Below are 56332 nucleotides of genomic sequence, written 5' to 3'. Positions count from 1 at the left end.
TTAGAAAGTTTTCCTTTTCAAAACAATGGGATATCTCATCTTTTTTACGGCACACTACTAAAAAAGAGTAAAAGGAGAACGTTTATGCTTCATACTGCTTGGAAAGGTAAAATCAGCTTTGGATTAATTGATATCCCTATTAAACTGCACGGAGCAATTGAAGAAAAAGATATAAAGCTGCGCACACTGCACTCCGTTTGCCATACACCTATTCATCAAGAAAAACATTGCCAAACGTGTGGACGAGAAGTAGAATCCGATGAACTGGTTAAAGGATACGAAACCGCGACCGGTCAGTTTGTTGTGCTTTCGCAACAGGAAATTGACAGTATCAAAGAGCCTTTTTCAGCGAACAAAGCCGTTGAATTGTTACACTTTGTTTCGTTAGATGACATTGATCCCCTGTTTTTTGATAAGCCCTACTATATTTCTCCTGGAGAAACGAGCCTAAAAGCTTATTATACGTTATTAAATGCACTTGAAATAACGAATAAAGTCGGTATTGCCAATGTATTTTTATATTCCAAACAGCAAATCGCCATTATTCGTTCCGTGGGCGGCTCTCTCGTTCTTCACACGATGCATTTTGAAGAAGAACTTCGTTCAGTCACAGATGTGCCTAACTTATCTAGTACTTCTTCTGTTAATGAAAGTGATACACAAGTGACGGTGGAATTAATTGATAAGCTATCTACTTCTTTTAATCCATCTATTTACAAAAACAACTACCGAGATGCCTTACAAAGCGTTATTCAACAAAAAATAAATCAAGGCGAAGTTACAAAAGGCAGCGGAAGCGAAGAAAGAGATATTCGACATTTAATGGAAATGTTAAAAGTGAGCATAGATCCTTCTACTTTACAGCCGAAAAAATCAACAGCAGAGAAAAAAACGTCATCCTTAAAAAAGAAAGCATAAAAAAGCTAACGAAGAAGTTCGTTAGCTTTCATTTGCAACAGAAGTCTTAGGAACAATAGCTCCATATGACGCCGGTATTTTTAAATATTGCGTTACTTGATCATTTTCTACAAAAACAATAAAGTTATCTTTTTTATCTTTTCCAATACCTTTTGCTTTTGCTTCAGACCAATTGAAGCCCAGCTTTTCATTTACCTCACTGCGGGTCGTTTCCGGTCCAAAAACATATACTTTATCCCATCTAAAATCACATAATTCATTAAAATCAAGGATGGAAGCTTCTTCTTTACTTTGATTTGTTTTTTTAATTTCATTAATTACGGTTTGCTGAAGTTGCGCTTGGTTGCGTTCGCTGTATACCCTGTCAATAAAAAAAGTTGCCAATAGCGCTACTAACGTGAATAGTAGAATCTTTTTCACTTCGTTGTCCTCCTGATACGTTCTCTGCACATGATACGACTTCTTTTCGATACGGTTTTATTCTCTACTATTCTAGAAAATTCAACAGGAAAATACAACTAAAATCTCGAAATGTCATCAAAACATAAAAAACTTAACACTGTGTCAACGCATAAAAAAGACTTGTTCACGTTCTACCTATTTACCTAATCAGCGCTGAAAAAATGTGGTTCTACCGTACAAATAGCTTCAATAAATTCTTCTACTAGCCCTTCCTCTCCCGGCAAAAAAGGCAGCGCACCCACTCCAACGCGTTCAATACTTTTATAAAAATGATGCTGCTTATAGCCTTCTGCTTTCCCTGGAAACAGCACAATCGCCGTTTGTACTGGTTTTATTCCATTTCCCTCTACAATAGCGTCTCGGTAACGGTGCATGGTATTAATATCTTCTTCTCTAGGAGAGGGCGTATCGTGATTTGGTTTGATACGATACTTAGCGTCAAAAAGATATACACTTTTTTCCTCCCCTTGCTTTACTTCAAGCAGTAAGTCCGGCTTTTGAATAACGGTATGAGTATGATGGTATGCTTTCTGATACCATAGCGTTACTTCTGCTTTTCCTAGCTGAAAACGATGGTAAGAGGACTGCATCCTGACGTTCAACCCTTGTTCTGTCGTTGTCATAATGTTTTGTTCTATCCGTTTGCCGTAAGTTTTCAACTTCTTTAAAAGACTAACATACGTCCAGTATTCGTAGAGAGTTGCGATATCTTTTAATGAAAGGTGGTAAAACTCTCCATTAAGAGCCAATCCTCGCGTCAATAACATAAAGTACCTGCTTGCTTCCCGGTAGCGGGGGGCCGTACGCAGTGGAGAAGGAAGAGTTGAAACTTGTATGGTCTTCACTCTTTGCCAAAACACATTGTTTAGCAGCCTTTTTAATTCGGTATGGTTGGTTTCTAGAGCCGATACCGCTTCTTTTTTTACATATCTATCTTCTATCAATTTGTCAATTAGTGTAGTTAGCTTGTGGTACAGCTGCGTCATCATCCATTTCACACTTTGATTTTCCAAATTATCATAGGTAGCTACATGTCTTGTGCCAATGGCTTTTGTGGGTACTACTTTTATATTTCGATTAATTTTAATTCCTCTGCTTGAAGATGCAAGATAGGTAGGGTGTGTTCGGACAAATGATATAGCACGGCTATCTTGTTTTTTTATTTGATCTCCTCTCATGAGCTCATGTTCAACTTTCACCGATTGAAACGGCTGATTTTCAATCTGACGAACAGAATGAAGAAAGGGTTTCATATAGTGAGAGAGCACGTGATAAAATTCCGTCCATGTTGCTTGTTTCGACCAAACTGATTTTGCTTCCACATATGTTTTACGAAGCATATCGTATGCCAAATCATGAATGTATCCGTTCACTTCATCAACCATGCGTATATAATCTGTCTTGTAGCTCATCTTTGATGGGAAAATTTCAAGAGTAAAAGACAGCTCTTTTTCTCTTTCACTGTAGACATGAAACGTAGAATACCCTACCTCATTTTGAAAGCTTATATTTCCTGTTAAAATGTAGGGAAATCCTACGGTTTGAAAACTTTGTTCGACTGCTTTTGAATCGTGGTTAACAAACAGGCTTGTTTCATTTTTAGAAACAACTGTAATTTGATAGGTTTCATTTTCGAAAAATAAAGGCTCAAGCGGCGGTTTTGAAGTCATCATGCCTTTTGTTTGATTTAATACTTTTACATGTGTAATTCCTTTTCCCGTACAAGAAAAAAACATCACTTCTTCTGCAGGTTTTATTCTCTTCTTATTTTTCCCTTTTATAACCACCGTACATGTGTCGGTTTCAATTTCAACGTACGGTATTAATCCAAAATGACGTGTATCCGTATACTTCAAAACGTCTCATCATCTCCATTATTTTGCGTGCGCTTTTAGGAAACCTCATCCCGTCTGCATTGACAATAGCTGTCTCAAATTCATCATCTAACAGCGTATTTGTACAGTAATAATAAAGGTTTTTTAATAAGTCAAATGTGTAAGCATCGCTTCCTGAAATACGAGGTAAAACTTTTTGTAAAATCTGAAAATCAAACGCTTGATCAAAGGTAAACATCCCGCTTTTCACTGCGTAAATTAAATAAAAACATATTTCGTCGCGTACGCGATAACCTATTTGCAAATCGACTTCTTGAAGCATCTCATTAACAGTTAGCAGTTCATTTGTTACTTCGTGAATGAGCTCAGCATGTTCAACATACGCATCTTTTAAGTGAAGGTATTGACTTTGAATTTGTACATTTTGAATGCTGTGCTGCGATGGCTCTTTATCATTTAAAAAGTCAAAAGAATCGAGCTGAATCTTATTTAACTCAATGGTGTTGGTCCGATCTAACAACTTTTGACTAAACCCATGAGTCGTTTCATCCATATTAACGGTACCGATAATAAGAAGATTAGATGGCAAATAAATATCTCGGAACATCTTATGCCCAGGAAATAACGGAGCCGTCTTGATTTTCCCTTTTGACCAGCTCCTGCTTTCCATCACGCTTAAAATATCGCTAAAATAATGTTCAACTCGAGCTAAGTTCATTTCATCCAATATAGCGACATATGTGTAAGCTGGATGCTGAATGGCTTGCTGCATAATCGACAGAAATGATCCTCTACGAAAATCTCCTCTTAAATCAATATATCCTAATAAATCTGAACTATCGTGCCAATCGGGTCGAACTGGAATGAGAACTTGTCTTCCATTTTCAATCGTAGCACCGATACTATCTGCTAAGAGCTGAGCAAGCTTTGTTTTCCCTGTCCCGCTCATTCCTGATAAAACAATAAAAGGCTTGGTCTTTAAAGCAAAGTAGGCGTTGGCTATATCTTGTCGTTCATATGTAAATCCAGATTTCTTAATATACTCATGAATATGGACGATGGCGTCTTTGTCCCCAATCATCTCTTTGCTCATTCCGTATGTTTTTATATACTGTTCATGCATACTCAGCAGTAAATGCAAGTCATCTTGAAGCTGATCATTGCTAGGTAAGTCTGCTATATTGTAAGGAAGGTAAAGAGCTACTCTATCCTCAAAGCTTTTCGCTTCCATGCTTGTACCAATAACAAGATGATTATCTTTCAATACGCGGGCATGTTCAGGAGTGAAAAATCGAATGTCTTTCAGATCAGTTCCTTCTTCTAAGTCTCCTCTCATCATGACTAAGTAAATGCGCTGACCGTCTTCGCTGAATAAATATGCTACTATCACATCACTCTCTATATTCTTATTGGCAAGGGTCACGTAAGGAAATGTTTCAGCGTGGTGGCCTGATATACGCATTTCTTCTCGATTTATATGCTCCAATCGATAAAGAGAAATCGGAAGCCTGCGTGTAAGCATATTTTCTATTTCATGTTTTACAAGTACGTCTCCACCCATTTGTTTATAATATTCCGCTACGTACAGTAGCCGCTCGCGCAAACTCATCGAATTCTCTCCTTTCTGCCTTCACTGCAGTTTGTAAAAATAAAAAGCATCGTCAGCTGACCACGCAAAAGGTTCATCTCTTTTATTATAGACGCTTTCTTCGTATAGTAAGCTATTTTATAACGTTAGGAAACACTACACTATTCTTTTCTCTACATATATGTTTATGTTCATTTTAATGAAACATGACAGAAAAGAAAAGCGTTAGGGGCTTAATGAATGAAGAGGCAATGATATGAACAGAAAAATAAGCAGCTTGTGTGCCCAGGGATAAAACACCCATTATCCTACATGATTATTTAACGTCTGATGCTTTTGGCTGAGTAAAGAAAAAAATAAAAGTTATCAGTACATTTTCAGGATCCCCTCCTGTTCCTTCAAAGTCTTTAAAATTTTTTCACGTTTTACGCCGACCTACAATACGCTACAGTAGACCGCTTCTACTCTTTAGATAAACCATGTATTATTCATATTTTCAACGAAGCTACAATAAGCTTTTAAAGACTTAGAAGAACTATCGTTTGAAAGGAGAATAGTATGTTATTTGACTCAACAAAAATCAACCTAGGAAAATTGAACGTTCACAATGTAGATGAAGCGAGCAGTATTTCTATTGGAAATACGTTAAAAGTTACAAGATATGTAACAGCAAAGAAAAATCAGGCCTTCGGACAACAGCTCGCTGATCAATGTTTTTCAGCAGGATCTGCTCAAAAAACCGCAGATAATGATTATGTGGATGCATTTGCAACAAAAAATGATAAATAAGGAGGAAACCATATGATTTTTTCACCTATGGTCATTAACTTACAAGCTTTCAAAGTGAACGTTATGGACAATTCGTCCGTTTTAAGTATAGGACCTAATCAGCAGCTTGACGTGTTCGTATCTTATAAACGTAATCAAGGACTAGGAGAATCAAACGGAGATTTTTCTCCAAACGTAACTCCGTTCTCCTGGATTATAGATTCAGATGTAAACGATTCAAACTCAGTTAAAAACAGCGTAATTTAAGCTTCTACACCGCCTCTAACGAGCATGACTAGCAGCATACCTTCATCTATTCGTCTATCAGTATTCAATCTGAAGCCTAATAAATATAACCTGCGTCTGAACTGGCTATATTTATTAGGCTTTTTCTATAAAATGGGCACTTTTTGAAAGGACGATGGGCTATCAATTTGATCTCGATCATCAACACAGCTTCTCGTTCCTATAAAGCCGCTATCATCACCGAAATTTTGCCCAAACCCCTGTGTTTTTTTATCTGAATTATTCCAGTCTGCTAGTAAATTCTGTCCGATATTTACCGCAGACGCATTTTCAAAGGAATTTATCTTTAGCATTAAAATATTAATATTTATAGATGCACCTGCCATTTAAACCACCCCCTTTTCAAACTATATTCAAATTCCATCTTTTTATGATGTGTGGTAAGGAGGAAACCATATGGACTTTGATAAACTTATGCAGTGGATGAAATTTGCTAAAAAATATCAAACAAATGACTTTTGGAACGGTGTCTTTGATCAGACTGCTTTTAACGACTTTATGAAAGAAAATATGGATATGAACGCTCCGGATTCTTATCAGGCTCCTCAGGCTCCTCAAGCTCCTAAAAGTAATTTTCCGCCTGTCGATATTTATGTTACTCCTCACGAAATCATTGTTATCGCTGACCTGCCTGGTTATCTAAAAGAAAACTTGCACGTTTCTGTTTCAGGCAGCCGGCTTCTATTAAAAGGCTCGCCCCACCCTTTCATTACAGGGCAACCTGTTGTACAAGAACGACCTTCTGGAGATTTTAACCGAATTATCGAATTGCCTGAGCCTACAGATGCGCATCATCTACGTGCAAAATTTGAAAATGGACTGCTTATTCTTTCTTATCACAGGCAGTTTTTTCAAGAAGAGCGTATTCATATTGAATAAGGTTTAGTAGTTTTACGAATGAAACGTAATGCTGCACATAAGCATTTATAAATGCAAAAAATTTAATATTAACTCCCAAACTGAATCAATATGTATTTATCTAACTGTGATTACAGAGGAAATAAGCCCAAGATGAGGAGAAGCGAAATGTCTATGAAAGGATTTTTTAACCCCAAACAGACTAACCAACATCTTCAAACTGAGCTAGCGGACTTCAAACATCAAATCAAGCGTATTAACACGCTTGAAGTTCACATGAACCGTTTTTTAAAACTCGAACCGCAAATGGGTTCTCTCATAATGCTCAAAAAAAAGCTGGAGTCTCAGCCAGCACTTTCCAACGATTCTTCATCTTCACAAAGAAGTGCTCACAAAGATACTGAACAATCATATACAAAAGACATGCAAGAGACTGCTAGGCAGCTTCATTTTTTAAAAGAAAAAGTAGCGCAATTGGAACAAATCATCTCCACGCAAAACCCTCGCGATAAAAAGAAAGAAGCTGTGCCTTATCTGGATATAGCTAGCTTAGTAGAACAATCTGTAGAGAAAAAAATGGCTCCTTATCTCGAAAAAATGACCGAACTAGATGAAAGAGTTTCAGCATTAGAGCGAAGTATGTCGCTTTTAACTGAAGTACAGGTGGACATGCTAAAACGAACGTCTTCCCTTCAAGAAGAAGTAAAATTGATTCATCAAAAAGCGGCACTTTTAGAAAATGCTCCCCCGCCTATTCATATTGATAAATTTTTTCTTGATAAGTACGAACAAAACAACAATATTGGCCAAGTTGGCATTAAGGAGCTCGGCGGTGCTTTAAACATCGGAGCTACATACGGAAGTGGAGCTATACCAAAGGATTTCACGGACCAAATCCAAAAAGATATGGAAGAGTTAAAAAACGCTAAATCAGATATTTCTTCAGACAAAACGAAGCCTGCACAAGAGGATAAAGAGAATTCTTCTTCCGCTTTCGAAAAAGAAGAAGCGTGTACAGAAGTTCCTATTTTTGATGAAGATGATCCAAAGGAAGAGTCAGTCTAAAAAAGTTATAAAATTATATCTAGTTATGACTAGAATTTTTGCAAGCTATTCTTTACACTATAGGTAATAACTTCAAAAAAGGAGATATGCTGATGCCAAAGCTTTTATGGAGAATAGGTGCTGTCATGTTGCTAATGTGTGGAGGCTTTATCTTTTTATTTATTGCTGCTTCGCAAATGATGGTTCAGCAATACAAACCTTTTTTTAGACGCGAGAGTGCATAACTCTCGCGTTTTTTTATTGAATATTATCCTGTTTATGGTAATATATATATCAAAAAGATATAGGTGAGAAAAATAAATGAAGGAAAATCAAACAACATATGCAATTTTAGGACTGCTTACCACGGAATGCAGAACTGGTTATGAAATTAAGCAGTTAATGGATCGAAGTTTAAATCATTTTTGGAAAATCAGTTATGGCCAAATTTACCCCACTTTACAAAAGCTTGTGAATGATGAACTAGCAACGGTCAATTCCGTTGCTCAAACTGATAAACCGGATAAAAAAGAGTATGTCATAACAACTAAAGGAAAAGAAGTTCTGCAAAATTGGCTGCGTGAACCTATTAAACAGCTCCCTTCAGAAAGAAATGAAATTTTGTTAAAACTCTTTTTTAGTAGTCAGCAAGAGAAGCAGCTCACAATTTCCCAGTTAAAAAACGCTCAGCAGAAACTAACTGAACGTTATCAAATGTATTGCGGAATTGAAGACAGCATTTCTAACAGCCCTTCTCCCGACAGAACGTATTGGCTTATTACCCTAGACTACGGTAAACGAACAACGTGTGCTTCGATAGAATGGTGCAAAGATACGATTAATAAATTATATGATGAGGAGGCGCATAATTTATGATTCATTCCAATCGTATGATGGCTAAGCCCGGTAAGGATTTGGTCGTCTTTGTTATAGGAATGCGCATTAACAAATGGACAGCCGTACACAAATGGTTCCCTGTATTTAAAGCAATGCCTCCTATGATTCGCGAATTGTATGCAAACAAAAACCTTGGATTTTTATCTTTGCAAGGATCTTTTAATTTACGAACCATCACCCTGATTCAATACTGGGAGTCAGTTGATCAATTGACCTCCTATGCCAAAGGCCCTCAGCACTTAAAAGCTTGGAATTCTTTTTATAAACAGGCTTCAAAAGCGAATGCAGTGGGCATTTATCATGAAACGTATGTCATTCCTGCAGGAAATTATGAATCAGTATATGTGAATATGCCTTCGTTCGGTTTAGCTAAAGCCCTTGGATCTGAAACCATAACGAAGCATACTCAAACTGCCAAAAAACGTTTGACCGTCAAAAAAGGTTGAGACATGACAAAATGAATCCAATCTAAAGACGAACAAATGGGATACATGGGCTGAACCGCTTGTGACGCCGCAGTTGATTTCCATGCAAGGCGAAGATTCCAATCAACTGCTAAAATGAATGACACAGATGAAACATACGTTCACCCTAACAAAAGAAAAAAAAACGAACCCTTGATCAAACATGTTGATCAAGGGTTCGTTTTTCACTTCGGCTAAAATACTTTTGTCCCAGCCTCTTCATTACATTTGTTATACATTTGTTATACATATATTTTCAGCATTTGATTGGCACCTTTTTGAAATTCATACGGGACGTCTGCTATTTCTGTTCCTTTTACTAGAGGCGCAATCTCTTCTAACAGCTGCGGCAAATAGGTAGAAATCTTGCCGCTTAAATTCGTTAAAGGAAACAAACGTACTTCCTCTTTTGTAACGCGTATCAGTTCTTTTAAAGTCTCTAAATGAAACGTATAATCTAACCTGTCACTGTACATAAATAAAAAGTTTGCACAAAGCGTTAAATCAAACTCGTTCTTTTGAAACGGCAAATTAGGAAGCGCTCCGTACTGATAGGCTTCGGGGTTCTTTTTCATATGAGCAATACAATCTTTTAATGCTCCTTTTCGATGTTCAGTTAAATCATCAATAGACGAAAAATACTTCCACACATACTGTTCCTGTACGTGCTGCATTTGATTCATCGTATGAATTAAATCCAGGCTTCCTTTCTTTTCAAGCTCTTCTGCCGTAAATTTATAGGCAATATCACAGCTAGTAGCCTCCGTACCTTGCTGCAAGGCATGAGCAGTAAAAGAACAGGCCCCGCTAGCACAATCTAACACTTTTTTTCCTTTTAAATACTTTTCATTCAAATTAAACATAGCTCTATACTCTTCAAACGTTCTGCCGATAAAAACAACTCGGTCAATTCCTAACTTTTTCTCCGCTACACTCAACTCTACTCAGCTCCTATCTTTTACTTAGACTTTCATTTTACAGAAAATTGAATTAAATTCCAATAGTTTATGTATTAATTAGTTTAATCACTATTTTTTGAAGGCCTAAAAACAGGCCCCAACACATAACTCCTATCGATAAACTCATAAACAAATGAAGAGAGTTTTTTAAGCAAATATAGACGATAGCAAGTAGTAAAATAGTGCCTGGCAGTCCATACAGAACGCCTAGTGTAAACTGACTGACCACTTCCTTTTTTTCTCCTTGCACTGATAACCATATAATACTTAGTAAGCTCACAATTGGAAGGGCAGCCACAATTCCACCGTATGTCGGAAATCTTTTGGCCATTTCTGTTACCCCTGCAATAATAAGAGCCGACATTAAAATTTTGATGATACTATACATGTTCTGCACGCTCGCTCAATAACTGAAAAGCCTGTTGAATCAGCTGTTTTTCAGATGCTGTCATTTCGCGTAAAATAGCTGATAGTTTTTCTTCATCCAAGCTTGAATTCCGTTTTAAGATGTCTTTTCCTGCTTCTGTTAAATGCAGAATTACTTTTCTTTCATCCTGTATATCTCTATTTTTATACACATATCCTTTCTCGATGCTTCTCTTTACATGTTCAGATGCCGTATTATGTGAAATAGTTAAATAATCTGCGATTTCTCTTATTCCAACCGAAGATGATTTGTCGATATGCTGTAAAAGACGTATGGTTTGGTGCGTAATTTTCTCTTGATGCGTATAGTGCAAATGATAATAAATAGACGTCCAATAGCTGTTTAACTCCTCTACTTTCATGATCCTGCTCCTTTATATCGTATTTTTAGTTATTATCGTATTATACGATATATATATATTACAGAAACGAAAGCAATTTTTCAATACTACCTTCTTTTTATCTTGTATCTCACATAATAATGCGATTTAACAGTTACACTAATCGTACACACTGTGAAAGGCGGTTGTATGACATTGATGCTTCGACTGTTAAAATGGGTTCCGAATCTCTTTACGATTGGAAATTTGCTAAGCGGCGTATTTTCCATAGCTTTTAATATGAACAGCTACGAACGCTTAGCTGCTCTTTTTATTTTTCTAGCCGCTTTTTTCGATTTATTTGACGGCAAAATTGCGAGAAAGCTAAAAGTTAACAGTGAGTTTGGTGTAGAGCTAGATTCTTTGGCTGATATTATAAGCTTTGGCGTAGCGCCTGCAATGCTATTTCATACTCTTTCTCCCCACTCTTGGCTAACCGTACTCGCTTTTATGATTTATCCAAGCATGGGCGCATTAAGGTTAGCTAAATTTAGTGCAAATCCAACCGTAGGTTACTTTATAGGTCTGCCTATTCCTTTTCCAGCTCTAATTATCGCACTGCTTGGCATGTTTTATTATGTGAATCCTTATCTTATGATTATTTTAGCCATTTTGATGGTGAGTCCTATCCGGGTCATGAAAATTTAGATGCCATAAAAGACAGACAAAATGCCTGTCTTTTATAGCGCTGTCCATTCTTCGCACAGCATTTTATGCTTGAATTTCAGTTCATGTTCTCTTTTTTCAAGCTGAGCTTGTAAAGAAAGCCACTCGCTATTATCAGGTGCTGAGCATAATTTTTCTTCAAGAGACAGTAAGGAATCCAGTACGTCTTCAAGCTGAGCAGCAACTTCTCTTTGCTGTTTTATGTTCATTTTTTTCAACAGTAGTTTTTCATTTTTCTTCATTTTTTTCACCTCTTTCTTTTCTTTACCCGATGATGAGTGTTTTAGTATGGAAAGCATATGATTAAAAATAGTTTTATCGTAGTAAAGACTCTTTAATAGCCTATTTTTTATTTTTGTTAATTATTTAGAACATAGTTTAATAAGATATAATTACAATTAGTAATACTTTTACAAACCGTGATATACTAAAAAAAAGAAAGGATGATGAATAGAGAATTATGCTGCAAAAATTTGGTTTTTCACAGTATGAAAGTCAAGTATATGAAGCGTTGCTTGCGAATGAAGGTCCGCTGGATGCTAGTTCGATTGTCACGTATTCGCACGTTCCAAAAGCAAAGATTTATGAAGTACTTAATCGTTTAATTGATAAAGGCATTGTAGTAAATACATTGTCCGGCAAAAAGAAACTTTATTCAGCAGTAGCCCTTCAAACCGTCATTCAAAAACTTACTGCTGATTTTGAAAATGACATTAATGAATTAAAAACATATAAAATTAAAAAAACGTTTACGGATGATTATGTTTGGAGTTTAAAAGATAAATCCTCTATTTCTGCTCACATCGAACAATTGATTCACGAAGCGGAATCTTCTATTATTTTATCCGCTTGGAATGATGAGTTAGAACATTACCGCTCATTGCTAGAAGAAAAAGAGAAACAAGGCGTAAACGTCGAGGTCTTAACCATAGGAAACTTGCAGACTGCCCTCAAACATTTACATACATTAAATCCAATAGATGATCATAAAAACCTTGAGCCGTCGCAGTTGATTATTGTTGACGATGCTTACCTTTTATTTGCCGGCATTGAACATGAGACATGGAAAGCAATAAAAACCATGTCGCAGCCGCTTGTAAAAGTTTTTGCTGATTTCTTTTACCATGACGTTGCACTTACCCATATTACAAAGAAATATCAAGAGCAGCTTCTTCAAGATTCTGAGATCATGGAGCTGCTTACTCGCCTGCGATATTAAAAAGGTTACTAATTCATTAGTAACCTTTTTAATATTACCTATTGAAATCCCCTCTAAAAAAGGTTACTATTCTAGTTGTAACTTTTTAAAAAAGGGGGTTTTTTGATGAATAAAAAAGTTTACATACTTGCGATTGCTTCCTTTGTTGTTGGAACGGTCGAATTAATTCTAGGAGGCATCTTAGACTTAATTGCCGATGCATTTCATGTATCACTAGCAAAAGCAGGTTATTTAATCTCTATTTATTCGTTTGTTTATGCTTTGTCTGCGCCGATTTTACTAAATGTGACGGCTAAGATAGAGCGTAAAAAAGTTTATATGTGGACATTATTTATTTTCTTATTGAGCAATGTATTTTCAGCCTACAGTTCAGGTTATTATATGCTATTAATCGGGCGTATCCTCGCTGCTGCGAGCGGCTCTTTTATTATTGTCCTATCTACCACAATGGCTTCTAGAATGGTAAAGCCTGAATATCAAGGCAGAGCAATTGGCGTTGTGTTTATGGGAATCAGCGGCTCACTTGTTTTGGGTATTCCTCTTGGTATTTTGATTGGAAATGCGCTTGGCTGGCGTCAAGTATTTGTTATGATTGCGATCTTAACTGCCATTATTATGATTACCGTTTGGTTCACAATGGAGCGTCTAGCTCCTGCTCCAATTGTACCGTTAAAAACTCAGGTAAAAGCTTTACGCAATAAAAAAATGCTCGCTATTCACCTAGCAACATTACTTGTACTTGCAGGCCATTTAACGCTTTATGCGTACTTCACACCATTTTTACAAGAAACGCTAGGATTAAATACAACGATGGTGACCATTATTTATGGTATTTTCGGTCTTGCTGCCGTGGCAGGAGGAGGACTTGGAGGAGCCGTTTCGGACAAATGGAACCCTTCTTCATCTGTTATCACCATGATTGCTCTCTTTTTTGTTAGCATGATTGCTATGCCTTTTGGCGTTCATTTGCCATTCGTTGTGTTCTTGCTTCTTATGATTATTTGGAGTGCGCTCAGCTGGGCGGTCTCACCGGCTCAAAGCAATTTAATTATTCATAGTGCACGTGACACTTCGGACATTTTAATCAGCACTAATGCAGCGATTTCACACGTAGGAATTGCGATTGGCTCCTATGTTGGAGGAATTGTCGTTAATCAATACTCTGTTATTTATAACGGCTGGGTCGGGTCTATTTTTGTATTGCTTGGTCTTTTCTGCTCTCTTTATGCGGTAACACGAACAGAAAGCACAGCAGATACGCTTCACAGTAAATAAGCTTTTACAAAAAGAGATTGGATAAAAATAATTTCATAAAAGTGAAACACGAACTATCTATTAAAAATGGATAAATAGTTCGTGTTTTTTTATAATCACGGTGAACGCAGGTACTTATAGCTGTTGGTTGGAGGGCAAGGTGAAGACTCCTGCGGGAACAGCGAAACAGATGAGACCCCGCAGGAGCGAAGCGACGAGGAGGCTCATCGCCCGCCCGGGGAAAGCGAAGCCTTGCACGGAAATCAACAGCGGTCGAGCAAGCAGTCCAGATCATGCATCCAAATTGTTTGTCTTTGGATTGGATTCATTTCGTTCTGTCCCATCCTCTTTTCATTATGATTGTTCTTAATACATTTTAGCTGCAAATTGAGATTCGGACATAACGGTAAAGCCATGCTTCCTTAACAACGCAGCCGTTACCCCTTCACCCGCTATTTTAACACCTGAAAATGCTCCGTTATAAATATGTTCACTTCCACAGGAAGGACTGCTTTCTTTTAGTACAATAACAGTAGCTTTTATCTCTTTTGCGATGTTCAGTGCCTTATAGGCCCCGTCTATGTATATGTCTGTCACGTCTTTTCCCGATCGTTCAATAACTCGCGCATTTCCGTTTATTACGTCTATTCCCGTTCCTTTTATAATTTCTGCCGGTTCTCTAGGCGTGTGAAATCCACCTAACAGTTCCGGGCACATCATCACCGCTTCTTTACTTTCAATGAGCGCTTCAATTTCCTTAACTAAGGCACTGCTTCCGTTATATCTGCAAGCTTGACCTGCTAAACAGGAACTAACCAAAATCACAGAATTATCCCTCCCATAAAAAAACACTTCTCATTCATCATACAAAGAATACATGATGAATGGAAGTGTTTACCTTTTATATTCTATTCGAGATCACGCTTTGCCTCTTGCTCTTTGTCTCGATCCGTTTTCGCTTCAAATTCAGAGCGAGTCATTACGTCCTCTACGTGCATATTTACTTCTACTACTTCTAAGCCTGTCATATCATGAACGGATTTTTTCACGTTATGAACAGTTTCAGAGAAAATAGCTGGAACGTTTTTTCCGTATTCTACAATTACTTTTAAATCAAGGGCCACTTGTTTTTCTCCAACTTCAGCGTTAATCCCTTTTGTGATATCTTCCGTGCTGCGGAAGCGATCTGTTAACCCGCTCATAAATCCGCCGCTCATAGATAAAATCCCTTTAATTTCATTAGCTGCCATTCCAGCAATCTTTTTAATAACTTGATCTTCAAATGTTAAGGTATTTTGATGTGTATTTTCCTGAGATTTTACTGCTGTATTTGTTTCATTAACTGCCATAACGAACATCTCCCTTAAAGTGATTTTCTATCTTCCTCTAGTAAAGAATCCTACCCAAGCGTTTATGTCTAAATGACCGTCTCGCCACTTACCAATCACATAACCAATTCCCATAAAAGCTACGATTAATAGCGTGGGGCCAAAACCAATTGTTAATAGCAAAATTGCCAACACTAAACCTGCCAGAATACCAAGTACTCGGCCACGGTATGGAATCAATTTATCTGGAGTACCCATTATGTCCCTCCTTCATCACACAACACGCTCTTTCTTTCGCGTTTGTGTATCTGTTAAATCGATGCGGACGGAGTGAACGGGAAGCTCAAGTAAAGCCTCTACGGCACGTTTTGTTTCAAGCTGCATCTCTTTTCCTAGTGTTGGTAGTCCATCTCGTCCAAACAGCGAACAGTTAATATATAGACTAACTCTTTCTTTACGAGAATGAATAGATGCTTGGACTTCAGGAGAGCGTATTCCCTGAAAGCTTCTAATTGCTCGCAAAGCTGTAGATTCAATCGTGGCTTTAGAAATGGTTATTTTGCCTTCGCCTGTTACAATTGCTAAATTCTTTTTAGGCGGCCTGCTAAATATGCCTGTTAAAAGAAAAATAATAAAAATAACAGCTAAAAATGCGCTTATTGACAATATTGTGTAGTAAAACCACTCCTGATGCTGCCACTTTTCTACCCAGTTCGAAAGGTGAGGAACCTTATAAACCATCAATGCTAACATACCGGAACAAATCAGTCCTGCAATTCCAATAACTGCGATTAAAAACCGATTAAAATTATTCAATTTTCCACCTCATCTCAACGTGAACTCCTACTGCTTTTTGGTTATGTGTATAGGAAAGGCAACGAGATATTCAATACTTACCCGCGATATTTTTTTAATAAACCTTTTAACTGTAAAACTGAATATAAAAAAAACGACTAGGTTTCCCTAGTCATTTTCCGCGTCTCTATACGTTGTCTTGTGAGCTTTGATGAACTTATTACCGTTTATTAAACCGCCAATTAATAAAATAGCGGCCGTTAAATAAAACCAAACCATTAGAATAATAATACTTCCAAGCTGACCATAGATTTGCGAGTAGCTTCCAAACTGGACATAGTATCCAAATCCGGTAGATACAACTTGCCATCCTAGCGTGGAGAAAACAGCTCCTGGAAGTACATCTTTCCACGTTACTCTTGCACTTGGCATCAGTTTGTAAAAAAGAATAAAAAAGCCCAGTAAAAACAATGTCCCGATTCCCCATCTAATCGTCGTCCAGCTTTGAAACCAGATATCAGGAACATGAACTTTTGTTAACACCAAATGTCGAATGACTTCTTCAATAATTGGCACAAACAATGAAATAGCTACCACAACCATAAAGCCAAAGGTCAAAATTAAATCATTGATTAAACCGCGCAAAAACGTTTGTTTTCTTTGTATATGATACGCATCATTTAACGAGCGAACCAAAGATTGTATAGCCATAGATGCGAGCCAAAAAGTTGCTAATAAACTAAAAGACAAAACTTTTTTCCCACTATTGTTAACTGTTTCAATTGATCTTTCAATTACGTCGTAGGCGCTTTTAGGGGTAAATGGTTCAATAAAGACGAGCAAATTGTTTGTGTCAATTGGAAAGAAACTCAGCAGTGAAAAAAGAAAAATAATAAACGGTACAAAAGATAACAAAAAATAGTAGGCTGTTTGAGCAGCCTGATCAAAGAAACGCTCCGTAAAAAAACGAGCGGCAACGGTCTTAGATGTTTGAATCATACAGCGTTCTCCTTTACTTTCGCTTCACCGTGTAGTGAAATTCATATTCAATTTTTATGTTCAACATGTATTGGATAATTTTCGGCTTATAAAGCTGTCCTTTTCCATTATCCGCGGTTAACAAAGAATTTAACCTGTAAAATCACACAGCCGGTTTGTAAAAGAAGATATTATTATCATTACCTCTGCCATTACCACCATATTAATAGATCTTCTTTTTCTTTTATAAAACCGTAAATTCTTTGGGACTGAATTCCCTTTTTTCTTATATCTTAAACTTTTTTACGCTATGTTAAAAAAGTAAAACATAAGAGCGCCGATCAGCATCAGCATAATCATTGAAACAAAAATAACCAAAGCGTGAGATGATTGATACGTTTGGCTGTTAATTTTTTTGCGGGTTGAAAAATAATGATAAGTTGAGAAAAGAAGCAACCCTGCACTTGCAGCTAAAGAAAAGATGATAACAGCAATAATAAGAGTATCGGCTGCTTCACTTAAATTTTCCCCCGAATTAAAATGCAAACCACCTGCAACAAAACCAATGCCAAGTGTAGCAATAGACGTTCGAATCCACGCTAAATACGTTCGTTCATTTGCTAAATGCTGCTGAATATAAATGGATTCATTTTCTTTTTTAGTCATGCACATACCACCGTCCTTTTATATGTCTTCTATTATAAATAAATGCTCAAACGAAAATAAACTGAGGACGCTTCACGCCACATTATACCCGAAAAGAACGAATCATTACCATTTTCAAGCGGTCGAAAGAGCTTCTTCACAAACTAAAAAAAGCCAACCCCAGTTGGCTTTTTTTAGTTTATGAAACATTTTCTTTATCTTGATTATGCTGATATTCCTCGTCCCAATAATCAGCGTTTTGAATTCCTAATTTCCCAGGAGAAAAGACGGGATCTATCCCTTGTTTTCTCTGCTCGCGATAATCTTTTAAGGTTATTAAAGCAGGCTTAGCTAAAAGAGCTGCCTTAAGGACCATCGATACTATTTTATTTTGTTTGCCTTTCATTACGTAAGCTAAGTTCGTTTCCGCAATATAATACTGTGTGGATATAACGTATATTTTGGACAGATTATCTGACGCATTTTTCAGTGAAGCATAAGTTCTTTACATATTCCCTAACGTTACAGCATAAGGTAATGAGTGAACTAAGGGTCACTTTATGTTCTAAGCGGAGCGTAAACACAGACATCCTTCTATTTTCATTTCACGTTAATAGTTCACTAAGTGAATTATTTTATTTTTAAATATTTCTGATATATGGTATAATTTAAACTGATAAAAAGATGCTGCATGTATGCTAAAAGAGCAGGCCGTATGGTTTCGCTCTTTTGTTGTTTTTACGCTATGTGGCACAACGAAAGAAGGAAATAGAATGGAATTATGGAAACGAAACTTGTACATTTGCTGGTTCGGTTCTTTTTGCACCACAGCCGGGATGAGTTTAGTTATTCCGTTTTTACCGCTTTATATTGAAAAGCTGGGAGTTCACGATACAAGCTCCATCAGCAGATGGGCTGGTATTGCGTTTGGAGCTACCTTTTTAATGGCGGCTATTGTTTCTCCTTTATGGGGGAGTTTGGCCGATAAATACGGGCGAAAGCTTATGCTCCTTCGCGCAAGCTTGGGTATGGCAATTGTTATGACTTCTATTGGTTTTGTGCAAAATGTCTATCAGCTTGTCGGGCTGCGCTTTTTAATGGGGGCCGTTTCCGGCTTCATCTCTGCAGCCATTACGTTAGTAGCGACTCAAACACCTAAAGAGCACAGCGGTAAAGCATTAGGGACGTTGTCTACAGGGGCTGTATCAGGATCTTTATTAGGACCGCTAGTAGGCGGCTACTTAGGAGATACAATTGGATTGCGTCACGTCTTTTTCGTAACAGGCGCATTTATGTTTTTGTCTTTTTTAATTGTAAATTTAATTCAAGAAGACAAAAAAGAGACGGCGAAAACGACGAAAGAGTCTAACATTGGGTTACTTTCTCTTAAGAATTCAAAGGCCGTGATTGGTGTATTTGTTACAACTTTTTTACTGCAGCTTGCGGTTATGGCTATTCAGCCAATTGTTACACTGTATGTAAAACAACTGTCTACTCATACCGACCATCTTGCCCTTATTTCAGGCTTTGTCGTAGCGGCAACAGGAATTTCAAATATTTTAGCTGCATCCAAACTTGGCAAAGTCAGCGATCGCGTGGGTCCTCAAAATGTGCTTCAAATATGCTTGCTTATCGTAGCGGTTATTTGCGGCTTGCAGGCCTTTGTGCATAGTACTTGGCAGCTATTCTTACTGCGTTTTTTACTCGGTTTTGCAATGGGAGGATTATTACCTTCTATTAATTCTTATTTAAAGAAAATTGTGCCGGACTCGATTACAGGTAAAATGTTTGGATATAATCAAACAGCGCAATACTTTGGGAATTTAGCCGGTCCAGTCATTGGCGGACAAATTGCCGGAGCTAAAGGAATTCCTTACGTATTCTTAACAACGAGTGTTCTTCTACTGTTGAATGCTGGGTGGGTATATTATCAGCGTCATCACGGACAACAGCTAGACGGTAAAGCCGCATAAAAAAACCTTCCGTTTTAACGGAAGGTTTTTTTATTACCACAAGGGTTCTTCTTCGCTGCTTACTTCATAAGAAAGTGGCATCATAATAACCGCTGCTATGAAGAAAATAAGCTCCGCGACAACAATGGATGGAAAGGAAAAGTCAAATAGTGAGAGAATAAGCCAAATAATAAGGGGTGCAAATGAGTAGATTGATAATCGCTTTTGGGATTTTGCAGAGATATACTGTTGTTTGTCACAGTGTGGGCATTCTAAAACGTTTCTAAATGTTAACAGTTGTTTAAAGGTTGTCCTCCAGTTCCATTTATGATTACAATTTTGACAGGTGGCCATGGGCATCACGCTCCTAAAAAGAATTTATGTACATATAAAGTATACGTACAAGTTGGTAAAGAGTTTCATTTTTATGATTAAAAACGTTTTTACTATTATAACATAAAACAAAATAAAAGGCTTTTTACAGGAAAAAGCCTTTTATTTCAACGTTTATTTAGATACAGCTTCATTCGTTTGAGAAGTTGTTTTTACTTTTATAACCATAATAACAAAAGCTAGCAATCCAAGAATCGCTGCTACAAGAAAAGGAGCTTGAGGCGCTACGGCATTGCCTATAACTCCTGATAGTAAAGGAGCAAACGCTGCGCCTAACCATCTTAAGAAATTATATCCTCCAGACGTAATTCCTCGTTCATAAGGAGATACTTCCATTACATGACTCGTAAATAATGCATTATTAAGTCCTGATACAAGACCTGCTGCCATAATTAAAACAATGCGCAACCATGTTGCATCAAAAGCAAATAAACAAATTAAAATAAGCGAAAAAACAATTAAGCTAACATGTAACACTTGTTTTGGCTGATATCTTTTTTCTAACTGATGTGCTAAAACCGCTGAGCCATACGCTAGACATAATCCCCATCCAAAGAAAACAAAGCCAATTTGAAGAGCTCCGATCGATAGAATAAGCGGCGTATAAGCTAACACTGTAAAAAATCCATAGTAATAAAGCATGCCTGATACAGCGCCTTGAGTAAAAGGTTTTAATTTATAAAGTTTTACCATGTCTTTAAAACCCGCTGCTTTACGAGGCTTAGTGCTTGTGGGCTGTTTAACAATCGTTAATACTAAAATAAAGGCGATAAAAATTAAAGCACTTGTACCGAAAAACGGCAATCTCCAAGAAGCGTTTCCTAACACGCCTCCTACAAGCGGTCCTCCGGCCATTCCCAAACCAATTGCAGCTTCATATAATCCTACTGCTTTTTTCACTTCACCTGATAATGCAATAAGCAGCGTCATAGCTGTTGCAAAGAAAAACGAATTACCAAGTCCCCATCCCGCTCGGAAAATAGAAAGCTGAGGAATATTGTTAGAAAATCCGCATAGCGCTGCAAAAATTGTCACAATGATAAGGCCTGTTACCATCAAGCGCTTGTCTCCTACACGTGATGCTAAGATGCCTGCTGGAATCATCATGATAGCCATCATTAATAAATATGAAGTAAATAACATTTCAACTTGCCAATGAGAAGCTCCAATTTGCTTAGCAATCTCCGGTAAAATCGGATCTACTACCCCGATTCCCATAAATGCTAAAAAAGTAGCTACTACCGTAATAATTTGACCTAATCGGTTATTTGAATGCTGTCCTTCCACTCTTTCATCTCTCCTTTTGTTTTTGTTTTTTCATGTATTTCCATAGCAGATTCTCGCATTTCTTTTAATTCTGTTTTAAATGCCTGCATTTTAACCACTTTAAATTCAATCATCTTGATTTGATTTTCCAGTAAATTTTCTATTTGCGTTATCTCTTTCGCTGATAACCCTTGCTGCTCACTTCTTTCTTCAATCATTCTTTTGAGCGACATAAACTGCTGTAGCTCCTGTAAAGAAAAACCGAGAACTTCCTTTGCTTCTGCTACTTTTTTTAGTTCTTTTACCTCTTCTTCGGAATAAATCCTTGCATTTCCTTTTGTGCGCTGCGGGGGTAAAATGAGTCCAATCTCTTCATAATACCGAAGAGCTCGCTTGGTCAAACCGGTCATTTTCGTCACATCATCGATTAAATACATATGTTTCACCTCACCTTTCATTAACATTAACGTTAACGTCAATTACTTATACACTCATTATAGATTAACGTTAACGTTAATGTCAACAATATTAAGGTATTTTATGTAAATCTTAAAAATATGTGCACGAAAAAACCTATTGAAAAATCAATAGGTTACATCAATATGTCATATAGCTGCTGTGCTGTTTCTCCTGTTACTTTACCGTACACTCCTCTTTTTTTAGAAGTAAGTTCCGCACTCTCGGAGGTGAATCGTACATTGTATACGACGCCCTCATAAGTAAGCTGTACATCTGGGTCAAGAGCGACGCTGTAATCAGCTTTTTTCCATTGAATTTGTTTCATAATTGATTCTACAGTTAAGGAATCTTCTGAACTTAACGTTTTATCTCCTACTTTTATAGGCTTGCCCTCCCTGTTTTTATTAAATTTTAGTTCCGAATGAGAAAATGAAAATTCAAGTTGGTTTTTATCATGTGCTATGAAATCTTGGGGTAGTTCTACATAGCGGACAACTTCTCCTTCGTGTACAAACACAAGCATTTGATTAGCAGAAGATATTTTTTTCATCACCTCTTCACTAATCGGTGCGTTTACAAGTCTTTCTACGTCGGCTTTCTTGCTTTTGTTTGTGAATAAATATCCTTTTTCCCATTTAAAATCACTTAACTTGGATACATCCACTGAGCTTACACCTTTTTTTGCAAATGATTCCTGAATATTTTCCCCCATTTCTTTGTCGTTGGTGACTTGGGCATTAGAACTGCACCCTACTAAACAACAGAAAATAATGCCTATTGCTATAAGAGCCTTCACTTTTGCCTTCCTCCTCTCTACCATTCTTTTAAAAAATTCCAACTTTGTACCATTTTAACATATAATTCCTATTTTTCGTGGAAACAAACAAAGAATACGCTTACATAATTTCACGCATATAATTTCTATTTATTTATAAGTTTTTTCTGAATATTTTAAGAAAATTTTAATATTTTATTTAGTTCGTTTTTAAACTTTATCTTTAGACTAAAAAAATAAGTTAAAAATAAATAACGCAGGAGGAAAACAATGACTTGTCTATCTGAAGTTTTAAAGTTTAATGAAAAATTTGTAACAAATAATCAATTTGAGGCTTTTCAAACATCTAAATTTCCTAACAAAAAAATAGTAATCTTAACTTGTATGGATACACGTTTGTTAGAATTACTTCCTAAAGCCATGGGGCTAAAAAATGGAGATGCAAAAATAGTGAAAAATGCCGGAGCTGTTATATCCCACCCCTTTGGCAGCGTCATGAGAAGTATATTAGTTGCCGTCTACGCTTTGCAAGCTGATGAAGTATGTGTCATCGGTCATCATGAATGTGGAATGACGGGCATGAAAGCTGAAGCTATTTTAGCCTCTGCTGAACAAAGAGGGATTAGCACGGAACAGATTCGTAATCTAAAATATGCTGGTATTGATTTAGAATCATGGCTGACTGGGTTTGAATGTGTAGAGGATAGTGTCGAAAACAGTGTGGATATGATTCGAAATCACCCTCTATTACCAAAAGACGTGCTTGTTTCTGGAATGGTTATTCATCCTTCAACAGGAAAACTTGACGTCGTTGTAAACGGCTATTCCCAAGACCGAGCTGAAACCGTAAGCTCATGAAGGAGGATCCTATTGAATGCTAAAAGATAACCGATTTCAAGGCTATTCAGCAGGGCATTTACAAAAAGACATTATCGCCGGTTTGGTTGTTGGGGTCGTTGCTATTCCTTTAGCGATGGCCTTTGCCATCGCTTCTGGTGTAAGACCTGAATATGGGATTTATACAACCATTATCGCAGGGATTATGGTTTCAATATTAGGCGGATCGAAATTTCAAATTGCAGGTCCAACGGGTGCATTTGTTCCGGTGCTGCTTGGAGTTGTCATGCAATATGGTTATGAGAACCTCATTATTGCCGGCTTTATGGCTGGAATTATGATTACGCTTCTCGGAGTATTTAAGCTAGGGAAATTTATAAAGTTTATTCCGCGCCCTGTGACGATTGGATTTACAGCAGGAATTGCGATTATTATTTTCTCAGGTCAGATCGCTAATTTTTTAGGATTAAAAGGAATTGCAAAACATGAGGAATTTCATTTAAATATGATTGAAATCCTACGAAAAATTGCAACGATTAACATTTACAGCGTTATCATAGCCGCTATTTGTTTAGCTATCGTTATTACAACGCCAAAGTTTTTACCTAAAATTCCAGGTGCCCTTCTAGGTCTTCTTGTCTCCACACTTGTAGCCATTACACTGTTCCCAGGAAAAGTTGCAACGATTGGCTCTACTTACGGTGCCATTCCGAGTAAACTACCATCTTTTAGCTTCCCAGATTTAACATGGGATAACATCGTGATGCTATTTCCGGCTGCCTGCGTAATCGCGATGCTTGGAGGTATTGAATCTTTACTATCGGCTGTTGTTGCTGATAATATGGCCAAAACCAAGCATAATAGCAATAAAGAACTTGTCGGTCAAGGAATTGCTAATATTGCTACCTCTCTATTTGGCGGAATTCCAGCAACTGGTGCCATTGCCAGAACAGCTACCAATATTAAAAACGGGGCGGCTTCTCCGTTATCAGGAGTCATACACGGCTTAGTTGTTTTATCGGTCCTTGTGATGCTGGCTCCTTATGCATCAAACATTCCGCTGGCAAGTATGGCACCTATTTTAATGTTTGTGGCTTGGAATATGAGTGAGCGTAAAGAATTTGCGCATATTTTAAAAACCAAGTCAGCTGATTCATTTGTACTTGTAGCTACGTTTTTATTAACAGTTTCAATCGATTTAACAACAGGTGTAGGCGTGGGTCTACTTTTAGCTATTGTCATGTTCGTGAAACGAATGAGCGGATCACTGAAGATTTCAAAGGTTTTAGCGGAAACATCTGAAAACGCTAACAAATCTGAGTTGATGGAATATACCATGCAAGGATCTCTTTTCTTTGGATCGGCTGAAGTACTGGAAGATTCTTTTGATAACATCGTCGAAGCGAAACCGAAAGTTTTATTGCTTCGAATGAGCCAAGTATCCTTTATTGATACATCTGGAGAAGCTTTACTATCAAAGGTGGTCGAACGGTTGAAAGATTCGCATAGCCAAGTCGTTATTTCTGGCTTACAGCACCAGCCGAAAGAAATGTTAAAGTCAACCGGTCTATACGATAAGATCGGTGAAAAAAATATATTTTCCTCCGAACCTCCCGTCAGTAAGATTAAAGCTCGTCATAGAATCGTTACTACGTAATAAAAAAGAGATCCGAACGATTAATCGTTCGGATCTCTTTTTTAAATATTAAACCGGTACCCCGCTCCCCAAACCGTTTCTAGGTACTGAGGATCTGCTGGGTTTTCTTCTAACTTTTCTCTTAGTTTTCGAATGTGAACTGTTACGGTTGAAATGTCTCCTGAAGAATCAAACCCCCAAATTTTTTCAAATAGATGTTCTTTACTTAATACTTGATTTGGATGAGAAACGATAAACTTCAGCAAATCGAATTCCTTCGCTGTAAAAAACACTTCTTTGTCATTCACAAATACTCTTCTAGCCAGCGTGTCAATCGCTAAGCCATGAATACGAATCATACGCTTTTCCTGCTTATCAGAGAGTCTTTCATATCTCGCTAAATGCGCTTTGACTCTTGCGACCAGCTCCCCAGGGCTGAATGGCTTGGTAATATAGTCATCTGCACCTAGCCCGAGCCCTCTAATTTTATCGATTTCTTCTTTTTTAGCTGAAACTAAAATGATTGGAATATCTTTTGCAGCTCGAATTTGCTTGCACACTTCAAATCCACTCACTTTAGGGAGCATAATATCCAAAATAACCAAATCAAAATGTTCATTTAACGCTTTTTCTAATCCCTTATCACCACTATATTGAACGTCTATTTCAAAATCGTTAATTTCTAAATAATCTCTTTGCAATTCAGCAATACTTACTTCATCTTCAATCAACAATATCTTCTTCATGTGTATCACCATTTTCATTCATTTTTTGCAAAGAAAAGAAAATACTTGTTCCTTCGCCAAGCTTACTTAGTGCCCAGATGTCTCCCCCGTGGCGTTCAACAATTTGTTTTGCAATGGCTAGTCCAAGTCCACTTCCTCCAGTATTGCTATTGCGGGACTGTTCTGCCCGATAAAACCGGTCAAAAATATGCGCTAATGCTTCCGGTGAAATACCAGAGCCGTTATCTTTCACTTCAATAATGAGTTCGCTTTCGGTAGCGGAAAGAACGATATCGATTCTTTTTCTTTCTTTATCCATAAATTTAATACTGTTGGTTGTTAAATTTATTAAAACTCTTCGCAGCTGCTCAGCATCTGCTTTTGCATACAGTGTGGTTAGAGAATTATCGGAAAATAAAACATCAATATCATGTTCGCTCATTTCAAACTGAAGCTCTTGCACATAACTTTTCATAAAAGCAGAAAGATTAAGTTTTTTAAATACAAATGGAATTTCATGCAAATCCAATTTAGAAAATAAAAACAGCTCATCGATTAACGCATTCATGTCTTTTGCTTTCGTTGAAATCGTTAACAAATATTTAGAAAGCTTATCTGGCGTATTAGCTACGCCATCTTGAATTCCTTCTACATATCCTACAATGGAAGTAATAGGAGTTCGTAAATCGTGTGAAATACTTGAAAGCAGCTGCTTTCTGTTATCTTCATATTGAATTTGCAGTTCAACAGAAGATTTTAGTTTTTGCCTCATTTCTTCAAAAGCTTGCGTTAATTCGCCAATTTCATCCTTTGAATTAGCAGAGATCTCAAAGTGAAGATCACCTTGTTTTATTTTTTCAGCCGCTTCTTTTAATTCACGAATGGGTTTAATAATGCTTCTTGAAACAAGATAGTTTAAAAATCCAATAATCACAATCACTAAAATTAATAGTAGAAAGATTAAAAAAGGGAAAATTCGATTAATAATGCCTACATAAGGGCTGATTTTTCGCAAAACGTAAATGCTTCCTTTTTCTTGATTTGAGAAAGGGAAATCAAGGTTGATATATGTAAAGTACTGCTTGCCTATGCGCAGCATGTCCTGCTGATACGAATGATTTCCTTTACTTTTTTGATGCTTTGGCAAGTATTTACGAAGGTTTTCTCCTTTAATGGATTCTGAAGCATATACAACCTCTGTGTTTTTTTGAATCACAATATCAATATTTTCAAATTCATATTTTTTAACCGTCTCCGGCCGCAGCAGCTGTTCTGGTTTTTTTTCACTCAATAACTTTAAATCTAAGAATGCATTTTCTTCTTCTGGCGTTAACAATTTATACTCATAGGAGTGACTGTACAGTTTTCTTACAAAATCGGCGTCTCCAGTAATAGAGAAGAAAATGAGAAAGCCCGATAAAAAAAGCAAAATAATAAAGACAAACACAATACTGATATACGTTAAAACAAAACGCAGCTGAATTGACATGACTTACCCTATGCCCCTTTGGCTTTAACAAAACTATTTGATAGACTAGTAAAGGTGAATAACAAATAGATCGTTAGACATTATACATATAGCAAAAATTAAAACAACAAAACAAATGTATATTCTCACTTTACCGTGATAGAGTGAGAATGAACACCACCTTTTTTACCATTTTATGAATTACTGGAAAATTATGATCTATTTTTCATAATATTCTTAGGCTGAAAGTTATACTATCTGCCTTAATATTTTAAAAAAGGAGACTTTTTAATGAAGATTATCAAAGCTACTTCCTCTCACATCCCTTCTGTTGCCCGTTTATACGTAGACAGCTGGCGCATTACATACAAAGGGTTAGTACCTGATGCTTATTTAAACAGCTTGTCTTATAAACAAAGTGCAGAAAAATGGTCCTTTTTTCTTACCGAGCCTTCTCATTTTATTTTGCTCGCTATCGATGAACGAGAAAAGATTGTCGGCTTTTCAGCAGGTAAGCCTCATTTGTCCGGTGCTGAAATATACGCGCTATACGTTTGCAAGGAAGTGCAAAACCAAGGAGTTGGTCATCTTCTGTTTTTTCATTCAGTAAAAGAATTTACTGATCAGCACTATACGTCTATGATTATTTGGGCTATGAAGAAAAATAAGAAAGCCGTTCAGTTTTATAAAAAATTAGGCGGCAAAAAAATCTTGAATCGCACAAGTCAATTTGGAGAAACTAAAGTTGAAGACGAAGCATACGGTTGGGAACGTCTTCCTTCTAATAAATAAACGAGCACACTAGTGTGCTCGTTTATTTATTAGAAGATAATATTATTGAGCCGTCGTCTTTTTATCCGTTGAATGAACTTTATTACAAAGCCCATTCCAGTGCCAAAAACAATTCCCTTGACTCACTATAAAACAATCCAGCCATTTCTGAAAATTCATATGTAATACATGTGCATCTTGAAACGATGCGTTCCGCTTTTTTACTATTATATATGCAGGATGCGCTGATTTTTTGGAGTCAATGATAATCTCTTCTTCTCCAACAGACCCAATTGTCATATAGAGACTCTGACTTCTATAAGTTGTTTCTCTTACATCTTCTAAGCTATAAAGATTCCCTGTTATTTGTTTGTCAGCATCAATGAACAAATTACACCCATTTGTTAGCTGCAAAAACTGCTTATAGTCTTCAGGAAGTGATACATGCATTTCTTCTTCAAAAACATTCAGTTGGTTCTTGCTTACTCCATCAAAAAAAGTACAAGTGGTTCTGTATACTTCTCCTTCATTTTTACACACTTCTATAACATTATTGTTTTCCCACAGCCGCTTTCGAAGTGAATTTATTATTTTTTCAATCATACTCTTCCTCCAAGCGTTGGATTTAAAACGGTTACATTACATTAATTAAACAATAATGTGCTAATTCCTTCTTTCCTACTAAATTATACGACAAACTTTAGAAATTCATGTTCAAATAACATAGAAAAAAGCAGCGAATATCGCTGCTTTACAGGTTATACAGGTGCTTTTTCTTCCTGTTCAGGATGGTGATCGTAATCAATAAGCGCTTTTGGAAGACCGGTATATTTAGCCCAATAATAAATCCCAATAGATACGACGGCTATGATAATTAAGTCTACAGGCGTATCGATCAAACCTTTCCCTCCGCCGAACGAACCGATATAAGAAATGAAGAGCATGATGATATAATAAGCAACTAACCACCAAGTTGACTTAATTTGCTGACGAAGACTTACTTCGTTTTTAGGCACATATTTAGCAAAAATCAAATATATAACAAACATGACCAATTGAGAAGTTAACAGCCATGAAATAGTCTTCCAGCCTGACCAGTACACAATAAAGGAAGCAAAAATAAAGGATAATGGACCAATTATACTCATTCCTCTTAATTTAAAAGGCTTTTCCAAATCTTTTGCGTTCACCATAAAGGCCGCTGATGAAATTGGTGCAATCGCGTAAGAAAGAATAAGCGCAACAGAGCATACGTTTACGAGTGCATTCCACGAAGGAAATGGCAGTGTCCAAAAAATCGAAAGCCCTAACGAAAGCCATAGAGATGATCGTGGAATCCCTGTTTTTTTATCCACATGAGCAAACGTTTTAAATAACGTACCGTTACGAGACCAAGCATAGATAAGTCTAGAGGTTGTATTCATAAAAATATTACCGTTACCACCCGGTGATAAAATAGCGTCTAAAATAACAAGTGTTGCTAGCCAGCCAAGACCAAGAACAACAGCGATGTCTTTAAACGGCAGTGAAAATTTATCTTGAATGCCTGACCAACCGCCCGTGATCATATCAGATGGAATGGCCCCGATAAATAAGACTTGTAGAGCGGTATAAATAAGTGCCGCTAGAATGATACAAATCACAAGAGCAATTGGGATATTACGCTGAGGATTTTTCACCTCTCCAGCTACCGATACAATCGGATGAAGGCCTAAGTAAGCAAACATAACCCCGCCTGTAGCAATGGCGGCCTGTATACCATCAAATCCCCCGGGAGCAAACTCTCCCATCGTAAAGTTTCCTGACTTAAAATAAAATGCCAGCGTTACGATTACCGTAAGCGGTACAAAATATTTAAAAATAGAAATAATAATATTCGATTTGGCAAATGCTTTTACACTCCAGTAATTGAGTAAAAAGAATAAGCAAAGCAACACAAATTGTAGAATCCATCCAGATATCGTCGGTGAATCAGATCCAGATTTTGTTAAACCCGGAAACCAGTAGGCCACATACTGTCTCACTGCTGTTACTTCGATAGCGATTAAACTAGTGTAAGCTACGATCGTAATAAACGAAATCATATAGCCTACAAGATGACCGTGTGAATAAACAGGATATCGAATAATTCCTCCTGTACGAGGCAAGGCAGCCCCTAGCTCAGCGTATACAAGGCCTATTAATAAAATAATAACTCCACCAATAACCCAAGAAAAACTTCCTGCAGGACCTGCTTGCGTAGCGACATTACTAACGGCAAACAGCCAAGCGGAGCCAAAAATAGCCCCTAATCCAATCAATGTTAAATCTAATAGGGATATCGTCTTTTTAAACGGACCTTTATTCTCCATAAGCTTCCTCCTTTGGATGAATCATCACTTTTGTTGGTTTTTTTGACAACATTCATATATATTCGATAATATGTGTCAAAATTTTTATTACTATACCCATTCAAAATTACTTTGAATCCCTTTTCTTTATTTCTGCAGATTAATTAACAGAAAATTTTAAAAAACGATTCTTGCGTTCAAGACACATTAAAACTTTTTCTTCTTTTCTTTAATGGGTAAAATACTCAATAAATGAAAGGAGTTAGATAAATGACTTTACCAGAGAATTTGCCTGTTGATTTTACTGCTTACAACCACTTAACATTCCTTCCGCTCGGACGTAAGAATAAATCGATTCGATCCGTAGGAAGTAAACATACTAAAGGGCTGCTTGGACGTTTAAATGACTACTTTGAGCGAGCAATGAATGAGTTACCTAAAGAAGATATCATCCTTTTTCAAACATTCTTATATGGAAATCATAGGGGCGGTTTTCCCGTCGCAATTGACAAAAATGAAGACGTTTATCCTCACTTTTGGAAACCAACTTCATTTCTATGGAAAGAATATAATAAGAATCGCGGCATTCCTATTCATCATGATGAGTTTTATTCTCAAGATTTTACGGTTTTGACTAAAAATGAGTTGGAAAATTATCTCGGAAGCATTATGAAAGATTACATGTTTTGCGCTAGAATACATGATTCTTCAAAAGAAGAATGGATTCAACATATTAATAAGTGTTTCTTCAAACATCCGCTCATTTCCCTTTATCACCGAAATGCAAATGTGATTGAAGCAATTGAACAATCAAAAAAATCACCTTTGCTTTTTATTATGAAAAACCCTGAGCAAATTGCTTTTTGGCGCAATCGGATCGAAATCATTATGAGACCTTTTCGATCTCTTTCTTCCACCGCTTTTGAGAGAGGATTTTCAGATACGGAAGATACGGTATTAACTGTTCACGGGGAAAACGAGATCATTCGCTTAACTTCAGAAAACAGAGGTCTCGCCGTAACATATGATGTCACAGGTGATGCCATTTCACTTGATGATGAGTATAATGTAGTACTAGCAGCCAAGCGCTTAGCGACAACTCAGCGGCAGTTCGAAGAGATTATGGATGAAAATAAAGAAGTGATTCAAAAACTTCTTGTCTTTTTTAAGTGGAAAAGTCTTTTAAAGCATCATGAAGTGCACATTAAAGAGATCCAAGACAAATTGTGCAGCCTAACCACTTATCAACTTAATCAAAGACAAGTTTTACAGGAAAACGATCCCTTTCTTTCCTTCATTCAAAACGTATTACAAGTAAAAATACCGAATGTAAATCTCGAAGTTGGTTCCATTCAATGGTTTTCGCAATGGGATTTTCCAGATGTCACCCTGCTGCAGGAAACAAACAAATTTACATGTTATATGGATCCAAACGAAATAGAAAAGAAACTGACAGAAATAAGCGCTAAGATAGAAAATGAACTTCATAAGCAGCGTCAGGATCTGCTTTCGACTCCGCTAAAAATCGGTCAAATAACGTTTGATTCAAACCAAATGCTACGGTTATTAACGCTTATAGATACCTTAAAGAACACGGAAACTCAGCAGAGTTACGTGCAAATTTTAGAAGGCGTTTCTACTAACAGTATTCGTCAAAAAGAGCTTGATAAAATACCCGCATTTGGATTATTAAATTCGGTAAAGCGCAAGCGCATTGTTACGTATTTACAAGAATTACAAAACTATCAGCTGCTTAAAAAAGAGAAAAAAGGATTCAGCCTCACTCCAAAAGGCGAAGCCATCCGACGTCTATTTGAAGAAGAATCACGGAGAATATGAGATTATATCTCGCGTGATTCTTCTTTTTTGATTTTGAAGACTACTTTCTCTATTAAATGCCTATCATAATTAGAAATCTCCATTCATATAATGATTACTAGATTAGCAAAGTCCTTCATACCTATTAGCCTGATGCTGACATAGAGAGGAGATTTCGCCATTGAAATCTAGTAATCGCGCCAATTTTGTAGTGTTAACATATAAGATGGTTCTTGTTATTTTATCCATTGTTTTAATGACATCATCTATTATTGTTCTAGTAAGTTACTCAGCATTTAAAGAACAGTTCAATTCTTCTATTGTCTATCAAACGTTATCGAAGCATAAAGCGGAGAGCCTTTATTATCTGATGAGCCAAGAAAACCACCACTTTTCAACAGCTTTTGATAAAAACTACTCGCCTCCAGGTCTTTCTTCTACACTGCTAGAGTTATCAACAAGTATTCGAGCAGAAGACGCGAGAAGCTTGTTTGGTTCAGAACTTCCTGGATTCAGTATTTACGACTCCAATATTATCATCGCCGGTGAAGGTACAAATTTCACAAACTTCCCTAGAGAATCTGCACCACCGTTAGATGAAACGCTAAAAGAAAGAAATTCTACTGCAAAAGTTCAGCAGCCTAAAGAAAACGATGGTACGAACGCTCCGAATAATAATACAACTGGCGGAAAAAAGGTATTTTATATTTATCACACGCACAGCTGGGAATCTTATTTGCCTCTGTTAGGACTTGAAGGTGATCCAGATGCTAATAAAGCGGTGGATAGCAAAACAAATATCAATATGGTTGCAAATATGCTAGGAAAAGATTTAGAGGCTCAGGGAATTGGAGCAGAAGTAGATCAAACCAATATTGGACAGAAATTAAAAGAAAAAGGTTGGAACACCAATCAATCGTACGCCATGTCTCGTACAGTAATTGAAACGGCGATGACTGAAAATAGAGATTTAACTTACTTTATCGATTTGCACCGAGATTCACTTCGAAAAGATAATACAACTATTAAGATTAACAATAAATCGTATGCAAAAGTTGTGTTTGTTTTAGGGAAAGCGAATCAAAACTTTGAACAAAACTTAAAGATGGCAAAAGCGCTTCATGAAGGACTTGAAAAGAAATATCCCGGCTTAAGCCGCGGAGTTATTGGCAAAAACAAATCCAGCGGTAACGGTGTATATAACCAAGATGTTTCCAAAAATGCGATTTTAATTGAAGTGGGCGGAGTTGACAATAACTTTGATGAACTAACTAACACAACAAAAGCACTGTCTGATGTCATTAGCCAATTTTACTGGCAAGCTGAAAAAGTAGATGCCCCTGCTCAATAAAAAAAGCCCTCTTCACTGAGGGCTTTTTAAAATTCAATTCCTTTTACAGCAGGAATTCCTTCGTCGTAATAATGTTTATGAGGCTTCATTTCCGTCACAAGATCTGCTGCTTCCATCACTTCTTTTTTGGCAGAACGCCCGGTAATGACCAAATGCATATGCTCCGGGCGCTTTTGAATAAGGTCAATTACTTCGTGTAGCGGTAGCACATCATCAATAGGAAATTTCTCGATAGCCAGTGCGTTATTTAACTCGTCTAAAATAACCACATCATATTCGTTTGAGAAGACTTTTTCCTTCGTTAGCGCCCAGGCTTTTTGCAAAGCTTCACGATGTTCAGGCGGTGTTTTTGTCCACGTAAAGCCGACTCCTGTTTGAATCATTTCAATTCCTATTCTGTCAAACATCAGCTTTTCGCCATATGTACGCTGAGGAGATTTAATAAATTGAATCATTAATACTTTTTGTCCGCGTCCCGTAGCGCGCAGAGCGAGACCTAAAGCAGCGGTTGTTTTTCCTTTACCGTCTCCGGTATAAATTAACGTAAGACCCCGTTTGTCTTTCAATCTAAAAACCTCTTTTTCTTCGAATTTCAGTTTACAGCCATGTTGTTTTTTCTGTAAACGATGTTCTAGCAGGCTCTTTCATTTTTGTAAGAGACTCTTCATTTGGATAACCTAAAAAAACGTTTCCTACTACGACTTTACCTGAAGGGTTGCCAATAAACTCATACAATCTCTCGTCTCGAACAAGACCAACACCTCTTGTTCTCCAAACAAAGCCAAGTCCTAGTTCTTTAGCCGCTAACCACATGGAATGAATCGCGCATGAAACCGCATATTTGTTATCTTCTGTGGCTTCTTCGTCTCCTTCAACTATGTCAGCTGTTACGACGATATGTACGGGCGTATTTTTTACTGCTTTTAACGAACTTTCTACTAAATGAGGCTTTGTAGGAAAGCGCTCCTTTAAATATGCTTCAGCCAGTTCTTCATACTTCTTTTTTGCTTCTCCTTGAATTACGTAGAAGCTCCATGGCTCTCTCATTCGGTCATTTGGAGCCCACGTCGCTGCTTCAAGCAGCTGTTCGATTTTCTCTTGCTCCACTTCACGTGCTTCATGATCTCGTACCGCTCTTCGTTCTTTTAACTGTGAGATAATCGTCATATTGTCTCCTCCTTTTAACGTTAAAGCAGAATATTTTCCGCTCTTTCTTCGAACCATTTTATTTTTTCTCTAATTGTCACCACTTCACCTACAAGCACGATGGCAGGATGAGCAATTTCTGCTTTTTTTGCTATTTCTTCGATTGTGGCAAGCGTTCCCGTTACGGTGCGCTGATATTTTGTCGTTCCCCACTGAACAAGCGCCACTGGCGTATGTTTATCTCGTCCGTGGTCCATCAACTGTTTGCATATATGAGGTAAATTTCCAACGCCCATATAAAATGCAATCGTATCTATTCCTTGAGCGAGCGCTGACCAATTTAAATAATCTTTTCCTTTTTCTTCTCTTCCATGACCCGTTACAATCGCAAAAGAAGTGGCATGATCTCTGTGGGTAACCGGAATTCCTGCATAGGCTGGAGCTGCAATTCCTGACGTGATACCAGGCACTACTTCGTAAGGAATTCCTCGAGTAGCAAGTACTTCAGCTTCCTCTGCTCCGCGCCCGAACACAAAAGGATCGCCTCCTTTTAAGCGCGTCACTACTTTTCCTTGAAGTGCTTTTTCAACAAGAAGTTCGTGAATACGATCTTGGATGACTCCGTGCTTGCCAGGTAATTTCCCGCAAAAAATAAGCTCCGCGTCTTTTTTAGCATAGTTTAACAACTGTTCGTTGGCTAAGCGGTCATATAAAATGACATCCGCTTCTTGAATACATTCCATTCCATATACGGTTATTAGCTTCGGATCTCCTGGTCCGGCTCCTACTAAATATACTTTTCCAACTGTCACATGGCATCTCTTCTTTCTTTTTTCACCGCTTTACACTGTTCCACCCAGTTTTCTACCATTTTCGTAGAAGAGCCGAAATGAAAGTGCGTATAGCCGGCAATTAAATTATTGTTCATATAGCCTTCTTCTTTCATTCCTCGCATCCCTTTTGTATCATAGGCAGGCGAAAACTCTTTCTCTGAATGAAAGGTTGAATAATGAAATTCATGGCCTTTAGCTTGTATATCGTCTTTAAATAAAAAATTCCCCTGCTTTCCCGTCACTTCTCGGTATCCTAAAGCAGCTAATTTTGTCTGCATTCTTACTTGTCCGGGAATAAGCCCCACCATTTCATGACATGTATCATCTGTTGTGACAATACCATCTGTTAAAAACATAAAGCCTCCGCACTCCGCAAGTGTAGGAATCCCTTTTTGGATGGCTGCTCGAACAGAGTTTTTAACGTCGATTTGCTGAGCCAGCGTTTCAGCAAATTCTTCTGGAAATCCGCCTCCTATATAAAGACCGTCAGCATCTTGTGGAACTGTTTCTCCTTTTAAAGGCGAAAATTCTACAAGCTCTGCTCCGTAAGCTTTTAACAATTCGAAATTTTCTTCATAATAAAAGTTAAAAGCGGCATCTCTTGCCACAGCAATTTTCACTTGAGGTACGGACGGCTTTGTAAAGATAGGATCATTAATTTCTATTTTAGGAGCTAAAGCCAGTTCATATACTTTTTCGATATCAATTGTATCATGAACAAGCTTTCCTAACTGTTCAAAAAACGGTGTTAATTCTCCTCGTTCAATAGACGGAATGAGCCCGAGGTGACGTTCAGGAATCGTGAGCTCATCGTTTCTTTTCAAGTAGCCTACTACAGGGATATGACATTCCTGTTCAATCGCTGCCTTAACAAGCTTATAGTGCCCTTCACTTCCAACTCGGTTAGCAATCACACCGACGATGTTCGCTTCGGGTAAAAATTGCTGAAACCCTTTTACAATTGCCGCTGCACTTCTAGCCATACTAGCACAATTGACAACTAAAAGGACAGGGCTATTGGTGATTAAGCTGATTTCTGCTGTTGAGCCTTCGTTTGTTAACGGGTTTTTCCCATCGAAAAATCCCATAACTCCTTCCATGATAGAAATATCAGCATCTTCACTAGCACGAGCGACAATTTCTCTAACCATATCGTGCTCAAGCATCCAGCTGTCGATATTTCGAGACGTTCGTTCTGTAACAGCCGTATGATACGTTGGATCAATATAATCGGGTCCGCATTTAAACCCTTGAACTCTGTAACCAGCTTGTCTTAATGCTGCCATCAACCCGATTGTAAGGGTTGTTTTCCCTACGCCACTTCCGGTACCGGCAATGACGAGTCTTCTGTTTGACATGTTGTTCTCTCCCTTAGTCATATGGAATAAGTGCCACAGAAATGGTGACATTCCCTGACTTTTTCTTGACAAGTTCAAGCGTATCAGCGCCGCTGTATAGCATAGCAGCAGGTTCACTGACGCCATATGCACCTGTATATTTAAAGACTGTATCGGAAGGCTGTTCTATACTTATGCTGTTTAGCTCTTGGGGCGAATAATAGACAAACTCCCAGCCGTACTTAGACGCCACTTCTAGCAGCCCTTCTTCATCCTTCTTTAACTCTATTGTACATAATGCTTTTACACTTTTCATTGAAAACTGAAGTTCAGCAAGCGTTTTTTCAATAACGGTTTCAATTTCAGCTGTACTTGTACCGCGGTTGCATCCCATCCCAATCGCTAATACTTTTGGTCGGTAAAGAACACCGTTTTCTAAGATCGCTTCTTCTTCTTTTTTTAAATTGCGATGCGTTACAACCAAGGCTGCATGTGGCGATGCTTCAAGAGCTGCGTGAATTGATGAATACGTTTTAATATTAGCTGGAACTGGATGATCATAATGCCACCAGCTCTTTTCACCTGATTCTTGAACCACTGCTATTTCTTCTTCATTTACCACAGAAGCGCTGACAGGCGTTAGCTTTTCTGCGGATTCCCATACCCATCCAAAACGCTTTCCAAATAAATCAACGGGAATCGTTTTTTGAACATCAGATGCTGTTGTAATAACAGGATGGGCCTCAAGAGCTGCCGCAACTTCACGCGTAAGCTCATTTGCTCCTCCGATATGACCTGAAAGCACGCTGATGACATTTTCGCCTTTATCATCAATCACAACAACCGCGGGATCCGTTTTCTTATCTTTTAAAATAGGGGCAATCATACGCACAACTGCTCCCAGTGAAATAATAATAATAAGTCCTTTATACGATTCAAAAAGAGAAGGCAAAAGCATCCGAACGCTTCCTGAAAACAGCTGAATGTTCTGCTCTTGTTCGTCTCCTTTTTCAAACTTGCTCATGTAATACACGTCAGACTGCTGAAAGATGCGGCCGAGATTTCTTGCAATTTCTACGCCGTGCTTCGTGATGGCCACGACGGCATAATCCCCGCGCTGTGTAATGGGAGCTTTTTTTCCTTCTTGGAGTTGAATCATTCCGACTTCACTCCTCTTCGAAAGCCATGGGTAAATGTTTTATCGTAAAGTTTTGAACGATAATCCTTGTCATGAATGTGAGAATCAAGTGCCCAGCCCGCCAAAATCATCGCCTGCTTGCGAATGCCGTTTGTTCGCATAGCATCATCCAGGTCTTTTACCGTCGTGCGAACAATTTTTTCATCTGGCCACGTTGCTTTATAGACTACTACAACCGGCGTGTCTTCACTCCAACCGGCGTTTATAAATTCTTTCATTACTTTTTTTGTGAGCGTCGCGCTTAAAAATAACGCAATCGTACATTTATGTTTTGCTAAATCAGTTAATTTTTCAAACTCAGGTACAGGCGTTCTTCCTTCAGCACGAGTTAAAATAACTGTTTGAGTCAAATCTGGAATGGTTAATTCTGCTTCAGCCGCTGCAGCTGCAGCAAATACGGAGCTGACGCCCGGAACGATTTCAATATCAACGCCTTCTCTTTTTAAAAGCACCATTTGTTCCATAATGGCTCCGTACATAGCAGGATCTCCGGTATGAACTCTTACAACCATTTTTCCTTCACGCATGCGATCAAGCATCGTACTGACCATTTCTTCTAAATGCATACCAGCTGTCTTTAACACTTCAGCTCCTGGTTTAGACTTAGCAACTAGCTCTTCACTTACTAGTGAGTCAGCGTATAAAACAACATCTGCTTGCTGAAGTAATTTTAAGCCTTTTACGGTAATTAAATCTGGATCTCCGGGTCCAGCTCCGATTATGTATAACTTCATTTTCGCACCACCATTAGCGTTAAGTATTGTAAATCGGCTCCTTCTAGTTCTGAAGCTTTCCAAATAATTTCTTCATCTGACGTTACTTTTGTTACCACCGATGCTTTTTCAAGCAGATCAAGCTCTTTTAAAAGACCGACCATAAAATCGATGACTTTAGCCACTTTAATAAAAATAACGCAGTCGTTTTCCACCAATACTTTTTTCATTGTTTCATAATCTTCACGAGCAGGAACAATGGCCACATGTTCATCACCGTCTGCTAATGGAATACCTAAACGAGATGCAGCTCCATTAATGGATGAAATACCAGGAATGACTTGAATCGGAGCTTCAGGGTGACGTTCCTGCATCAGGCGCATCATGTGAATAAACGTACTATAAAGCATAGGATCTCCCTCTGTGACAAACGCTACATCTTTTCCTTCCTTGAGCTTTTCCCATACTCGCTCTACCGTTTCGGTCCATTTTCTTTCCAAAATAGCAGGATCTTTTGTCATTGGAAACACAAGGCCTAGCATGTCTTTTTCATTTGCACTAAAATAGACATCAATAATTTTTTGGGCGTAGCTTTTGCTTCCTTTTTGTTTTTTCGGGTACGCAATAACGGGTGATTCTTTTAATTTACGAAATGCTTTTACTGTAATCAGCTCTGGATCTCCTGGTCCAACTCCAAGTCCGTACAATGTTCCAATCATGTTCATTCTCCTCTTTTGGCTGTAATAATATAAATGGGGTTTAAAAGCGTCAAATCGTGTTAAGTGTAAAATTGGCTTGCTTCTTGAAATTTGTGCAAGGGTAACAGCAGTCTCAAACCCTCGCTCTTTAAAAGCTTTCATCGCTTCTGCTAAATTTTCAATCGTTACGGCATTTAATACGATGCGCCCTCCTGAATTTAATCGGCTGCAGCACACGTCTAAAATGGTTTCCATGCCTCCTGCTGTCCCTCCAATAAACACCGCATCAGGATCAGCAAACCCACCTAACCCTTCCGGTGCTTTTCCGTGCACAGTATGGGCATCTACTCGAAATTTCGCTAGATTTTCCCTGCAGTTTTCCAAGTCTGCTTCATTTTTTTCCACAGCAAAAATTTGTCCTTCACGCGCAATTTTAGCTGCTTCAATCGCGACTGAACCCGTACATGTTCCGATATCCCACACCACGCTGTCTCTCTTTAGCTGCAGGGCGCTAATACTAAGTGTACGAACTTCTTTTTTAGTAATAAGTCCCTTGTCCGGCTTGCGTTGAATAAATTCATCGTCCTCTATTCCAAGAGGCCAAACTGGGCTTTTTTCTACCTGCTTTAATATCACGACATTAAGCGGAGAAAAGAGTTGATTCGCCGCCTCTTCTAGCGAAAGCAGCTGACAGCGCTCCGCCTCTCCACCTAGATTCTCTGCCACAAACATCTTGTATTCTGTCATGCCGAATGATAATAAGTAGTTTGCCAGAGCACTAGGAGAATTTTGCTCATCGGTTAAAATCGCCACTGTTTTATAGCCATCAATGCGCTGAGCCAGCCCTTTTATACTTCTGCCGTGTACGCTTGTAAAATAAGCGTCTTGCCATCGCTCTTTTAGACGTGAGAATGCAAGTTGAATAGAACTTAAATAAGGATATATTTCAACGTCTAGCCTCGTAGAAAGATAGCTTCCGATTCCGTAAAATAACGGATCGCCTGAGGCTAACACAACCGCATTTCCTTCTTCGTTTTTTAAACGTTCAACAAGGGAAGAAAGACCTCCTTCAATGGCTACTTTTTCTCCTTCAAAATCTTGAAAAAAGTCAAGATGGCGCTTTCCTCCAATTAGCACATTGCTTTCATAAATCCACTGTTCATACATAGGAAGCAAACTTAATTTTCCGTCGTCACCTATTCCAATAATTTTAATTGCCATGTTGCACCGCCTGTCCTAAAAAATCTCCTTTTAATGTGTAAAGAGACGTATCGACATCGATTCCGTCCCCTACTTCCTTTAATGCTGATAAACAGCAGTACTCGCACAGTTTTTCGAAAAACTGATGATGACCGCTTTGCGTCATTAAATCTCCCACTTGAGAAGCTGTGTTTGCACCTTTTATTTCCTCTACCAGTTCAGCAGAAGCGCCTGACTCAGAAGCTGCTTTTGCTAAAAAATTAAAATCAATAGGTGCACTTTTTGAATGAACCATCATAACGCCTTGCGCGACTTTTGAAAACTTTCCCATCATGCCTACGAGCGACACTTTTTTCATTCCTTGCTTTTTACATTGTTTTAAAGTAAATCCAACAAAATCTCCCATTTCGATAAACGCTTCTTCCGGAAGTTCAGGGAACTGTTTCATTCCATACTTTTCGCTTCGGCCCCCTGTCGTAATGACAACGTGCTCACAATTACTCGCTTTAGCCACGCTGATTGCCTGCACGATGCTTGCTTTATAAGCAGCTGTTGAGAACGGAACAACAATCCCCCGCGTCCCCAGTATCGAAATGCCTCCTAAAATACCTAGACGCGCATTTAATGTCTTTTTCGCCATTTCTTCTCCTTCAGGAACCGAGATGACAATCTTAACGCCTTTTTGTATGTTGTATTCAGCTAAAAGCTGTTCAGCCGTTTCTTTCAGCATCTTTCTTGGCACAGGGTTAATGGCTGCTTCACCGACAGGAACTGGGAGGCCGGGCTTTGTCACACGCCCTACTCCCACTCCTCCATCAATGATAATGTCTGCACCATTACACCACGAAACTTCAGAAATAATCAGCGCTCCGTGCGTGGCATCGGGATCATCTCCAGCATCTTTAATGATGCTAGCTACAGCGCTGCTTGTGCGATACTCGCATTCTTCAAGATGAAACGTAGCAAAGCGGCCGACAGGTAAGTAAATCGTTGACTCATCTTGCACTTCTCCTGAAATTAGCGTAAGCAGAGCTGCTCTCGTAGCTGCCGTTGCACAAGCGCCCGTCGTGTAGCCTTCTCTGAGTTTCTTAGGTTCTTTTGGTACTTCCTTCATGCGTTACACCTGATCTGCAAGAATTGAAATTGCATTTAATGCAGCAACCGTTACCGTACTGCCGCCTTTTCGCCCGATGTTTGTAATAAACGGCACGTCAAGTTTTGCAAGTTCCTCTTTCGATTCAGCTGCTGAAACAAATCCTACCGGCAGACCAATAACAAGCCCAGGCTTCGCTTCTCCTTCTTTAATCAAACGAATTAATTCAAGTAAAGCTGTCGGTGCGTTCCCAATTGCAAAAATTCCGCCGTCTGCTTCTTTAATTGCTTTTCGTATTGAAATAATTGCACGCGTTGTATTTAAGCGCTTTGCTTCTTCCATTACGTCCGGATCTGAAATATAAACTTTGATTTCACCGCCGTGTTTTTCAATTCGCTGCTTGTTTGTTCCTACTTGCACCATTTGTACATCCGCAACCACTTGCTTGCCGCTGCGAATGGCTTTAATTCCTGCTTGAATCGCATCCGGATGAAACAGCATGCTGCGTCCAAGCTCAAAGTCTGCAGACGCATGAATCACACGCTGAACAATTGGGTACTGTTCATCTGTAAACGGGTGAGGCCCAAGCTCTTCTGTAATCATTTCAAAACTTTTTCCTTCAATTTGCTGAGGCTGAACAGTTAACGGTTTAAATTCTGTACGAAAATCCATCTCAATCAACTCCTAGTTTGGTTTGCTAAAGCATGAACCACTTCTTCAAACGTGGAATACACGGTCCCATACTCGATTTTTGGTCGCCCAATCATAATAATATCTAAGCCTAACTCTTTGGCTGCTTCTACTTTTTCATCCACAGATCCAACTTTTCCGCTTTCTTTTGTGACCATGACCGTCACGCCGTATTGCTTATACAGGGCTCGGTCAAACTCTTTTGTAAACGGACCTTGAATAGCAATAATATTTTTTTGCGGAAATCCTAACTGCTGACACTTTTCCATATTATCCAGCCTTGGAAGCATACGAGCAACAAGCCGTACATCTGAAAGAGGAAGGAGCTTTTCTGTAAAAACCTGCAGCGTTTTGCTGCCTGTTGTCAGCATAATAACTCCTTTTTTCTGAGCCGCTACTTCAGCTGCTTCTTCGTACGTGGAAACCATCGTCATATTGTCGTAGGTGAAAGCCTGTGAAGCCCGCTCATAGCGTATGTAAGGAATCGATGTTTCAGCAGCTGCGCCGATAGCGTTTTTAGATGCTTCTTCGGCAAAAGGGTGACTTGCATCCACAATAGCTTTTACACGATGTTCGTTTACAAAATCAATCATATCTTCTTGTGTGAGACGTCCAATTTTCACTTTCACTTCTGCACGCTGTAATTCGATTGCTGCATTGTCGGTTACAACCGTCGCCGTAAGGTCGTAACCTTCTTTTTTCACTTGAACAGCTAATGCACGTGCATCGCTAGTTCCCGCTAACAATAAAATCATTTTAACTCGCCGACCTTATCTTCATGGTGGTGATGACCATGATGGTGATCGTGGTGATGGTGCCCGTGATCGTGATCATGATCGTGATGATGATGGTGATCAATATGCTCCATAATGCCGAGGCGATATTGACATGTATCGCAGTTCATTTTCACTTCGCCTTCTAATCCTTCTTCAGCACGTTCTTTTAAAATTGTCTGTAGTTTTGGATGAAAGCCGAAATAGCCGGCTAGCTTAAACTCAATGTCTTCATACTGCAATTTATACTGCTTCACCATTTCTTCCAAACGCTTAATTAATACTCCTGTAAATAAGAAATACGGGAGAATAACCACTTTTTTAGCGCCCAGTTTTAAACATCGTTCCACCCCTTCATCAATCAATGGAGCGGTCACGCCCATAAAAGAAGTTTCGACGATTTTGTAGTTTGTTTTTTCCCAAAGAAGGCGCGTAATTTTATATAGATCACTGTTTGCATCAGGATCGCTTCCTCCTCGTCCTAAGACAATAACAGCCGTGTCTTCAGCTGGAGTTTCTAAATTTTCTCCTGATTCTTGTAATCTCGTTTTTAAAATTTCAAGAGCTTCTTCATGAACGCCAATGGGACGTCCGTATACGAAGTTTACGTGTGGATATTTTTCCTTAGCTTCATCTATAGCCGCCGGAATATGTATTTTAGAGTGCCCAGCAGGCAAGAGCATAATTGGAATCACAACTACATCTTGTGCTCCTTTTGCCACACACGTGTCAATTCCTTGACTTACATTCGGACGTTCAAATTCTAGAAAACACGTTTCTACTAAAATAGATGCGTCCCAATCATGCTTCATCGTAGAGATAAACTCGCGAATTTGATCGTTCCCTTCAGAATCTCTGCTTCCATGACCTACAAATAAAACTGATTTCATATAATGCCCTCCCATTTCTTAATCTCCACAAGGAGCTGGTTCTACTTTTATTTTTGGTGTTATATCCTGATAATCGAATCCATAAACGTTCTTCACACGCTTAAAGAATTTGTGAAACCGCTCATTAGGATGACCTTTTTCTTTATATTCACGGACAATGTTATCAACTATTTCAACAATGTCATCAGGCGCTATGCCTTCCGCCACAATTTGACCTGAATGCGCGTTGCGCCCAACCGTTTTAGCTCCTAAAAATAAGTCAAACGCACCTTTTCTATAGACAATGCCGATATCTTCTTGAACAGCACCGTAACAGGCCATACCGCATCCATTAATACCAAGCTTCAGCTCTTTTGGCATGTCCATTCCGCCGAGGCGCTTTTGTAATTCTTCCGTATGTGGGATGGCGTCGCTTTTTTCTCCATCACAAAAATCACACGCTTTAATTGTAAACACGTCTCCGACCGGAGATAATAAAAAGGAAGCTGCTTGAAGTTTTTCAATGATCACATCTGGATGAGCCGTTGGAATTTGCAATTTAATTTGATGATCAGGCGTATACTCCATCGTACCTTTTTCACCAACAACTTCTGCTAGTGTTGTCATTTGAACGGGCGTAAACTTCTTATTCGCAAGCCCTGGACTAACCGCCACTTCAAAAATAGACTCTATTGGCTGATGTACGACCGGAGAAGTAGTTTCACCTAAAACTGCTTGAAGCGCTTCTTCTGCAAGAGCTCGTGAAGCTGTTTTTTCTTCTTTTTTATTCTGAACAGCTTCAATAGCTGAAGCCGTTTGCTGTACAGTCTCCTCTTGATCAAGAGCCCATGGTTCTGCTTCTTTTCGAAGTCGCTGATGCGGTCTTAGCGGCTGTTCCGTTTGATTGAGGGTATATTTCCGCTGATACCCTCGCGGTGTAATCATCAAATCGTCATAAAAGAACGTAGATGAATTCCCAACAACAACGGTAGTCAGCATACCTATTTCATGGTTTAACATATCTTTTAAGTTCGTCATTACGACTTCTTCACGGTCACGATAAGCGCTTTTCACAAGGCCAACAGGCGTATCAGGAGAACGGTACTTTAATAGAATCCTCTGCGCTTCCACAATTTGTCTTGTTCTTCTTCCGCTTTTCGGATTATAAAAGGCTACTACAAAATCTGCTTGTGCAGCTGCTTCAATTCTTTTTTCAATTAACTCCCAAGGTGTAAGATGATCACTCAAACTAATCGTACAGGCATCATGCATCACGGGCGCCCCAAGGAGAGATGCGCATGAATTAATAGCCGAAATGCCAGGAATTACTTCCAGCTCTACGCCCGTTTCTTTTTTCCATCCTTTTTCGATCAACACTTCATACACAAGGCCGGCCATTCCGTATACTCCTGCATCTCCGCTTGAAATGACCGCCACTGTTTTCCCCGCTTCAGCTTGCTTTACAGCTTCTTGTGCACGGCTTACTTCTTCGGTCATTCCTGTACTAATAATTTGTTGATTCGTTAACAGTCCTTGAATTAATTCCACATAGGTTTTATAACCAATGATCATATCACTTTCTTGAATGGCTTCTCTTGCTCGCTGTGTGATATGCTCAAAGCTTCCTGGACCGAATCCAATAACTAGTAGTTTACCTTTCATGCTAGCTCCTCCTTTATGCGTTACTTTTTACTTTGTCAATTCCTTCTATGGAGTCACTGTTTTCTGGAGAAACGAAACCATTTTGATCATATTCATAAATAAGCGATTCCTTTATACTGCAGCCCCCTGCTAAATGCTCTTCAACAATTCGATGAGCTACGTTTTCAGTGACCTGCTTGTACCAATCTCCTGAAGGGTACACGATAGCTACAGGAGCATCTTTGCATCTTCCGTTACAGCGCGTGCGGGTTGTATGAACCGCTTCATCTAGATTCAGTTCGGTCACTTTATTTCGAATAGCCTGCGTGGCTTCTTCTCCACCTTTTCTCATACAGCTGCTTCCATTACAAATCAATACGTGATGCTTTGTTGCATTCAAGTTCCAAGTCGTCACACTCATTCTCTCCTTTACTAAAAAAACGCCTCTATCAATGATAGAGGCGCAGAAAATTCAAACTAAGTTTTTGCACTTCCACCTATATCCCGTAGGGTAAGCTTCGCATTAGAAAAAGGCTGGTTTCCTGACTTCGATTCATTACTTGATTGCGCCTTCCCGAATACAGTGGCATATGCAATCAGCTCCTCTTCACAGTGGCGGGTACCGCGCTGGCTTCACACCAGACTTCCCATTTAACGCAATGTGGTCATTGCGCACCTTTTTTGCACGATATGTAGTTTTAGGATATGAGAAAAACCCGCTTCGCTAATATGCGAGCGGGTAAAACGTCAGAATAAGAGTGTACACGAATGCCACTTTAAGCCAACGTTTCCCTTCCCGCTCCCCGGAGAAATAGAAACTTCACAATAAAGACAGGTCTCCTGACTTGTGTATCATTCTACTTGAGAACCTTCCCGTGATTTTTTCACAGTGGTTATACTCGTTCGTCCACACTTACAGTTGCGGGGGCAGTACTGGTCTTACACCAGTTTCCCTATTAAGCCTTCTTGGCATCTTTACTGTTGCTGTTTGATATATATGAACCTTTTAAACTATCAGAATAATAGAAGTAACTACCATATCATAGCGTACATTTTTTTTTATTTCAACTCTATTCTTTTCGTAAGATACAAGAAGCTATAAAAAAACAAGAGCATAAAGTCAGCTCTTGTTTTTCATTATATAGCTACTAATGTTAAATGAGGATCATTATAATACACGACTTCTGAAAGAACTTTACAGCCATTTGTTTTTGCAAAAGCTTCTCTCGCCTGCGTTTCAGTTTCAAATTCAAACATTTTCATTTCTTTTCCAGCATACACCGTCAGTACCCACATGAAAAGATTCGCCTCCGATTATTGTAGTGATCGCTATATCCACATTATGACGAAAGCATTTCCTTTTGAAAACCCATTCTACAAAACTTGTCACAAGAAACTTTTAAAAATTTAAAAACATTTTAACTTCTGTAAATGAACAAAATGTACAAAAGGTTGAAGTAGTATTATACCTCTTTAAAAAAGGTGCTTTTTTACCAACTGTTGCTTCACCAGTAAAAAAATATATAGTATTTATTAAAAAAAGAAGCCGGACAGTCGGCTTCTTTTTTAGGAAAGGAAAGTACAGACATCACAGTCCCGTCCCGCTCTTTGTTCTGCATAAAAAATACACTAATTAAATATTCCTTTCTTAAAGCAGAACCATGTTTGACTGCACATAGTGGTGAAGAAGCTTATACGTATGGTTCAATGAATCTTGATGCGTTCTCTCAAACGCATGAGAAGAATCAATTCCTGGACCAATTAAGCCGTGTACGATGTCATGCCCCGCACGAATAGCAGCAGAAGCATCTGATCCGTAAAACGGATAAATATCTAATTTATACTGAATATCATGCTGCTTAGCTAGCTCCACCAAATGCTTTCTCAAACCGTAATGATACGGTCCGCTTGAATCTTTTACACAAATAGACACGGTGTATTCATCAGTAGATTGTCCATCTCCCATAGCACCCATATCAACCGCTAAGTATTCTACCGTTTGAGGCGTAATGTTTGAATTCCCTCCGTATCCAATTTCTTCATTATTTGAAATGAGAAAATGCGTAGTGTATGGCAGTTCGATCTGTTCTTCTTGAATTGTTTTCATGAGCTGAAGCAATAAAGCTACGCTTGCTTTATCATCGAGATGACGAGATTTAATAAAACCGCTTTTGGTTATTTCTACACGAGGATCAAACGAAACAAAGTCGCCGACTTCAATTCCAAGGCTGCGAATATCTTCTGCGCTATGTACTTTTTCATCCAATCGAATTTCTATATTTTCTTGATTTCGCTCAGCTTTCCCTGCATCTTTATACACATGAACAGATGTTTGATGCATAAGGATGGTTCCTGTAAATACTTCTCCTGATGAAGTTTCAATTTCACAATATTCTCCTTCAATAGAATTGTAGCGAAACCCTCCAATCAGGTCGATTTTCAGACGTCCACTAGGTTTGATTTCTTTTACCATAGCACCTAATGTATCGACATGAGCCGTCAGCATGCGGTGATGATCTGTATCTTTACCGGGAATAGTAGCGACTAAGCCTCCTTTTCGATTGCGATACGTTTGAATATTTAGCTCTTTTACATAGTCTTCGACAAATGAAATCACCTTTTCTGTATTTCCAGAAGGACTGGGAATCGAAACAAGCTTTTTAATTAACTGAACAGTTTCCGTCATTATGACACTTCCTTTGTCTCTCATTTCTTTTATTTTACCATATGTTTCAAAAAAGATAACACGCAGCTCCAAACAAAAAAGCCGGGCAGCTGCCCGGCTTTTTTGTTTTAAGCTATGTTTGATTTCTTTAATTCATTTGTATAATTTAATGATTTTTGCTTATCAAACTCGCCTTCAGACTTGGACATTACAATTGCAGCTAGAGCATTTCCTACTACGTTAACTGTGGTACGCATCATATCAAGAATGCGGTCAATTCCTGCAATAAATGCCATGCCTTCAAGAGGGAAGCCCATAGATTCAAGCGTAGCAAGTACAACTACAAACGATGCCCCTGGTACACCAGCCATTCCTTTTGAGGTTAACATTAGCACAAGAAGGAGCTGAATTTGATCCATAATGGAAAGGTCAATGCCGTACATTTGAGCAATAAACAGCGATGCCAGCGCCTGATAAATGGTTGAACCATCTAAGTTAAACGTGTAGCCTGTTGGAATAACAAACGATGTAACCGATTTAGAACAACCGAAGTCTTCCATCTTTTTGATAAGAGATGGTAAAACGGCTTCTGAACTTGCCGTTGTAAAAGCAAGAAGCAGCTCGTCTTTTAACACTTTTATCAGCGTAAACATGCTTGTTCCAGCCATTTTAGCGATAATTCCAAGAACCACAAGCACAAAGAAAATCATGGTGAAGTAAACGGCGAACACTAATTTTCCTAATGGAATAAGTGATCCGACACCAAACTTTATAATATTAACACCAATAAGTGCAAATACACCTACTGGAGCAAATTTCATCACCAAATTAGTTACCCAAAACATTGCATCCAAGACGCCTTCAAAAAAGGCTAAAACAGGTTTTCCTCTCTCTCCAATCGAAGCTACGCCTACACCAAACAGTACGGAAAATAAAATGATTGGTAAAAGATCGCCTTCTGCTACCGACTGAAAGACGTTTGTCGGAACAATATGAAGAAGCTCCTGAGCAATCCCTGTACTTTCAGACGTTTTTGCCGTTGCCTCATATTGAGAAATATCGCTTTTTTCAATATGTCCCATATCAACCCCTGCACCAGGATGGAATAAGTTCGCGGCAATAATCCCCACTACAATCGCAATGGTTGTAACAATTTCAAAATAAAGAATTGTTTTTCCGCCAAGCTTACCTAATTTTTTGATATCGCCTACTCCTGCGACCGCTACGATTAATGCTGAAATCACGATCGGTACGACAATCATCTTAATTAAATGAATAAATATGTCTCCAACCGGCTGTAAAATAGAAATGGCTGTATCGCTTCCGTAAAAGATAGCACCTACAGCTACGCCTAAAATCAGTCCAATTAGAATCTGAGTTGCTAGACCTAACCTTTTCACTTTCTTGCTCCTTTCGCACAGTTGACTTTCATCCATCGAGCATATGCTGTTCCGCGAACCGTGTATAAATATACATCCTTACAGCACCTTATGTAAACAGTTCTTTACTAAAAGGATGTAAGGCCGCACATGCGAATTTTTAAAAGCCACGGTTCTGTTTTATCATATCAAATAATTGTTGTATATTGAGATTTTTTTGCTAAGTATTTTTCTATTTTTGCTATTTCAGCGAATTAATTAAAAAAATAAAATTTTATATTGAAATATGCATTTTAGGTTAGTATAATACGATACATGTTTATTTTTATTATTCGAATATAAAATTCTGAAAATTTTAATTATTCAACACGATAATAAAAAGCATTTATAATTTTGGAGGTTTTAATGTGTCAAACAAAGTTCCTTTTTCATTTATAGTGGTTATTGGCTTCATGCTTTTTGCCCTATTCTTCGGCGCAGGTAATTTAATTTTCCCTGCAATGTTAGGTCAGTCTGCTGGAAGCAATATTTGGTCAGCAAATGCTGGATTTTTAGTAACGGGTGTAGGTCTACCTCTTCTAGGTGTTCTCGCATTTGGTTTTTCCGGAAAAGAGGATCTGCAGTCTTTAGCTAGTCGTGTACACCCAGCTTTCGGTATTATCTTTACTACAATTTTATACTTGGCAATTGGACCGCTTTTTGCAATGCCAAGAACGGGAAGTGTTTCGTTTGAAATTGGCGTTAAGCCTTTTTTATCAGAAAATTCAGGTCACCTTCCCCTTATCATTTTCACGGTAATTTTCTTTACTATTACGTGCTTTTTTTCGCTAAATCCTGCGAAAATTGTCGATTTAGTAGGAAAAGTTTTAACACCTATTAAATTAACGTTTATTGGAATATTGGTAGTTGTAGCCGTTGTGAACCCAATTGGAAAATTTGAAGCACCAAGCGAAGCTTATACAACGCACGCATTCTTTAAAGGCTTCCAAGAAGGTTATTTAACAATGGATACACTAGCATCATTTGTTTTTGGAATTATTATCATTAATGCAATCAAAGAAAAAGGAGCAAAAACCAATCGACAAATTATCGCAATTTGTGCAAAAGCTACGGCTATCGCTGCCGTTATTTTAGCTCTTATTTATAGCGCATTGTCCTATATGGGTGCTTCAAGCGTATCAGAGCTTGGACGTCTTGATAACGGAGGTACGGTTTTGGCTGAAGTATCGAATTACTACTTTGGCTCTTACGGAGGAATTCTTTTAGGTCTGATGATTACCGTTGCTTGTTTAACGACAAGTGTAGGCCTTGTAACATCTTGTTCATCTTTTTTCCATAAGTTGTTTCCAAAGGTCTCTTATAAGTTGATTGCTGTCATTTTATCAGCATTCAGCGCGGTTGTAGCAAACTTTGGCTTAACGGAATTAATCGCTATTTCAGTTCCAGTCTTAACAGCTATTTATCCGTTAGCTATAGTGTTAATTGCTTTGACATTCTTACATCCTTTATTTAAAGGACGTTCAGAAGTTTACCAAGTAAGCCTTCTTTTCACGTTTATCGTTAGTTTGTTTGATGGCTTAAATGCTGCTGGATTCAAAATCGCGGCAGTAAACGATCTGTTTACATCGATTCTACCTATGTATGGAGTGGGTCTCGGCTGGGTAGTTCCTGCTATTGTAGGAGGATTAATCGGTCTTGGCATTACCTTCCTTCGTACAAATGATAATACGAACAGAAACACTTCAAGAAAATTGATTAAATAAAAAGAGGATGCATTTGCATCCTCTTTTTATTGTGGCGTTTTATAAATAAGGAGTTTTTTTCTCCGTTAACTTCACTTCTTCCTTTAACACACGTTTTTCATATAGATATTTATCCGTTCGTTGAAAATGATGTTTATCAGCTTTTTCTTTTTCAGATGTGGTCGGAAGCACTCGACTATTAGAAGCATCTGATACTCCAAACGTTTCATTTTGATAAGTAGCATACGGAGCTACAAAAAACACTTCTTCAACAGCCTCTCTAGAAACTTCTTTTGTGAAAATCGTGTCATTGTATGGAATAAATCCATTTGCTGGTGGATAATAGTTATCAAATTTGAACTCTGGAACAATTTCCTCGTTTCGAGACCCTGTAAACCCATTAAGCGTACATGGAGGTCCATAATTATTACTAATTAATTCCTTTTAGTAGGTCTCAAAAATAAAACACACCATCTATTTTAGATGGTGTGTGAAGTATAGTAAGTAATTAAGAAATTTGTTTAAGTTCTGATGAGAGTTTTAAAAACTCTTCTTTATTTTTCATCAATAGCGTGCGGTCGATTTCTTCTTTTAGCTGTGCTTTACGAAATTCTGCAATCGCCTTGTCTAAAATCATCTCAGCGAATAATGCATCAAGCACCTTTCCGTTGGATTTTTGCGGTGAATTAAGTAAATTCTTTTTCATAAGAAATCAACTCCTTGGCTTTTTTATAATATAACACAAATATTCTGACTTTTCAATCATTTAAACCAAGTATTTTAAATCTATTTTTTTATATAAAAAGGCCGCCCTTTTGTTATAAAGCGCGGCCTTTTATTACGAATCTGCGGCTTTTTCTTTTACTTCCGCATAGTAGTTTTCATATTCAATAAATTCAGGAGCTTGATGAGCTGCCATGATACCGTGGTAGCTGATATCTAAGCCCACTTCTTCTTCTTCTTCCGTAGACCGAAGCGGAACCACCAAGGAAATAACCTTTAACCCTATCCACGTCGTAACAAATCCCCAAGCGCATAGAGCCATTAATCCAAGAAGTTGAACGCCAAGTAACGTCCAGCCCCCTCCTGTAAACACACCGCCGTCTGTAGAAAACAAGCCCACAGCCAACGTGCCCCATATTCCCGAAGCAGCGTGTACAGGAAAAGCTCCTACAGGATCGTCGATTTGACGTGCTTCGAGCCAGTTTGTAGCTGCCATCATTAATAAGCCAGATACAGCTCCAATAAAAATAGCAGATGGTGTGTTAACAAAAGCGCACCCGGCCGTAATGCCAACCAGTCCGGCAAGCGATCCATTTATTACAGAAGGTGCATCTGAACGGTTGTAGCGAAATAAAGTATAAAATAAAGTAGCTGCTCCGCCTGCTGCTGCTGATAACATTGTGACAATAGCAATGTGACCAATTCTAACGTCAGTGGCACTTAGCGTACTTCCTGCATTAAACCCAAACCATCCAAACCATAATAAAAAAGCACCAACTGAGGCAAGCGGCAAATTGCTTGGAAGAGAAACGGAACTAATTCCATTCTGCGTAAATTTCCCTTTTCTTGGTCCAATCATTATTGCAGCTGCTAAAGCTGAAAAACCGCCTAGCGCATGAATGACTGCCGAACCGGCAAAATCAAGCATTCCTAGCTTACTAATCCATCCGCCTCCCCAAATCCAGTGGCCGGCTATAGGATAAATAAATGTAGTCATTAAAATGGCATATAAAAGGTATGCACGGAAATTAATTCGTTCTGCTACCGCTCCAGAAACGATCGAGATGACTGCAATCACAAACGCACATTGAAACAGCCAAAACGTTTCAAGCCCAATTGGAATGTCAAGGTGCGATAAATTACCTGAGAGCGCAAAACCGCTTTTACCGACAACTCCACCTAAATCATCTCCGTACATTAATCCAAACCCAATTAAATAGAAACAAAGCGTTCCTATTGTAATATCAGCGAATACTTTCATAATAATATTCACGCTATTTTTATAGCGGACAAACCCTGCCTCTAGCAAGGCAAAGCCGCCTTCCATTAACAAAATCATCGCGGCTGTTAACACAACCCACGTCGTATTTATACCTAAACTTAGTTCATTAACACTCATATCTCCGCGCCTCCACTGCTTTTTAGTCGTTTTATTTCTTGTACAATAGCAGGCGAAAGCGTAATTTCACTTGTTTCTTCATTTTCCGCTTTTATTAATTCAAGAACTTCATGAAGTTCTCGCATTTGTGCTTTAAGGTGATCAATTTTTTTAAAACGTTCCTTTACGTATACCATATACTCGACCGCTTGATGCTGACTTAAAGGACGCCCGGTAAAAAATTTACGAAACGGTGATAGTGACTGATACCAAGCTTCTTCAGCACGTTTCTTCTCTTCGTATTTACTAATTTTCATTTTTATATCTTCTATTTCTTGTGCTTTAGCTTCTTTTAACTTCATTATAAATTCAATTAGTTTTAATTGAGGCAATGTAACGACCACATTATGATAAAGTTCATCCACTATAACCATGTTATATCTCCTTACATAAGATGTTATATTTAGATTATATGTAGAACACTATAGTAAGTCAATGTAATTTTTTGAAAACTCTTTAAATAGTAAATGCGCCCTATCTTTTTACTACTTATAGAATATTAAGTTCGTATGTGTTGAAATATGACGTTATTTGTTTTATCGTAGGAAGAGGAATTATGTTAGTTCCCTATTTTAATTTTATTTACCTAGGCAATTATTCGCTTTATTTCTTATAAACTTTTATTAAACAAAGGGTTACGAGGTTCTTCACTTATTTTTTCAACGAAATGAGTTGATTTTATCTCGTATTAAAATTAAAATAGAATTATGTGCAAGATTTCACAACTTCACAATGTAGTTTGAAAGTCTAGCAGATAACTAGGAACTACATATGCAACAGTATCCAGCAAAGGAGGACTTTTCATGTCTCAATCAACTATTCAAAAATCAGCTGCAGAGGAAAATGCTGCTGTACAAACAGAAGCGGCAGTTAACAAAGGTCAAGCGGATGTGTTAGATCAATTGTTAAAGCCTGAAGTACAAGAAGCTCTTACTGTTCTTGTAGATAATTTACCAAAATTATCTGAAATGGTAACGGTGCTTACAAAAACTTACGACGTTGCGCAATCATTATTAACTGACGACGTATTAAAAGAAGATCTACTTGGTGGAGTAAAAGAATTTATCGAGCCGGTAGAAGGAACAGTAAAAGGTCTTGCAGCTACTGCAATCGAAGCAAACGATCGTGCAGAAGCAAATGCTTCTAACTCAATCGGTTTATTCGGTTTATTACGCATGCTTAAAGATCCACAAGCTCAAAAACTATTCCGCTTTGCACAAGCGTATTTAGACATTACAAACGAAAAACAAAAATAATTTTCATTAAAAAGTGTGGACGGAGGATCGACTATGTCAAAACATATTTTAATTTTAGGCGGCGGTTACGGTGGTTTATTAACTGCAATGACAGCTCGCCAACACCTAAGTGCGGATGAAGCAAAAATTACAGTAGTGAACCGTTTTGCTACTCACCAAATCATTACAGAATTACACCGTCTAGCTGTAGGCGGCGTTTCTGAACAAGCGGTAGCTTTACCACTTGATAAATTACTTAAAAACTACAACGTTGATTTAAAAATTGCAACGGTAAAAGAAATCTCACCAGATCAACGTGAAGTATCTCTTGAAGATGGTACAAAATTAAGCTACGACTACCTTGTTACAGCTTTAGGTAGTGAAACTGCTTACTTCGGTATCCCTGGTTTAGAAGAGCACAGCTTCGTTCTTAAATCAGTAAATGATGCAAACCGTTTACGTGCACACGTAGAAGCTTGTATCGCTGAATACAGCAAAACAAAAAATAAAGCTGACGGTACAATCGTAGTTGGCGGTGGCGGATTAACAGGTATCGAACTTGTTGGTGAATACGCTGACTTAATGCCAAGCCTATGTCTAAAACACGGTGTTGATCCAAAAGAAATTTCTCTATACTGTGTAGAAGCAGCTCCTACAGTTCTTCCAGGCTTCCCTGCTGAATTAGTAGAGCGCGCTCAATCAAGCTTAACAAAACGTGGCGTTACATTCGTTACTGGTACACCTGTAACAAAAATGGATGCTACAACTGTTGAACTTAAAGACGGCAGCAAAATCGAAACAAAAACAATGGTATGGACTGGCGGAGTTCAAGGTAACTCTGTAGTTGCTAACTCAGGTATCGAAGTAAACCGCGGTCGTGCACTTGTAAATGAATTCTTACAATCTACATCTCATAAAGATGTATTCCTTGCTGGTGACTCAGCGGTTGTAATGGGTCCAGAAGGTCGCCCTTACCCACCTACTGCTCAATTAGCTTGGCAAATGGGTGAAGTTGTAGGCGTGAACTTAGCAGTAGCTATTCGCGGCGGAGCAATGGAATCATTCGTTCCTGTCTTCTCTGGTACACTAGGAAGTCTTGGACGCAAAGATGCAATTGGTACAATCGGCGGAAACAAAACGCAATTAAAAGGTTTACCAGCATCACTTATGAAAGAAGCAAGTAACGTTCGTTACTTATCTCATATCAAAGGATTATTCGCATTAGCTTATTAATCCGTCTTAAAGCGAAAGAGGAATTCTCCTCTTTCGTTTTTTTATTTACATAAGCCAAGAAATAAGAAGCGGCAGCGTAACCAGCGATAAAATAGCACTAATGACAAAAGCAGATGCCGTTTCGTTTTCCAAGCTTTCAAACCTCAAAGCAATGG

63 protein-coding genes, 3 pseudogenes and 2 riboswitches are annotated in these 56332 nt (G+C 38.3%); of the genes and pseudogenes, 21 read left to right on the top strand and 45 right to left on the bottom strand.

Annotation, left to right across the window (positions count from 1 at the left end; translation table 11 throughout):
• The first annotated feature begins 84 nt into the window (after positions 1 to 84).
• Positions 85 to 918 carry a Ku protein gene (locus ACO1DI_RS21845; RefSeq protein WP_014459878.1) on the top strand — a complete coding sequence of 278 codons (834 nt, stop codon included), beginning with the start codon at positions 85 to 87 and terminating at the stop codon, positions 916 to 918.
• A gap of 21 nt (positions 919 to 939) precedes the next feature.
• On the opposite strand, the gene ACO1DI_RS21840 is transcribed toward ACO1DI_RS21845, so the two are convergent.
• The 3 genes from ACO1DI_RS21840 to ACO1DI_RS21830 form a co-directional block, all read right to left on the bottom strand.
• Positions 940 to 1338 carry a hypothetical protein gene (locus tag ACO1DI_RS21840; protein WP_014459877.1) on the bottom strand — a complete coding sequence of 133 codons (399 nt, stop codon included), beginning with the start codon at positions 1336 to 1338 and terminating at the stop codon, positions 940 to 942.
• A gap of 185 nt (positions 1339 to 1523) precedes the next feature.
• Positions 1524 to 3236: a DUF2357 domain-containing protein gene (locus tag ACO1DI_RS21835; RefSeq protein ID WP_423145609.1), complete on the bottom strand. Its 1713-nt coding sequence runs from the start codon at positions 3234 to 3236 to the stop codon at positions 1524 to 1526.
• Positions 3190 to 4824: an MrcB family domain-containing protein gene (locus ACO1DI_RS21830; RefSeq protein ID WP_423145608.1), complete on the bottom strand. Its 1635-nt coding sequence runs from the start codon at positions 4822 to 4824 to the stop codon at positions 3190 to 3192. The genes ACO1DI_RS21835 and ACO1DI_RS21830 overlap by 47 nt, the downstream gene beginning before the upstream one ends.
• A 537-nt stretch (positions 4825 to 5361) precedes the next feature.
• Here ACO1DI_RS21830 and ACO1DI_RS21825 point away from each other — a divergent pair.
• Together ACO1DI_RS21825 and ACO1DI_RS21820 are read left to right on the top strand one after the other, a co-directional pair.
• Entirely contained in the window at positions 5362 to 5592 is a 231-nt protein-coding gene (locus ACO1DI_RS21825; RefSeq protein WP_014459874.1) for a hypothetical protein, read from the top strand.
• A 12-nt stretch (positions 5593 to 5604) separates the two neighbouring features.
• Positions 5605 to 5838 carry a hypothetical protein gene (locus tag ACO1DI_RS21820; protein WP_014459873.1) on the top strand — a complete coding sequence of 78 codons (234 nt, stop codon included), beginning with the start codon at positions 5605 to 5607 and terminating at the stop codon, positions 5836 to 5838.
• 125 nt (positions 5839 to 5963) lie between these two features.
• Here the strand turns inward: ACO1DI_RS21820 and ACO1DI_RS21815 are convergent, their stop codons facing one another.
• Positions 5964 to 6203: a hypothetical protein gene (locus ACO1DI_RS21815; RefSeq protein WP_014459872.1), complete on the bottom strand. Its 240-nt coding sequence runs from the start codon at positions 6201 to 6203 to the stop codon at positions 5964 to 5966.
• Between the two features lie 70 nt (positions 6204 to 6273).
• Here ACO1DI_RS21815 and ACO1DI_RS21810 point away from each other — a divergent pair, with 70 nt between their 5' ends.
• The 5 genes from ACO1DI_RS21810 to ACO1DI_RS21790 all read left to right on the top strand — a co-directional run bounded on the left by ACO1DI_RS21810 (position 6274) and on the right by ACO1DI_RS21790 (position 9122).
• Positions 6274 to 6756 (top strand): Hsp20/alpha crystallin family protein, encoded by a 483-nt coding sequence (locus ACO1DI_RS21810; protein WP_423145607.1) that lies wholly within the window; start codon positions 6274 to 6276, stop codon positions 6754 to 6756.
• A gap of 147 nt (positions 6757 to 6903) precedes the next feature.
• Positions 6904 to 7800: a hypothetical protein gene (locus ACO1DI_RS21805; RefSeq protein WP_423145606.1), complete on the top strand. Its 897-nt coding sequence runs from the start codon at positions 6904 to 6906 to the stop codon at positions 7798 to 7800.
• 92 nt (positions 7801 to 7892) lie between these two features.
• A complete protein-coding gene (locus tag ACO1DI_RS21800) occupies positions 7893 to 8024 on the top strand; it encodes a hypothetical protein (protein WP_013057274.1) in 132 nt (43 codons plus the stop codon).
• A gap of 76 nt (positions 8025 to 8100) precedes the next feature.
• On the top strand, positions 8101 to 8655 hold the full coding sequence (locus tag ACO1DI_RS21795; RefSeq protein ID WP_406866918.1) for a PadR family transcriptional regulator: 555 nt from the start codon (positions 8101 to 8103) through the stop codon (positions 8653 to 8655).
• Complete coding sequence (locus ACO1DI_RS21790; protein WP_423145605.1) at positions 8652 to 9122, top strand: DUF4188 domain-containing protein; 471 nt, start codon at positions 8652 to 8654, stop codon at positions 9120 to 9122. Before ACO1DI_RS21795 ends, ACO1DI_RS21790 begins: the two co-directional genes overlap by 4 nt.
• A 260-nt stretch (positions 9123 to 9382) precedes the next feature.
• Here the strand turns inward: ACO1DI_RS21790 and ACO1DI_RS21785 are convergent, their stop codons facing one another.
• The 3 genes from ACO1DI_RS21785 to ACO1DI_RS21775 form a co-directional block, all read right to left on the bottom strand.
• Positions 9383 to 10078 (bottom strand): SAM-dependent methyltransferase, encoded by a 696-nt coding sequence (locus tag ACO1DI_RS21785; RefSeq protein ID WP_182421802.1) that lies wholly within the window; start codon positions 10076 to 10078, stop codon positions 9383 to 9385.
• Positions 10079 to 10145: 67 nt separating this feature from the next.
• Positions 10146 to 10487 carry a DUF3147 family protein gene (locus ACO1DI_RS21780; RefSeq protein WP_028413142.1) on the bottom strand — a complete coding sequence of 114 codons (342 nt, stop codon included), beginning with the start codon at positions 10485 to 10487 and terminating at the stop codon, positions 10146 to 10148.
• Positions 10480 to 10887 (bottom strand): MarR family winged helix-turn-helix transcriptional regulator, encoded by a 408-nt coding sequence (locus tag ACO1DI_RS21775; RefSeq protein WP_028413141.1) that lies wholly within the window; start codon positions 10885 to 10887, stop codon positions 10480 to 10482. The genes ACO1DI_RS21780 and ACO1DI_RS21775 overlap by 8 nt, the downstream gene beginning before the upstream one ends.
• A gap of 174 nt (positions 10888 to 11061) precedes the next feature.
• On the opposite strand from ACO1DI_RS21775, the gene pssA reads away from it, so the two are divergent.
• Entirely contained in the window at positions 11062 to 11553 is a 492-nt protein-coding gene (gene pssA / locus ACO1DI_RS21770; protein ID WP_181903765.1) for a CDP-diacylglycerol--serine O-phosphatidyltransferase, read from the top strand.
• Positions 11554 to 11585: 32 nt separating this feature from the next.
• Here the strand turns inward: pssA and ACO1DI_RS21765 are convergent, their stop codons facing one another.
• Positions 11586 to 11813, bottom strand: a complete 228-nt coding sequence (locus ACO1DI_RS21765) for a hypothetical protein (RefSeq protein WP_016764339.1) — start codon at positions 11811 to 11813, stop codon at positions 11586 to 11588.
• Positions 11814 to 12031: 218 nt separating this feature from the next.
• Between ACO1DI_RS21765 and ACO1DI_RS21760 the strand changes: the two genes are divergently transcribed.
• The 3 genes from ACO1DI_RS21760 (at position 12032) to ACO1DI_RS21750 (ending at position 14404) form a co-directional block, all read left to right on the top strand.
• A complete protein-coding gene (locus tag ACO1DI_RS21760; RefSeq protein ID WP_014459859.1) occupies positions 12032 to 12790 on the top strand; it encodes a TrmB family transcriptional regulator in 759 nt (252 codons plus the stop codon).
• A 105-nt stretch (positions 12791 to 12895) separates the two neighbouring features.
• Positions 12896 to 14065: an MFS transporter gene (locus ACO1DI_RS21755; RefSeq protein ID WP_115654082.1), complete on the top strand. Its 1170-nt coding sequence runs from the start codon at positions 12896 to 12898 to the stop codon at positions 14063 to 14065.
• Positions 14066 to 14188: 123 nt separating this feature from the next.
• Complete coding sequence (locus ACO1DI_RS21750; RefSeq protein WP_244303185.1) at positions 14189 to 14404, top strand: hypothetical protein; 216 nt, start codon at positions 14189 to 14191, stop codon at positions 14402 to 14404.
• Between the two features lie 6 nt (positions 14405 to 14410).
• Here ACO1DI_RS21750 and ACO1DI_RS21745 read toward each other — a convergent pair whose 3' ends face one another.
• From ACO1DI_RS21745 to ACO1DI_RS21715, 7 genes are all read right to left on the bottom strand, one after another.
• Complete coding sequence (locus ACO1DI_RS21745; RefSeq protein WP_182421804.1) at positions 14411 to 14869, bottom strand: DUF523 domain-containing protein; 459 nt, start codon at positions 14867 to 14869, stop codon at positions 14411 to 14413.
• 83 nt (positions 14870 to 14952) lie between these two features.
• Complete coding sequence (locus ACO1DI_RS21740) at positions 14953 to 15393, bottom strand: Asp23/Gls24 family envelope stress response protein (RefSeq protein ID WP_028413137.1); 441 nt, start codon at positions 15391 to 15393, stop codon at positions 14953 to 14955.
• A gap of 27 nt (positions 15394 to 15420) precedes the next feature.
• Positions 15421 to 15630, bottom strand: coding sequence for a DUF2273 domain-containing protein (locus tag ACO1DI_RS21735; protein ID WP_028413136.1), 210 nt, complete (start codon positions 15628 to 15630; stop codon positions 15421 to 15423).
• Positions 15631 to 15645: 15 nt separating this feature from the next.
• On the bottom strand, positions 15646 to 16188 hold the full coding sequence (amaP, locus tag ACO1DI_RS21730; RefSeq protein WP_014459854.1) for an alkaline shock response membrane anchor protein AmaP: 543 nt from the start codon (positions 16186 to 16188) through the stop codon (positions 15646 to 15648).
• A 147-nt stretch (positions 16189 to 16335) separates the two neighbouring features.
• Positions 16336 to 17166 (bottom strand): YihY/virulence factor BrkB family protein, encoded by an 831-nt coding sequence (locus tag ACO1DI_RS21725; RefSeq protein WP_014459853.1) that lies wholly within the window; start codon positions 17164 to 17166, stop codon positions 16336 to 16338.
• Between the two features lie 282 nt (positions 17167 to 17448).
• Entirely contained in the window at positions 17449 to 17811 is a 363-nt protein-coding gene (locus ACO1DI_RS21720) for a YidH family protein (RefSeq protein WP_014459852.1), read from the bottom strand.
• A gap of 178 nt (positions 17812 to 17989) precedes the next feature.
• Positions 17990 to 18196, bottom strand: coding sequence for an alanine:cation symporter family protein (locus tag ACO1DI_RS21715; protein ID WP_140450944.1), 207 nt, complete (start codon positions 18194 to 18196; stop codon positions 17990 to 17992).
• 367 nt (positions 18197 to 18563) lie between these two features.
• Between ACO1DI_RS21715 and ACO1DI_RS21710 the strand changes: the two genes are divergently transcribed.
• Positions 18564 to 19763, top strand: a complete 1200-nt coding sequence (locus ACO1DI_RS21710) for a multidrug efflux MFS transporter (RefSeq protein ID WP_028413132.1) — start codon at positions 18564 to 18566, stop codon at positions 19761 to 19763.
• A gap of 33 nt (positions 19764 to 19796) precedes the next feature.
• Here ACO1DI_RS21710 and ACO1DI_RS21705 read toward each other — a convergent pair whose 3' ends face one another.
• From ACO1DI_RS21705 to ACO1DI_RS21690, 4 genes are all read right to left on the bottom strand, one after another.
• The gene (locus tag ACO1DI_RS21705; protein WP_028413131.1) at positions 19797 to 20096 is read right to left on the bottom strand and encodes a TIGR04104 family putative zinc finger protein; all 300 of its coding nucleotides are present in this window, start codon (positions 20094 to 20096) and stop codon (positions 19797 to 19799) included.
• A 153-nt stretch (positions 20097 to 20249) separates the two neighbouring features.
• Positions 20250 to 21422 carry an MFS transporter gene (locus ACO1DI_RS21700; protein ID WP_014459848.1) on the bottom strand — a complete coding sequence of 391 codons (1173 nt, stop codon included), beginning with the start codon at positions 21420 to 21422 and terminating at the stop codon, positions 20250 to 20252.
• Positions 21392 to 21838: a MerR family transcriptional regulator gene (locus tag ACO1DI_RS21695; protein ID WP_042992102.1), complete on the bottom strand. Its 447-nt coding sequence runs from the start codon at positions 21836 to 21838 to the stop codon at positions 21392 to 21394. The genes ACO1DI_RS21700 and ACO1DI_RS21695 overlap by 31 nt, the downstream gene beginning before the upstream one ends.
• Positions 21839 to 21993: 155 nt before the next feature.
• Entirely contained in the window at positions 21994 to 22656 is a 663-nt protein-coding gene (locus ACO1DI_RS21690; protein ID WP_115654087.1) for a hypothetical protein, read from the bottom strand.
• A 249-nt stretch (positions 22657 to 22905) separates the two neighbouring features.
• Between ACO1DI_RS21690 and ACO1DI_RS21685 the strand changes: the two genes are divergently transcribed.
• Together ACO1DI_RS21685 and ACO1DI_RS21680 are read left to right on the top strand one after the other, a co-directional pair.
• Positions 22906 to 23493: a beta-class carbonic anhydrase gene (locus ACO1DI_RS21685; RefSeq protein WP_013057294.1), complete on the top strand. Its 588-nt coding sequence runs from the start codon at positions 22906 to 22908 to the stop codon at positions 23491 to 23493.
• 16 nt (positions 23494 to 23509) lie between these two features.
• Complete coding sequence (locus ACO1DI_RS21680; protein WP_108674749.1) at positions 23510 to 25129, top strand: SulP family inorganic anion transporter; 1620 nt, start codon at positions 23510 to 23512, stop codon at positions 25127 to 25129.
• A 41-nt stretch (positions 25130 to 25170) separates the two neighbouring features.
• Here the strand turns inward: ACO1DI_RS21680 and ACO1DI_RS21675 are convergent, their stop codons facing one another.
• Entirely contained in the window at positions 25171 to 25854 is a 684-nt protein-coding gene (locus ACO1DI_RS21675; RefSeq protein WP_013057296.1) for a response regulator transcription factor, read from the bottom strand.
• A complete protein-coding gene (locus ACO1DI_RS21670) occupies positions 25832 to 27322 on the bottom strand; it encodes a sensor histidine kinase (RefSeq protein WP_014459843.1) in 1491 nt (496 codons plus the stop codon). The genes ACO1DI_RS21675 and ACO1DI_RS21670 overlap by 23 nt, the downstream gene beginning before the upstream one ends.
• Positions 27323 to 27592: 270 nt before the next feature.
• On the opposite strand from ACO1DI_RS21670, the gene ACO1DI_RS21665 reads away from it, so the two are divergent.
• Positions 27593 to 28093, top strand: coding sequence for a GNAT family N-acetyltransferase (locus ACO1DI_RS21665; RefSeq protein WP_014459842.1), 501 nt, complete (start codon positions 27593 to 27595; stop codon positions 28091 to 28093).
• A gap of 42 nt (positions 28094 to 28135) precedes the next feature.
• Here the strand turns inward: ACO1DI_RS21665 and ACO1DI_RS21660 are convergent, their stop codons facing one another.
• Positions 28136 to 28675, bottom strand: a complete 540-nt coding sequence (locus ACO1DI_RS21660) for an SMI1/KNR4 family protein (protein ID WP_014459841.1) — start codon at positions 28673 to 28675, stop codon at positions 28136 to 28138.
• Positions 28676 to 28830: 155 nt separating this feature from the next.
• A complete protein-coding gene (locus ACO1DI_RS21655) occupies positions 28831 to 30423 on the bottom strand; it encodes an APC family permease (protein WP_014459840.1) in 1593 nt (530 codons plus the stop codon).
• Positions 30424 to 30672: 249 nt separating this feature from the next.
• Between ACO1DI_RS21655 and ACO1DI_RS21650 the strand changes: the two genes are divergently transcribed.
• Entirely contained in the window at positions 30673 to 32241 is a 1569-nt protein-coding gene (locus tag ACO1DI_RS21650) for an RQC-minor-2 family DNA-binding protein (protein ID WP_108674751.1), read from the top strand.
• Between the two features lie 160 nt (positions 32242 to 32401).
• Positions 32402 to 33571, top strand: a complete 1170-nt coding sequence (gene spoIIP, locus ACO1DI_RS21645; protein WP_108674752.1) for a stage II sporulation protein P — start codon at positions 32402 to 32404, stop codon at positions 33569 to 33571.
• A 26-nt stretch (positions 33572 to 33597) separates the two neighbouring features.
• Here spoIIP and cobO read toward each other — a convergent pair whose 3' ends face one another.
• The 17 genes and pseudogenes from cobO to ACO1DI_RS21560 form a co-directional block, all read right to left on the bottom strand.
• On the bottom strand, positions 33598 to 34137 hold the full coding sequence (gene cobO / locus ACO1DI_RS21640; protein ID WP_014459837.1) for a cob(I)yrinic acid a,c-diamide adenosyltransferase: 540 nt from the start codon (positions 34135 to 34137) through the stop codon (positions 33598 to 33600).
• Between the two features lie 31 nt (positions 34138 to 34168).
• Positions 34169 to 34738 (bottom strand): nitroreductase family protein, encoded by a 570-nt coding sequence (locus tag ACO1DI_RS21635; protein ID WP_014459836.1) that lies wholly within the window; start codon positions 34736 to 34738, stop codon positions 34169 to 34171.
• A 20-nt stretch (positions 34739 to 34758) separates the two neighbouring features.
• Positions 34759 to 35529 (bottom strand): uroporphyrinogen-III C-methyltransferase, encoded by a 771-nt coding sequence (cobA, locus tag ACO1DI_RS21630; protein WP_014459835.1) that lies wholly within the window; start codon positions 35527 to 35529, stop codon positions 34759 to 34761.
• On the bottom strand, positions 35526 to 36908 hold the full coding sequence (locus ACO1DI_RS21625; RefSeq protein WP_115654089.1) for a cobyrinate a,c-diamide synthase: 1383 nt from the start codon (positions 36906 to 36908) through the stop codon (positions 35526 to 35528). Before ACO1DI_RS21625 ends, cobA begins: the two co-directional genes overlap by 4 nt.
• A 13-nt stretch (positions 36909 to 36921) precedes the next feature.
• Positions 36922 to 38046, bottom strand: a complete 1125-nt coding sequence (locus ACO1DI_RS21620; protein WP_116740530.1) for a cobalt-precorrin 5A hydrolase — start codon at positions 38044 to 38046, stop codon at positions 36922 to 36924.
• Complete coding sequence (cobM, locus tag ACO1DI_RS21615; protein ID WP_116740528.1) at positions 38043 to 38819, bottom strand: precorrin-4 C(11)-methyltransferase; 777 nt, start codon at positions 38817 to 38819, stop codon at positions 38043 to 38045. Before cobM ends, ACO1DI_RS21620 begins: the two co-directional genes overlap by 4 nt.
• A pseudogene (gene cobI / locus ACO1DI_RS21610) lies at positions 38816 to 39496 on the bottom strand (precorrin-2 C(20)-methyltransferase); the annotation flags it as partial. The pseudogene cobI and the gene cobM, both read right to left, overlap by 4 nt.
• A 23-nt stretch (positions 39497 to 39519) precedes the next feature.
• A pseudogene (gene cbiE, locus ACO1DI_RS21605) lies at positions 39520 to 40717 on the bottom strand (precorrin-6y C5,15-methyltransferase (decarboxylating) subunit CbiE).
• The gene (locus ACO1DI_RS21600) at positions 40707 to 41810 is read right to left on the bottom strand and encodes a cobalt-precorrin-5B (C(1))-methyltransferase (RefSeq protein ID WP_028413119.1); all 1104 of its coding nucleotides are present in this window, start codon (positions 41808 to 41810) and stop codon (positions 40707 to 40709) included. Before ACO1DI_RS21600 ends, cbiE begins: the two are co-directional and overlap by 11 nt.
• A 3-nt stretch (positions 41811 to 41813) precedes the next feature.
• Positions 41814 to 42461: a precorrin-8X methylmutase gene (locus ACO1DI_RS21595; protein WP_116740521.1), complete on the bottom strand. Its 648-nt coding sequence runs from the start codon at positions 42459 to 42461 to the stop codon at positions 41814 to 41816.
• A gap of 5 nt (positions 42462 to 42466) precedes the next feature.
• Complete coding sequence (cobK, locus tag ACO1DI_RS21590; protein WP_116740519.1) at positions 42467 to 43234, bottom strand: precorrin-6A reductase; 768 nt, start codon at positions 43232 to 43234, stop codon at positions 42467 to 42469.
• A complete protein-coding gene (locus ACO1DI_RS21585) occupies positions 43231 to 44142 on the bottom strand; it encodes a sirohydrochlorin chelatase (RefSeq protein ID WP_140450946.1) in 912 nt (303 codons plus the stop codon). Before ACO1DI_RS21585 ends, cobK begins: the two co-directional genes overlap by 4 nt.
• 18 nt (positions 44143 to 44160) lie before the next feature.
• Positions 44161 to 45783: a precorrin-3B C(17)-methyltransferase gene (gene cobJ, locus ACO1DI_RS21580; RefSeq protein WP_423145604.1), complete on the bottom strand. Its 1623-nt coding sequence runs from the start codon at positions 45781 to 45783 to the stop codon at positions 44161 to 44163.
• Positions 45784 to 45796: 13 nt separating this feature from the next.
• On the bottom strand, positions 45797 to 46177 hold the full coding sequence (locus tag ACO1DI_RS21575) for a (2Fe-2S) ferredoxin domain-containing protein (RefSeq protein WP_028413115.1): 381 nt from the start codon (positions 46175 to 46177) through the stop codon (positions 45797 to 45799).
• A 100-nt stretch (positions 46178 to 46277) separates the two neighbouring features.
• Positions 46278 to 46457: riboswitch (cobalamin riboswitch) on the bottom strand.
• Between the two features lie 118 nt (positions 46458 to 46575).
• Positions 46576 to 46754: riboswitch (cobalamin riboswitch) on the bottom strand.
• 145 nt (positions 46755 to 46899) lie between these two features.
• Positions 46900 to 47058 carry a hypothetical protein gene (locus ACO1DI_RS21570; protein WP_014459832.1) on the bottom strand — a complete coding sequence of 53 codons (159 nt, stop codon included), beginning with the start codon at positions 47056 to 47058 and terminating at the stop codon, positions 46900 to 46902.
• 352 nt (positions 47059 to 47410) lie between these two features.
• On the bottom strand, positions 47411 to 48448 hold the full coding sequence (locus ACO1DI_RS21565; protein ID WP_042992095.1) for a M42 family metallopeptidase: 1038 nt from the start codon (positions 48446 to 48448) through the stop codon (positions 47411 to 47413).
• 107 nt (positions 48449 to 48555) lie between these two features.
• Positions 48556 to 49827: a cation:dicarboxylate symporter family transporter gene (locus ACO1DI_RS21560; RefSeq protein ID WP_014459829.1), complete on the bottom strand. Its 1272-nt coding sequence runs from the start codon at positions 49825 to 49827 to the stop codon at positions 48556 to 48558.
• 386 nt (positions 49828 to 50213) lie between these two features.
• On the opposite strand from ACO1DI_RS21560, the gene brnQ reads away from it, so the two are divergent.
• Complete coding sequence (brnQ, locus tag ACO1DI_RS21555) at positions 50214 to 51569, top strand: branched-chain amino acid transport system II carrier protein (protein WP_099331067.1); 1356 nt, start codon at positions 50214 to 50216, stop codon at positions 51567 to 51569.
• A 39-nt stretch (positions 51570 to 51608) separates the two neighbouring features.
• Here the strand turns inward: brnQ and ACO1DI_RS21550 are convergent, their stop codons facing one another.
• The 4 genes from ACO1DI_RS21550 to ACO1DI_RS21535 all read right to left on the bottom strand — a co-directional run bounded on the left by ACO1DI_RS21550 (position 51609) and on the right by ACO1DI_RS21535 (position 54083).
• Positions 51609 to 51812 (bottom strand): hypothetical protein, encoded by a 204-nt coding sequence (locus ACO1DI_RS21550; RefSeq protein ID WP_226555474.1) that lies wholly within the window; start codon positions 51810 to 51812, stop codon positions 51609 to 51611.
• Positions 51813 to 52056: 244 nt separating this feature from the next.
• Complete coding sequence (locus ACO1DI_RS21545; protein WP_013057324.1) at positions 52057 to 52254, bottom strand: IDEAL domain-containing protein; 198 nt, start codon at positions 52252 to 52254, stop codon at positions 52057 to 52059.
• A 132-nt stretch (positions 52255 to 52386) separates the two neighbouring features.
• Positions 52387 to 53670 carry an ammonium transporter gene (locus ACO1DI_RS21540; RefSeq protein WP_116740512.1) on the bottom strand — a complete coding sequence of 428 codons (1284 nt, stop codon included), beginning with the start codon at positions 53668 to 53670 and terminating at the stop codon, positions 52387 to 52389.
• Positions 53667 to 54083: a hypothetical protein gene (locus ACO1DI_RS21535; protein ID WP_014459826.1), complete on the bottom strand. Its 417-nt coding sequence runs from the start codon at positions 54081 to 54083 to the stop codon at positions 53667 to 53669. The genes ACO1DI_RS21540 and ACO1DI_RS21535 overlap by 4 nt, the downstream gene beginning before the upstream one ends.
• A 429-nt stretch (positions 54084 to 54512) precedes the next feature.
• Between ACO1DI_RS21535 and ACO1DI_RS21530 the strand changes: the two genes are divergently transcribed.
• Positions 54513 to 54965 carry a DUF1641 domain-containing protein gene (locus ACO1DI_RS21530; RefSeq protein ID WP_013057327.1) on the top strand — a complete coding sequence of 151 codons (453 nt, stop codon included), beginning with the start codon at positions 54513 to 54515 and terminating at the stop codon, positions 54963 to 54965.
• 33 nt (positions 54966 to 54998) lie between these two features.
• Positions 54999 to 56177 (top strand): NAD(P)/FAD-dependent oxidoreductase, encoded by a 1179-nt coding sequence (locus ACO1DI_RS21525; RefSeq protein ID WP_013057328.1) that lies wholly within the window; start codon positions 54999 to 55001, stop codon positions 56175 to 56177.
• 45 nt (positions 56178 to 56222) lie between these two features.
• Here the strand turns inward: ACO1DI_RS21525 and ACO1DI_RS21520 are convergent.
• Positions 56223 to 56332: pseudogene (locus tag ACO1DI_RS21520) on the bottom strand (AEC family transporter); the annotation flags it as partial.

This window comes from Priestia sp. 40, from assembly GCF_049368575.1.
GTDB lineage: Bacteria > Bacillota > Bacilli > Bacillales > Bacillaceae_H > Priestia > Priestia zanthoxyli.
Note: the sequence above shows the minus strand (reverse complement) of the source record. Positions and strands in the feature narration are given on the sequence as shown.

What these genes read in the sequence shown, in the direction of transcription:
- cobK (WP_116740519.1), bottom strand. Translation starts at nt 43,234, where the DNA reads ATGATTTTATTGTTAGCGGGAACTAGCGATGCACGTGCATTAGCTGTT.
- ACO1DI_RS21530 (WP_013057327.1), top strand. Translation starts at nt 54,513, where the DNA reads ATGTCTCAATCAACTATTCAAAAATCAGCTGCAGAGGAAAATGCTGCT.
- ACO1DI_RS21635 (WP_014459836.1), bottom strand. Translation starts at nt 34,738, where the DNA reads ATGACGATTATCTCACAGTTAAAAGAACGAAGAGCGGTACGAGATCAT.
- ACO1DI_RS21685 (WP_013057294.1), top strand. Translation starts at nt 22,906, where the DNA reads ATGACTTGTCTATCTGAAGTTTTAAAGTTTAATGAAAAATTTGTAACA.
- ACO1DI_RS21650 (WP_108674751.1), top strand. Translation starts at nt 30,673, where the DNA reads ATGACTTTACCAGAGAATTTGCCTGTTGATTTTACTGCTTACAACCAC.
- ACO1DI_RS21715 (WP_140450944.1), bottom strand. Translation starts at nt 18,196, where the DNA reads ATGAAAGGCAAACAAAATAAAATAGTATCGATGGTCCTTAAGGCAGCT.
- cobM (WP_116740528.1), bottom strand. Translation starts at nt 38,819, where the DNA reads ATGAAGTTATACATAATCGGAGCTGGACCCGGAGATCCAGATTTAATT.
- ACO1DI_RS21845 (WP_014459878.1), top strand. Translation starts at nt 85, where the DNA reads ATGCTTCATACTGCTTGGAAAGGTAAAATCAGCTTTGGATTAATTGAT.
- ACO1DI_RS21655 (WP_014459840.1), bottom strand. Translation starts at nt 30,423, where the DNA reads ATGGAGAATAAAGGTCCGTTTAAAAAGACGATATCCCTATTAGATTTA.
- ACO1DI_RS21760 (WP_014459859.1), top strand. Translation starts at nt 12,032, where the DNA reads ATGCTGCAAAAATTTGGTTTTTCACAGTATGAAAGTCAAGTATATGAA.
- ACO1DI_RS21625 (WP_115654089.1), bottom strand. Translation starts at nt 36,908, where the DNA reads ATGTCAAACAGAAGACTCGTCATTGCCGGTACCGGAAGTGGCGTAGGG.
- ACO1DI_RS21705 (WP_028413131.1), bottom strand. Translation starts at nt 20,096, where the DNA reads ATGGCCACCTGTCAAAATTGTAATCATAAATGGAACTGGAGGACAACC.
- ACO1DI_RS21725 (WP_014459853.1), bottom strand. Translation starts at nt 17,166, where the DNA reads ATGATTCAAACATCTAAGACCGTTGCCGCTCGTTTTTTTACGGAGCGT.
- ACO1DI_RS21595 (WP_116740521.1), bottom strand. Translation starts at nt 42,461, where the DNA reads ATGGATTTTCGTACAGAATTTAAACCGTTAACTGTTCAGCCTCAGCAA.
- ACO1DI_RS21795 (WP_406866918.1), top strand. Translation starts at nt 8,101, where the DNA reads ATGAAGGAAAATCAAACAACATATGCAATTTTAGGACTGCTTACCACG.
- ACO1DI_RS21565 (WP_042992095.1), bottom strand. Translation starts at nt 48,448, where the DNA reads ATGACGGAAACTGTTCAGTTAATTAAAAAGCTTGTTTCGATTCCCAGT.
- ACO1DI_RS21540 (WP_116740512.1), bottom strand. Translation starts at nt 53,670, where the DNA reads ATGAGTGTTAATGAACTAAGTTTAGGTATAAATACGACGTGGGTTGTG.
- ACO1DI_RS21755 (WP_115654082.1), top strand. Translation starts at nt 12,896, where the DNA reads ATGAATAAAAAAGTTTACATACTTGCGATTGCTTCCTTTGTTGTTGGA.
- ACO1DI_RS21720 (WP_014459852.1), bottom strand. Translation starts at nt 17,811, where the DNA reads ATGACTAAAAAAGAAAATGAATCCATTTATATTCAGCAGCATTTAGCA.
- ACO1DI_RS21780 (WP_028413142.1), bottom strand. Translation starts at nt 10,487, where the DNA reads ATGTATAGTATCATCAAAATTTTAATGTCGGCTCTTATTATTGCAGGG.
- ACO1DI_RS21545 (WP_013057324.1), bottom strand. Translation starts at nt 52,254, where the DNA reads ATGAAAAAGAATTTACTTAATTCACCGCAAAAATCCAACGGAAAGGTG.
- ACO1DI_RS21670 (WP_014459843.1), bottom strand. Translation starts at nt 27,322, where the DNA reads ATGTCAATTCAGCTGCGTTTTGTTTTAACGTATATCAGTATTGTGTTT.
- ACO1DI_RS21805 (WP_423145606.1), top strand. Translation starts at nt 6,904, where the DNA reads ATGTCTATGAAAGGATTTTTTAACCCCAAACAGACTAACCAACATCTT.
- ACO1DI_RS21665 (WP_014459842.1), top strand. Translation starts at nt 27,593, where the DNA reads ATGAAGATTATCAAAGCTACTTCCTCTCACATCCCTTCTGTTGCCCGT.
- ACO1DI_RS21675 (WP_013057296.1), bottom strand. Translation starts at nt 25,854, where the DNA reads ATGAAGAAGATATTGTTGATTGAAGATGAAGTAAGTATTGCTGAATTG.
- ACO1DI_RS21570 (WP_014459832.1), bottom strand. Translation starts at nt 47,058, where the DNA reads ATGTGGGTACTGACGGTGTATGCTGGAAAAGAAATGAAAATGTTTGAA.
- ACO1DI_RS21535 (WP_014459826.1), bottom strand. Translation starts at nt 54,083, where the DNA reads ATGGTTATAGTGGATGAACTTTATCATAATGTGGTCGTTACATTGCCT.
- ACO1DI_RS21680 (WP_108674749.1), top strand. Translation starts at nt 23,510, where the DNA reads ATGCTAAAAGATAACCGATTTCAAGGCTATTCAGCAGGGCATTTACAA.
- ACO1DI_RS21815 (WP_014459872.1), bottom strand. Translation starts at nt 6,203, where the DNA reads ATGGCAGGTGCATCTATAAATATTAATATTTTAATGCTAAAGATAAAT.
- ACO1DI_RS21710 (WP_028413132.1), top strand. Translation starts at nt 18,564, where the DNA reads ATGGAATTATGGAAACGAAACTTGTACATTTGCTGGTTCGGTTCTTTT.
- cobJ (WP_423145604.1), bottom strand. Translation starts at nt 45,783, where the DNA reads ATGAAAGGTAAACTACTAGTTATTGGATTCGGTCCAGGAAGCTTTGAG.
- ACO1DI_RS21695 (WP_042992102.1), bottom strand. Translation starts at nt 21,838, where the DNA reads ATGTATTTAATCGATGATGTGACGAAAATGACCGGTTTGACCAAGCGA.
- ACO1DI_RS21740 (WP_028413137.1), bottom strand. Translation starts at nt 15,393, where the DNA reads ATGGCAGTTAATGAAACAAATACAGCAGTAAAATCTCAGGAAAATACA.
- ACO1DI_RS21600 (WP_028413119.1), bottom strand. Translation starts at nt 41,810, where the DNA reads ATGAAGGAAGTACCAAAAGAACCTAAGAAACTCAGAGAAGGCTACACG.
- ACO1DI_RS21825 (WP_014459874.1), top strand. Translation starts at nt 5,362, where the DNA reads ATGTTATTTGACTCAACAAAAATCAACCTAGGAAAATTGAACGTTCAC.
- ACO1DI_RS21660 (WP_014459841.1), bottom strand. Translation starts at nt 28,675, where the DNA reads ATGATTGAAAAAATAATAAATTCACTTCGAAAGCGGCTGTGGGAAAAC.
- ACO1DI_RS21620 (WP_116740530.1), bottom strand. Translation starts at nt 38,046, where the DNA reads ATGATTCAACTCCAAGAAGGAAAAAAAGCTCCCATTACACAGCGCGGG.
- ACO1DI_RS21800 (WP_013057274.1), top strand. Translation starts at nt 7,893, where the DNA reads ATGCCAAAGCTTTTATGGAGAATAGGTGCTGTCATGTTGCTAATGTGT.
- ACO1DI_RS21830 (WP_423145608.1), bottom strand. Translation starts at nt 4,824, where the DNA reads ATGAGTTTGCGCGAGCGGCTACTGTACGTAGCGGAATATTATAAACAA.
- ACO1DI_RS21790 (WP_423145605.1), top strand. Translation starts at nt 8,652, where the DNA reads ATGATTCATTCCAATCGTATGATGGCTAAGCCCGGTAAGGATTTGGTC.
- ACO1DI_RS21735 (WP_028413136.1), bottom strand. Translation starts at nt 15,630, where the DNA reads ATGGGTACTCCAGATAAATTGATTCCATACCGTGGCCGAGTACTTGGT.
- ACO1DI_RS21820 (WP_014459873.1), top strand. Translation starts at nt 5,605, where the DNA reads ATGATTTTTTCACCTATGGTCATTAACTTACAAGCTTTCAAAGTGAAC.
- ACO1DI_RS21775 (WP_028413141.1), bottom strand. Translation starts at nt 10,887, where the DNA reads ATGAAAGTAGAGGAGTTAAACAGCTATTGGACGTCTATTTATTATCAT.
- ACO1DI_RS21525 (WP_013057328.1), top strand. Translation starts at nt 54,999, where the DNA reads ATGTCAAAACATATTTTAATTTTAGGCGGCGGTTACGGTGGTTTATTA.
- ACO1DI_RS21765 (WP_016764339.1), bottom strand. Translation starts at nt 11,813, where the DNA reads ATGAAGAAAAATGAAAAACTACTGTTGAAAAAAATGAACATAAAACAG.
- ACO1DI_RS21585 (WP_140450946.1), bottom strand. Translation starts at nt 44,142, where the DNA reads ATGAAATCAGTTTTATTTGTAGGTCATGGAAGCAGAGATTCTGAAGGG.
- ACO1DI_RS21810 (WP_423145607.1), top strand. Translation starts at nt 6,274, where the DNA reads ATGGACTTTGATAAACTTATGCAGTGGATGAAATTTGCTAAAAAATAT.